The sequence below is a fragment of the Cyclobacteriaceae bacterium genome (assembly GCA_013141055.1).
Taxonomy (GTDB): Bacteria; Bacteroidota; Bacteroidia; order Cytophagales; family Cyclobacteriaceae; genus ELB16-189.
This window is the reverse complement of sequence record JABFRS010000002.1, coordinates 461,373-519,043: the sequence shown is the minus strand read 5'-3', so window position 1 is coordinate 519,043 and position 57,671 is coordinate 461,373. Positions and strand designations below refer to the sequence as shown.

General features: G+C 43.3%; 50 protein-coding genes and 1 riboswitch (2 of these 51 cut by a window edge). Of the genes, 17 read left to right on the top strand and 33 right to left on the bottom strand.

Features of this window, described 5'->3' with window-relative positions:
• Both wecB and HOP08_16780 read right to left on the bottom strand, forming a co-directional pair.
• Window positions 1-358: the beginning of a UDP-N-acetylglucosamine 2-epimerase (non-hydrolyzing) gene (gene wecB / locus HOP08_16785; protein ID NOT76587.1), read on the bottom strand. 716 nt of this gene lie to the left of the window's left edge; 358 of the gene's 1,074 nt are visible here — the first part of the coding sequence; the start codon lies at window positions 356-358; the stop codon falls past the left edge of the window.
• A 2-nt stretch (window positions 359-360) separates the two neighbouring features.
• Window positions 361-1,581 (bottom strand): acyl-CoA dehydrogenase, encoded by a 1,221-nt coding sequence (locus HOP08_16780; GenBank protein NOT76586.1) that lies wholly within the window; start codon window positions 1,579-1,581, stop codon window positions 361-363.
• 37 nt (window positions 1,582-1,618) lie between these two features.
• On the opposite strand from HOP08_16780, the gene HOP08_16775 reads away from it, so the two are divergent.
• The 4 genes from HOP08_16775 to HOP08_16760 are packed head-to-tail and all read left to right on the top strand — an operon-like array spanning window position 1,619 to window position 6,449.
• Window positions 1,619-2,572 (top strand): tryptophan 2,3-dioxygenase, encoded by a 954-nt coding sequence (locus HOP08_16775; protein NOT76585.1) that lies wholly within the window; start codon window positions 1,619-1,621, stop codon window positions 2,570-2,572.
• A 41-nt stretch (window positions 2,573-2,613) separates the two neighbouring features.
• Complete coding sequence (locus tag HOP08_16770; GenBank protein NOT76584.1) at window positions 2,614-4,422, top strand: toxin-antitoxin system YwqK family antitoxin; 1,809 nt, start codon at window positions 2,614-2,616, stop codon at window positions 4,420-4,422.
• A gap of 49 nt (window positions 4,423-4,471) precedes the next feature.
• Window positions 4,472-6,043 (top strand): FAD-binding protein, encoded by a 1,572-nt coding sequence (locus HOP08_16765; GenBank protein NOT76583.1) that lies wholly within the window; start codon window positions 4,472-4,474, stop codon window positions 6,041-6,043.
• A gap of 40 nt (window positions 6,044-6,083) precedes the next feature.
• Window positions 6,084-6,449, top strand: a complete 366-nt coding sequence (locus HOP08_16760; GenBank protein ID NOT76582.1) for a CoA-binding protein — start codon at window positions 6,084-6,086, stop codon at window positions 6,447-6,449.
• Between the two features lie 16 nt (window positions 6,450-6,465).
• Here the strand turns inward: HOP08_16760 and HOP08_16755 are convergent, their stop codons facing one another.
• On the bottom strand, window positions 6,466-6,918 hold the full coding sequence (locus HOP08_16755; GenBank protein NOT76581.1) for a hypothetical protein: 453 nt from the start codon (window positions 6,916-6,918) through the stop codon (window positions 6,466-6,468).
• A 151-nt stretch (window positions 6,919-7,069) separates the two neighbouring features.
• Here HOP08_16755 and HOP08_16750 point away from each other — a divergent pair, with 151 nt between their 5' ends.
• The 3 genes from HOP08_16750 (at window position 7,070) to ppk1 (ending at window position 12,278) form a co-directional block, all read left to right on the top strand.
• On the top strand, window positions 7,070-8,011 hold the full coding sequence (locus HOP08_16750; protein NOT76580.1) for a polyphosphate kinase 2 family protein: 942 nt from the start codon (window positions 7,070-7,072) through the stop codon (window positions 8,009-8,011).
• 143 nt (window positions 8,012-8,154) lie between these two features.
• A complete protein-coding gene (gene gyrB, locus HOP08_16745) occupies window positions 8,155-10,113 on the top strand; it encodes a DNA topoisomerase (ATP-hydrolyzing) subunit B (GenBank protein ID NOT76579.1) in 1,959 nt (652 codons plus the stop codon).
• A gap of 14 nt (window positions 10,114-10,127) precedes the next feature.
• Complete coding sequence (ppk1, locus tag HOP08_16740; GenBank protein ID NOT76578.1) at window positions 10,128-12,278, top strand: polyphosphate kinase 1; 2,151 nt, start codon at window positions 10,128-10,130, stop codon at window positions 12,276-12,278.
• Window positions 12,279-12,281: 3 nt separating this feature from the next.
• On the opposite strand, the gene HOP08_16735 is transcribed toward ppk1, so the two are convergent.
• A complete protein-coding gene (locus HOP08_16735; protein ID NOT76577.1) occupies window positions 12,282-13,223 on the bottom strand; it encodes a phosphatase in 942 nt (313 codons plus the stop codon).
• A 110-nt stretch (window positions 13,224-13,333) separates the two neighbouring features.
• Window positions 13,334-13,439: riboswitch (SAM riboswitch) on the top strand.
• An 84-nt stretch (window positions 13,440-13,523) separates the two neighbouring features.
• On the opposite strand from HOP08_16735, the gene HOP08_16730 reads away from it, so the two are divergent.
• From HOP08_16730 to metF, 4 genes are all read left to right on the top strand, one after another.
• On the top strand, window positions 13,524-14,489 hold the full coding sequence (locus tag HOP08_16730; protein ID NOT76576.1) for a 5-methyltetrahydrofolate--homocysteine methyltransferase: 966 nt from the start codon (window positions 13,524-13,526) through the stop codon (window positions 14,487-14,489).
• Window positions 14,482-17,169: a methionine synthase gene (metH, locus tag HOP08_16725; protein ID NOT76575.1), complete on the top strand. Its 2,688-nt coding sequence runs from the start codon at window positions 14,482-14,484 to the stop codon at window positions 17,167-17,169. Before HOP08_16730 ends, metH begins: the two co-directional genes overlap by 8 nt.
• 172 nt (window positions 17,170-17,341) lie before the next feature.
• Window positions 17,342-17,722 (top strand): four helix bundle protein, encoded by a 381-nt coding sequence (locus HOP08_16720; GenBank protein NOT76574.1) that lies wholly within the window; start codon window positions 17,342-17,344, stop codon window positions 17,720-17,722.
• Window positions 17,723-17,773: 51 nt separating this feature from the next.
• A complete protein-coding gene (gene metF / locus HOP08_16715; GenBank protein NOT76573.1) occupies window positions 17,774-18,730 on the top strand; it encodes a methylenetetrahydrofolate reductase [NAD(P)H] in 957 nt (318 codons plus the stop codon).
• A gap of 64 nt (window positions 18,731-18,794) precedes the next feature.
• Here metF and HOP08_16710 read toward each other — a convergent pair whose 3' ends face one another.
• From HOP08_16710 to HOP08_16635, 16 genes are all read right to left on the bottom strand, one after another.
• On the bottom strand, window positions 18,795-20,459 hold the full coding sequence (locus HOP08_16710) for a hypothetical protein (GenBank protein ID NOT76572.1): 1,665 nt from the start codon (window positions 20,457-20,459) through the stop codon (window positions 18,795-18,797).
• Window positions 20,460-20,487: 28 nt separating this feature from the next.
• The gene (locus HOP08_16705; protein ID NOT76571.1) at window positions 20,488-23,256 is read right to left on the bottom strand and encodes a TonB-dependent receptor; all 2,769 of its coding nucleotides are present in this window, start codon (window positions 23,254-23,256) and stop codon (window positions 20,488-20,490) included.
• 124 nt (window positions 23,257-23,380) lie between these two features.
• Window positions 23,381-23,710, bottom strand: a complete 330-nt coding sequence (gldC, locus tag HOP08_16700) for a gliding motility protein GldC (GenBank protein ID NOT76570.1) — start codon at window positions 23,708-23,710, stop codon at window positions 23,381-23,383.
• Between the two features lie 130 nt (window positions 23,711-23,840).
• Window positions 23,841-24,497, bottom strand: coding sequence for a CoA transferase subunit B (locus HOP08_16695; protein ID NOT76569.1), 657 nt, complete (start codon window positions 24,495-24,497; stop codon window positions 23,841-23,843).
• A gap of 44 nt (window positions 24,498-24,541) precedes the next feature.
• Entirely contained in the window at window positions 24,542-25,237 is a 696-nt protein-coding gene (locus tag HOP08_16690) for a CoA transferase subunit A (protein NOT76568.1), read from the bottom strand.
• Between the two features lie 69 nt (window positions 25,238-25,306).
• Window positions 25,307-26,233 carry a bifunctional riboflavin kinase/FAD synthetase gene (locus HOP08_16685; GenBank protein NOT76567.1) on the bottom strand — a complete coding sequence of 309 codons (927 nt, stop codon included), beginning with the start codon at window positions 26,231-26,233 and terminating at the stop codon, window positions 25,307-25,309.
• Window positions 26,230-26,928, bottom strand: coding sequence for a tRNA pseudouridine(55) synthase TruB (truB, locus tag HOP08_16680; protein NOT76566.1), 699 nt, complete (start codon window positions 26,926-26,928; stop codon window positions 26,230-26,232). The genes HOP08_16685 and truB overlap by 4 nt, the downstream gene beginning before the upstream one ends.
• Window positions 26,925-27,722 carry an undecaprenyl-diphosphate phosphatase gene (locus HOP08_16675; GenBank protein NOT76565.1) on the bottom strand — a complete coding sequence of 266 codons (798 nt, stop codon included), beginning with the start codon at window positions 27,720-27,722 and terminating at the stop codon, window positions 26,925-26,927. Before HOP08_16675 ends, truB begins: the two co-directional genes overlap by 4 nt.
• 9 nt (window positions 27,723-27,731) lie before the next feature.
• On the bottom strand, window positions 27,732-27,935 hold the full coding sequence (locus HOP08_16670) for a DUF3098 domain-containing protein (protein ID NOT76564.1): 204 nt from the start codon (window positions 27,933-27,935) through the stop codon (window positions 27,732-27,734).
• Between the two features lie 4 nt (window positions 27,936-27,939).
• A complete protein-coding gene (locus HOP08_16665) occupies window positions 27,940-28,833 on the bottom strand; it encodes an ABC transporter permease (GenBank protein NOT76563.1) in 894 nt (297 codons plus the stop codon).
• Window positions 28,834-28,931: 98 nt separating this feature from the next.
• A complete protein-coding gene (locus HOP08_16660) occupies window positions 28,932-29,765 on the bottom strand; it encodes a hypothetical protein (protein ID NOT76562.1) in 834 nt (277 codons plus the stop codon).
• A 3-nt stretch (window positions 29,766-29,768) separates the two neighbouring features.
• On the bottom strand, window positions 29,769-30,308 hold the full coding sequence (locus tag HOP08_16655) for a sigma-70 family RNA polymerase sigma factor (protein ID NOT76561.1): 540 nt from the start codon (window positions 30,306-30,308) through the stop codon (window positions 29,769-29,771).
• Between the two features lie 102 nt (window positions 30,309-30,410).
• Entirely contained in the window at window positions 30,411-30,836 is a 426-nt protein-coding gene (locus HOP08_16650) for a DUF2147 domain-containing protein (protein ID NOT76560.1), read from the bottom strand.
• Between the two features lie 78 nt (window positions 30,837-30,914).
• On the bottom strand, window positions 30,915-33,212 hold the full coding sequence (locus HOP08_16645; GenBank protein ID NOT76559.1) for a sodium-translocating pyrophosphatase: 2,298 nt from the start codon (window positions 33,210-33,212) through the stop codon (window positions 30,915-30,917).
• A gap of 532 nt (window positions 33,213-33,744) precedes the next feature.
• Entirely contained in the window at window positions 33,745-34,128 is a 384-nt protein-coding gene (locus tag HOP08_16640; protein ID NOT76558.1) for a hypothetical protein, read from the bottom strand.
• A complete protein-coding gene (locus HOP08_16635; GenBank protein ID NOT76557.1) occupies window positions 34,129-34,653 on the bottom strand; it encodes an acyl-CoA thioesterase in 525 nt (174 codons plus the stop codon).
• Window positions 34,654-35,129: 476 nt separating this feature from the next.
• Between HOP08_16635 and thrA the strand changes: the two genes are divergently transcribed.
• Genes thrA through thrC form a run of 3 tightly spaced genes read left to right on the top strand, consistent with a single transcriptional unit; the run spans window position 35,130 to window position 39,835 of the window.
• Complete coding sequence (thrA, locus tag HOP08_16630; GenBank protein ID NOT76556.1) at window positions 35,130-37,586, top strand: bifunctional aspartate kinase/homoserine dehydrogenase I; 2,457 nt, start codon at window positions 35,130-35,132, stop codon at window positions 37,584-37,586.
• 24 nt (window positions 37,587-37,610) lie between these two features.
• Window positions 37,611-38,540, top strand: coding sequence for a homoserine kinase (locus HOP08_16625; GenBank protein NOT76555.1), 930 nt, complete (start codon window positions 37,611-37,613; stop codon window positions 38,538-38,540).
• Complete coding sequence (thrC, locus tag HOP08_16620; GenBank protein NOT76554.1) at window positions 38,537-39,835, top strand: threonine synthase; 1,299 nt, start codon at window positions 38,537-38,539, stop codon at window positions 39,833-39,835. Before HOP08_16625 ends, thrC begins: the two co-directional genes overlap by 4 nt.
• A gap of 16 nt (window positions 39,836-39,851) precedes the next feature.
• Here the strand turns inward: thrC and HOP08_16615 are convergent, their stop codons facing one another.
• Window positions 39,852-40,502 carry a protein-L-isoaspartate(D-aspartate) O-methyltransferase gene (locus tag HOP08_16615; protein ID NOT76553.1) on the bottom strand — a complete coding sequence of 217 codons (651 nt, stop codon included), beginning with the start codon at window positions 40,500-40,502 and terminating at the stop codon, window positions 39,852-39,854.
• A 105-nt stretch (window positions 40,503-40,607) separates the two neighbouring features.
• Here HOP08_16615 and HOP08_16610 point away from each other — a divergent pair, with 105 nt between their 5' ends.
• From HOP08_16610 to HOP08_16600, 3 genes are read left to right on the top strand one after another with little or no spacing between them, the layout of a single operon-like run.
• Complete coding sequence (locus tag HOP08_16610) at window positions 40,608-41,009, top strand: hypothetical protein (protein ID NOT76552.1); 402 nt, start codon at window positions 40,608-40,610, stop codon at window positions 41,007-41,009.
• Window positions 41,010-41,062: 53 nt separating this feature from the next.
• On the top strand, window positions 41,063-41,416 hold the full coding sequence (locus tag HOP08_16605; GenBank protein ID NOT76551.1) for a heavy-metal-associated domain-containing protein: 354 nt from the start codon (window positions 41,063-41,065) through the stop codon (window positions 41,414-41,416).
• 11 nt (window positions 41,417-41,427) lie between these two features.
• On the top strand, window positions 41,428-43,680 hold the full coding sequence (locus HOP08_16600) for a TonB-dependent receptor (protein NOT76550.1): 2,253 nt from the start codon (window positions 41,428-41,430) through the stop codon (window positions 43,678-43,680).
• A 47-nt stretch (window positions 43,681-43,727) separates the two neighbouring features.
• Here the strand turns inward: HOP08_16600 and HOP08_16595 are convergent, their stop codons facing one another.
• The 12 genes from HOP08_16595 to HOP08_16540 form a co-directional block, all read right to left on the bottom strand.
• A complete protein-coding gene (locus HOP08_16595) occupies window positions 43,728-45,725 on the bottom strand; it encodes a caspase family protein (GenBank protein NOT76549.1) in 1,998 nt (665 codons plus the stop codon).
• A gap of 6 nt (window positions 45,726-45,731) precedes the next feature.
• Window positions 45,732-46,205, bottom strand: coding sequence for a hypothetical protein (locus HOP08_16590; GenBank protein ID NOT76548.1), 474 nt, complete (start codon window positions 46,203-46,205; stop codon window positions 45,732-45,734).
• A 124-nt stretch (window positions 46,206-46,329) separates the two neighbouring features.
• The gene (locus tag HOP08_16585) at window positions 46,330-49,011 is read right to left on the bottom strand and encodes a CHAT domain-containing protein (GenBank protein ID NOT76547.1); all 2,682 of its coding nucleotides are present in this window, start codon (window positions 49,009-49,011) and stop codon (window positions 46,330-46,332) included.
• A gap of 2 nt (window positions 49,012-49,013) precedes the next feature.
• A complete protein-coding gene (locus HOP08_16580; protein NOT76546.1) occupies window positions 49,014-49,961 on the bottom strand; it encodes a hypothetical protein in 948 nt (315 codons plus the stop codon).
• 67 nt (window positions 49,962-50,028) lie between these two features.
• Window positions 50,029-51,009, bottom strand: coding sequence for a M23 family metallopeptidase (locus HOP08_16575; GenBank protein NOT76545.1), 981 nt, complete (start codon window positions 51,007-51,009; stop codon window positions 50,029-50,031).
• Window positions 51,010-51,018: 9 nt separating this feature from the next.
• The gene (gene mog / locus HOP08_16570; GenBank protein NOT76544.1) at window positions 51,019-51,546 is read right to left on the bottom strand and encodes a molybdopterin adenylyltransferase; all 528 of its coding nucleotides are present in this window, start codon (window positions 51,544-51,546) and stop codon (window positions 51,019-51,021) included.
• Between the two features lie 62 nt (window positions 51,547-51,608).
• A complete protein-coding gene (locus HOP08_16565) occupies window positions 51,609-52,640 on the bottom strand; it encodes a rhodanese-related sulfurtransferase (GenBank protein NOT76543.1) in 1,032 nt (343 codons plus the stop codon).
• Between the two features lie 506 nt (window positions 52,641-53,146).
• A complete protein-coding gene (locus HOP08_16560; protein NOT76542.1) occupies window positions 53,147-53,767 on the bottom strand; it encodes a hypothetical protein in 621 nt (206 codons plus the stop codon).
• The gene (locus HOP08_16555; protein ID NOT76541.1) at window positions 53,767-54,771 is read right to left on the bottom strand and encodes an amidohydrolase; all 1,005 of its coding nucleotides are present in this window, start codon (window positions 54,769-54,771) and stop codon (window positions 53,767-53,769) included. Before HOP08_16555 ends, HOP08_16560 begins: the two co-directional genes overlap by 1 nt.
• Before the next feature lie 45 nt (window positions 54,772-54,816).
• Complete coding sequence (locus HOP08_16550; protein ID NOT76540.1) at window positions 54,817-55,677, bottom strand: sphingomyelin phosphodiesterase; 861 nt, start codon at window positions 55,675-55,677, stop codon at window positions 54,817-54,819.
• A 58-nt stretch (window positions 55,678-55,735) separates the two neighbouring features.
• A complete protein-coding gene (gene nudK / locus HOP08_16545; GenBank protein ID NOT76539.1) occupies window positions 55,736-56,308 on the bottom strand; it encodes a GDP-mannose pyrophosphatase NudK in 573 nt (190 codons plus the stop codon).
• Window positions 56,309-56,312: 4 nt separating this feature from the next.
• Window positions 56,313-57,671: the 3' portion of a Gfo/Idh/MocA family oxidoreductase gene (locus HOP08_16540; GenBank protein NOT76538.1), read on the bottom strand. Its footprint extends 90 nt past the window's final position; only the last 1,359 of its 1,449 coding nucleotides appear in the window; the start codon falls outside the window, past its right edge; its stop codon occupies window positions 56,313-56,315.

Below are 57,671 nucleotides of genomic sequence, written 5' to 3'. Positions count from 1 at the left end.
GTCCCGCTTCCACGTGAGCGATGGGAATATGAATCTTTGAAGCTGCCAAAGCTCCGGCAAGAGTTGAATTGGTATCGCCGTAGACCAGCACTGCATTTGGTTTTTCAGAAATCAATACCTCTTCGATCTTTTCCAGCATCCGTCCAGTCATGGCACCATGCCCAAGGCTATTAATCTCAAGATGATAGTTGGGTGTTGGAATGTCCATTTCTTTAAAAAAGACATCAGACATATTAGCGTCGAAGTGCTGACCGGTGTGAACAATGATTTCGTTAACGGAAGATTTTTTGCACTCGCGTGAAACGGTAGCCGCCTTTATAAATTGAGGGCGCGCTCCAATGATGGTTACAATTTTCATTATTAACTAAATGCAGGTATCCCGGTTATCTCATTCCCCAAAATCAATAAATGAATGTCATGAGTTCCTTCATAGGTAACAACCGACTCAAGATTCATCATATGTCTCATAATTGAAAATTCCCCAGTAATTCCCATTCCACCATGGATCTGTCTTGCCTCCCGTGCAATCTCTAAAGCAATCTGAACATTATTTCTCTTTGCCATGGATATTTGAGGGGTCGTTCCTTTGCCCTCATTCATTAACACACCAAGTCTCCATGTTAGTAATTGTGCCATGGTTATTTTGGTAAGCATCTCCGACAATTTTTTCTGAACCAGTTGAAAGGATGCAATTGGTTTTCCAAACTGAATTCTTTCAATAGCATAACGTCTTGCTGAGTCATAACAATCCATTGCCGCACCTAACGCGCCCCATGCAATTCCATAACGGGCAGAATCAAGGCACATCAAGGGTGCTCCCAAACCATTTTTATTTGGTAATAGATTTTCTTTAGGAACTTTTACATTATCAAATACAAGTTCACCCGTAGTGCTTGCTCTTAGCGACCACTTGCCATGTGTTTCAGGAGTGCTGAAGCCTGGCATTCCTCTTTCCACTACCAGTCCATGAATTCTTCCTTTTTCATCTTTTGCCCAAACAACAGCAAGATCTGCCTTTGGTGAATTGGAGATCCACATCTTAGCGCCATTCAATAAATAATGATCGCCCATGTCTTTGAAATTGGTCACCATGCCACTGGGATTCGATCCATGATCCGGTTCAGTTAATCCAAAACATCCAAGCCATTCGCCTGAAGCAAGTTTTGGCAAATATTTTTTACGCTGAGCTTCGTTACCAAATTTATAAATAGGATACATCACCAGTGAACCTTGAACAGAAGCGGTAGACCTCATCCCTGAGTCACCTCGTTCAATTTCCTGCATGAGAATTCCATAAGAGATATAATCAAGACCACCGCCACCGTACTCTGTCGGAATGGTAGGACCAAAGGCACCGATCTCACCAAACTTCCTTACGATCTCGTACGGAAAGTGAGCCCTTTGTGCCCAGTCTTCAATGAAGGGAGATATTTCACGCTTAACGAAATCGCGTATAGAACTTCGTATCAGCTTATGTTCCTCCGTGAGCAAATCATCGATTTTGTAGAAGTCAGGATGTTCGTAAGCATCTTGCTTGAGCGATTTTTTGGCTTTGGATGAGGGCGCAGCGGAGGTTGACATACTATTTGTAATTTTGATCCAAATTTAAACCAATTGAATGGATTCTCCACTTGATCCGAAGCTTCAGGAACAGTTGTTAAAACTACAGCAGAAGTATGCTGTTATGGGTCAGGATCTGTCATCCTATCTTGACGGATTGCTCCATTCTGATTACCTCACCTATTGGGATTATATTCATCTCGATACATTGCTGAGCCTTCAGAATCCTAAAACGCAATTTCCTGATGAACGGGTTTTTATCACCTATCATCAGATCACTGAATTGTATTTCAATCTTGTCCTGTGGGAGATTGAACAAATTGTTTCCAGAGAAACGATCGATAATAAGTTCTTTGTCGAGCGACTTGGAAGGATGATTCGCTACTTCAGAAATCTTACAGACTCTTTTGATATTATGATCGATGGAATGGAACGTGATCAGTTTCTGAAATTCAGAATGTCATTGCTTCCTGCCAGCGGATTTCAATCAGCGCAATACCGATTGATCGAGATTTGCTCTACGGACCTTATCAATCTTGTTGATATTCAACATAGGGAAGCCCTGGGTGAATATGGAGACATTGGTCAGCAGGTCGAAAAACTTTATTGGAGAAGTGGTGCTACCGAGTTGTCTTCCGGGAAGAAAACACTTACCCTTCAGCAGTTCGAGGAAAAATACATGAAAGAATTCCGCGATACGGCTATGAAGCATCGTGATAAAAACCTTCGTAAGATATTTCATAAGAATTTTGAGACAGATCAGGAAGTAATTGCAAAGCTTCGGGAATTTGATCTCTTGGCAAATGTATTCTGGCCTTTATCTCATTTACGATCTGCTGGGCGTTACTTGCATAAAGACCCGGAGGATATCAAAGCAACAGGTGGTACGAACTGGCAAAAATACCTTCCCCCGCGTTTTCAAAAGATCATGTTCTTTCCAGAATTGTGGTCTGCTCAGGAAAAGGCCGAATGGGGTAAACCGGGGGTGGAGAAAGCATTGTTTCCTGCCTGAAATCCCATTTTTTTAGTAGATTTACTGCTCAAATCCCTTTTGTGAGAAAGTTTGGTTGGTTGGCGGCCGTAATCATTTTTCCCTTGCTGGGACAGGCTCAGTCTGTTACCCGGTATGTGTATTATGACGCTGCAAAAAAGAACATCAAAGAGATCTATCAGGTAAGAGATACTATTCAAAATATCTTACAAGGCCGATACATTTCCTATTTCCTTAATGGCAACATGGACTCAAAAGGCCAGTTCATGAATAACGAAACAACCGGCCTCTGGGAATTTTACTACGAGACTGGAAATCCAAGAATGAAAGGTATTCTTCGGCAAGGTTCCAATTATGGAACATGGGAATACTTTTTTGAGAATGGCGTAAAAAGTATGGAAGGAACTGTGAGCGGAAGGAACAGAGAAGGTGAATGGAAGATTTACTATGAAAGTGGTGAACTGAAAGAGAAGGGAGATTTCGTTGCGGATAAACGTTCAGGACTTTGGGATACTTATTTTGAAGATGGAACGCGAAGGGGAGAGATTGAATATGTCGATGACCATGGTCGATTTACAGAATACTATCATTCAGGGAAAATATTTGCTGAAGGTCCAAGATCGGGAGCAAAGAATGTTGGTCATTGGCGCTACTTTGCTGAAGATGGCACTTTACAAAGTGAAGGTGATTACGTCAATGGAAAGAAGAGCGGTGAGTGGAAACATTACTACGCCACCGGAAAGGTATCTTCAGCCGGATTTTATGAAAATGATGAATCGGTAGGTCAATGGAAATATTATTTTGAGGACGGAACTGTAAGTTCAACCGGGGAATTCATCAAGGGAATGAAGAATGGTTACTGGAGCACTTTCTCTCGTGATGGTTCTATTAAAAGTGAGATCACTTATCTGAATGGTACCGGAGATTATCGTGAATACTATCCCGACAAAAAATTAAAAGCAAAAGGTCAGATCGTTAAAGGAACCTATGATGGAAAATGGCAATACTTTTCTTCTGACGGAAAGCTCGAGGGTGAATGTGATTTTGTAAATGGCAAAGGTCTTTACAAAGGATATTATCCTAGCGGCACTCTTCAGACAAAGGGAATGATGGAAGATGATCTGAGAGTTGGTACATGGGAATTGTATGAGCAGGACGGAACGCTTTCAGGATATTATAAGCCATTTTACGAAAACAATCAGTTGGCTTCTGAAATCAATGCGTTAATCAATAAGACCAAAAATGCACCGCAGCCTATAAACCGTAACGCCAGAAAACAGGGTTTTTACTACTTCCAACCACGTTTTCCTGAGTATCACAGTGTAATCATTGCCGGCAACCCAATGCTTTCATTCATTGGAAGAATGCCGTTGGCAATTGAGTTTTACAACGAGCAGCGCCTGGGTCATGAATTTGAATTTGAAGGAATCAGGTCACCCTTCTTTACTTCTGATTCTGAAGTACCGGCTGGTAAGACTTTTCAACGAGGCTACTCTATTGCGCTAAAGCAAAAATTCTATAATACCATCAACACTGGAATGTGGTACTTCGGTCATGAAGTAAGGTTCACTAATATTGGATATTTTAACAATATGACCTTTTCAGGATCACCCAATAATATCATCACCGCCAGTGCATCGGAGCAACGTGCTGAGTATGGTGTGATGATCGGGACCCGACTCATGCAGAAGAATGATGGTGATGGCTTCACAATTGATGCGGTAGTGGGTTATAATATTGGCTATAGAATGTTTGATGTGGAGCCGGTATTTCAGGAGGTTTTTAGTGGATTAAATCACAATGCATTTTCTCAAAGTGTCCGGTTCGGTTTGAACTTTGGATACTCATTCTCTTTTGACGGCAGGCGATAGACCTGCTGTAGTTATTTATTGAATCGTTTAAAGGATAACACCTTTCATGATGCAGCAGCAAGTTGAGTTGATATTGTCCCCACAGGAGGCCTTCGATCCTGAACTTTTTCAGAAGACTATTCTTGATCGTCTGAAGCTTTCACCTGAAGGAGATAAATCATTTAAGCTTATCAGAAGATCCATTGACGCCCGTAGCAGAAATGCAGTGGTTAAAATTCTTGTGGAAGTAATTTCCAAAGAAGATGTTAGTAAGTCCATTGCTTATCAGAAGAATTATCCCGATGTATCAGGATCAAAACAGGTAATTATTGTAGGAGCGGGTCCTGCGGGTTTATTCGCTGCGCTAAGATTGATGGAATCAGGCATCAAGCCCATAGTGCTTGAAAGAGGGAAAGATGTTCAAACCAGAAGAAGAGACATTGCAGCGATTAATAAAGAGCATATTGTTAATCCGGAATCTAACTATTGTTTTGGTGAAGGAGGAGCAGGAACTTATTCTGACGGAAAACTTTATACCCGATCAACAAAGCGGGGTGATGTGAGAAAGGTTCTTGAGATGCTTGTGCTCCATGGAGCCACTGAAGAAATACTCTACGATGCTCATCCTCACATTGGTACAAATAAGCTGCCGCAGGTTGTAAAGGAACTTCGTAATACGATCCTTCAGGCAGGTGGTGAAATACGATTTGATACCAGAGTGACAGATCTTGTCATTTCCTCCAGCGAGATTAAAGGCATTGTTACCGCAGGTGGCGAAACGATTCCAGGTGAAGGAGTAATTCTTGCTACAGGTCATTCTTCTCGGGATATTTTTGAGCTGCTTCATCACCATAAAATTCTGATTGAAGCCAAACCTTTTGCATTGGGAGTGAGAGCCGAACACCCTCAGCAATTGATTGACAAAGTGCAATATCACTGTGATGTTGACAGAGGACCCTATCTTCCGGCATCTTCTTATTCATTGGTTCATCAGGTAAAGACAGGCAATCAACAGACAGGCGTATTTTCTTTTTGTATGTGTCCGGGAGGATTTATTGTTCCTGCTGCCACTGCCCCTGGCGAAATTGTTGTGAATGGAATGAGTCCATCGCGAAGGGATTCCAAATTTGCCAATTCAGGAATTGTGGTAGCTGTTGAAACTTCAAATTTTAAAGGCTTTGAAAAGTTTGGTCCGCTGGCCGGATTATATTTTCAAAAAGAGATTGAGCAGAAAGCCTGTACGATGGCAGGCAGCAAGCAATATGCTCCCGCTCAGAGATTGATCGATTTTGTGGAGAATAGATCCTCTTCAACATTACCTGAAACTTCCTATCAGCCAGGATTGGTGTCAGCACCAGTCGGAGAAATTTTTCCAAAGTTCATCACCGAAAGCTTACGCCAGGGATTCAAAAATTTTGGCGAAAAAATGAAGGGATATCTTACCAATGACGCTCAGGTAGTAGGAGTGGAAAGCAGAACATCATCACCGGTACGCATTCCACGCGATAGAGAAAGCCTTGAGCACCCACAGATCAAAAGATTGTTCCCGTGTGGTGAAGGAGCAGGGTATGCTGGTGGCATAGTTTCTGCAGCGCTGGATGGAGAGCGTTGTGCTGAAGCTATCAGTAAAATGATCCAATGATTTGGAACTTAATTAGGCCAATTTTTTTTTTAAACAGTAGATGAAGAAGACAGTAATCATAGGAGCAACCAGTAATCCATCACGCTATGCCTACATTGCCGCTGAAAACCTTAAGCGCTATGGACATACAATTGTTCCTCTAAGTATCAAGAAGGGTGAAGTTCTTGGTAATCAGATACTTGATCTGAGAGCAAAGCCTGAAATTAAGGATGTGGATACAATTACACTTTATATCGGTCCTCGCAACCAGCCAGAGTGGTACGACTACATTTTGAGTTTGAAACCGTCTCGCGTGATATTCAATCCTGGAACTGAGAACGATGAGTTCATTAAGAAAGTAAATGACTCTGGTGCTGAGGCGCTGGAGGCATGTACGCTGGTAATGTTGCGCACCGGACAATACTAGAGGGTTTCTTTTTCAATTAATACTTCACCACTGCGCTAAGAAATACAATCTTCCACTTTCCATCCTTATCTTTTTCAAGCACGCGGGTCTCAGAAGTTTGTTCTATGTCAATGCCATCAGTTGCCTTTTGAATGAAGCGTACATAAGCGCCTTTGTTATAGATCCTTACTTCAAGCCAGACTCTTTCTATTTTTGATTTTGATGGCTTTGCTGTTTTGAAGTACTCATTAAAATTCTCCATGATCTTTTCTGTGCCCTCAACGAAGCTTCCACTGGTGGAATCAGCATACGACCAATAAGCATAAGGAGCTTTGAGCCAGGTGCCCTCCCAGTTTTTCTTATCTACAGCAAAAAATGATGTTGTTTCTTTTTCGATAACTGCTTTAACAGCGGAAGATTCATCCTGAGCAAAGGAGTTGAAAGAAAAGCCCGCACAGGCAGTTAGTATTGTAAGGAGCAATTTTACCATAGCTTCAGATATTCAAGCAGATAATGAAATTTAGACCAAAATGGCCGAATAATTACTTTTTAGAAGTGATTTCTTCCGAAGATATTCTCAGGTAAAGTCAAAGGAAGTATCAATTGAAGAACTATTTTAGCAATCATTAAATCAATCCATCATGGCCAGCGATAAAAAACTCATTAGCATCAAGGATCTTTCTGTTAAACCTGAAACAAACATTCGGCTAAAGGACTATGACACCGGCTATACTGGAAAAAGTCTCAACAAGGAAGATGCTGAGAAACTTCTTGCCATCAGTCGCAGTGAGTTATCCAAGATTCAGGATGAACTTTATGCGCATAATCGTTATTCAGTATTGATCATTTTTCAAGCGATGGATGCTGCCGGCAAGGATGGAGCCGTAAAGCATATCATGTCAGGATTCAATCCATTGGGTGTGAAGGTTTACAGTTTCAAAGCACCTACATCTCACGAACTGGATCATAATTATTTCTGGAGACATGAGATGGCGCTGCCTGCCAGGGGAGAGATAGCGATTCACAATCGTTCACATTATGAAAATGTACTGGTGACGCGTGTTCATCCGGAGTTTGTTCTGAATGAAAATATACCAGGAATCGATTCCATAAAGAAGATCGATAAGCAATTCTGGAAACAACGCTTCAAACAGATCAGAAGATTTGAGAAGAATCTGACGGATAATGGTACCATCATTTTAAAGTTCTTCCTCAACGTTTCCAAGAAGGAGCAAAAGAAGAGATTCCTCGATCGCATTGATGATTCAAGCAAAAACTGGAAATTCTCTCTTGCGGATCTTAAAGAAAGAGGCTTCTGGGACGACTATCAGAAAGCATATGAGGAAGCGATCAGCGCGACATCAACAAAGGATGCTCCATGGTTTGTCATTCCTGCCGATGATAAGTGGTATGCCCGTCTGGCCATCGCTACCGTCATTCATGAACAGTTTGAAAAGCTTGAATTGAACTACCCGGTTGTGAGTGAAGCACAGCACGCCGAGCTTCAGAAAGCCAAGCAAAAACTTCTGAGTGAAGAGCCGGCAAAGAGTAAGAAAAAAGCTTCCAAAAAAACTAAAAAATAGGCCTCTTTAAAGGCTGGTTTAAGGCTTTCTAAACCAGCCTGAAAATTGAATTCATTTACCTGAATAATATTTTGATTTTTTAGGTATAAAATGCAGTTTTTGCCGTCAAAAAGCCTTATTTTTGCCTTTTGTAAAACATCCAAATGAGCGAACAAAAGGCAAAGAAGGCATCTGATTATTCAGCCAATAATATCCAGGTTTTAGAAGGTTTAGAAGCGGTTCGGAAAAGACCCGCTATGTACATCGGCGACGTGAGTGTAAAAGGCCTCCATCACCTTGTTTGGGAAGTCGTTGATAACTCCATTGATGAGGCCATGGCCGGGTATTGCGATGAGATCAAAGTCACAGTCAATACCGATAATTCCATTACAGTCGAGGATAACGGACGTGGAATTCCTACCGACATGATGGAAAAAGAGAAGCGCTCTGCTCTCGAAGTTGTAATGACTGTCCTTCACGCCGGCGGTAAATTTGATAAAGACACTTACAAAGTTTCAGGAGGATTGCATGGTGTTGGGGTTTCATGCGTGAATGCGCTATCTGAAACTCTGAAAGCCACGGTTTATCGCGATGGAAAAATTGCTGAACAGCATTTCAGAAGAGGAATCCCTCAAGCACCGGTTAAGTTTATCGGTGAATCCGAGAGAAGAGGAACAACCATTGATTTTAAGCCTGACTTCGAGATATTTCCTGTTCTTGAATACAACTACGTAACCATTTCCACTCGTCTCCGTGAGCTTTCCTTCCTTAATCCAGGGATCAAAATAACACTTTCTGATCTGCGTGAGTTAGACGAAAAGGGCGCTCCACGAAGTGATGTCTTCTTTTCAGAAGGCGGGCTGCGAGAAATGGTTCTCTACATGGATTCAACGCGTGAGAAACTTATTTCTGAACCAATCTATGTTGAAAGTAGCGAAGGATCGATTCCTGTTCAGGTAGCGATGAGCTATAATACTTCATTCAGCGAGAATCTGATGTCGTATGTTAACAATATCAATACACATGAAGGCGGAACACACGTTGCAGGTTTCAGAAGAGCTCTAACCAGAACGTTAAAAGCCTATGCCGACAAATCTGGATTGCTGGAGAAGGCAAAGATTGAAATTGCTGGTGATGACTTTCGTGAAGGCTTAACAGCAGTAGTATCTGTTAAAGTTGCGGAGCCTCAGTTTGAAGGACAAACCAAGACCAAGCTCGGTAACTCTGATGTAATGGGTGCAGTAGATCAGGCGGTGGGAGAGGCTTTGCAGAATTTTCTGGAAGAACATCCCAAGGAAGCCCGTCTGATTGTCAATAAGGTTATTCTGGCCGCTCAGGCTCGTCATGCTGCCCGTAAGGCGCGCGAAATGGTTCAGCGCAAGAACGTGCTCAGCGGAACCGGTTTGCCAGGTAAACTTGCAGATTGCGCCAGCGCTGATCCTGCGATTTGTGAATTGTATCTTGTTGAAGGTGATTCTGCCGGTGGTTCTGCCAAGCAGGGCAGGAACCGTCACTTCCAGGCCATTCTTCCTCTCCGTGGTAAGATTCTCAACGTAGAGAAAGCACAGGAGCACAGGATTTATGAGAATGAAGAAATCAAGAACATGATTACGGCAATGGGTGTCAGCTTTGGAACAGTTGACGATGCCAAGGCATTAAATCTGAACAAGCTACGTTATCATAAGATTATCATTATGACCGATGCGGATGTTGATGGAAGTCATATCCGTACCTTGATCCTCACATTCTTTTTCCGCTATATGAAGGATTTGATTGAACAGGGATACGTCTACATTGCTTTGCCGCCACTGTATCTGTTAAAGCGCGGAAAAGAAGAACGCTATTGCTGGACAGAGGAGGAGCGCGATGCTATCATCAAGGATCTCGCCCGTGATGGAAAAGAAGATGCGGTTAACATCCAACGTTATAAAGGATTAGGTGAAATGAATCCTGAACAATTGTGGACCACTACCATGGACCCGGACAAGCGCACGCTGAAGTTAGTTGGGATAGAGTCTGCTGCTGAGGCGGATCATTTATTCTCTATGCTAATGGGTGACGAAGTAGCGCCGCGTCGTGAGTTCATTGAGAAGAATGCCAAGTATGCAAAAATAGATATCTGATAGAGTTGTCAAATATGGAAGGCAAAGGAGAATCGCTGACCCTCCCGGTCAACGCTCCACAGCAAATTGAGGAGAGTAATTACATTAGTCGTGATCTTAGCTGGTTGCAATTCAACTATCGCGTGCTTGATCAGGCTCGTCATATTGATCGGAGTATATTCGATCGACTGAAGTTCTTTGCTATCACTGCCTCCAATCTGGATGAGTTTTGCACCATTCGTTTAGGAAGTCTTTACAATTATCTGGATTTCGGGAAAGAGCGATTTGATTACAGTGGACTTCGTGAAGCACCCTTCAGAACATTACTGTTACAGGAGATTCAGAAGTTCATCCATACTCAGCACGAATATTATTTACAAAAGCTGAAGCCCCAGTTTGAAAAGAATGGCTTCAAAATCTGTGATTACGAATCACTTGCCGCTCAGGATAAAAATCGTGTAGACCAGTATTTCCAGCGAACGATCTATCCGATGCTGACGCCGATGATGTTTGATAGCTATCACACATTCCCAACATTAAAAAACAACCGACTACTGATCGGAGTGGTTACAAAAGCAGTAGGTGATTCAGTTCAGCATCAGAAAGCTTCCTTTATACAGATCCCTAGTAATATCCAGCGATTCTTTGAGATATTACAGATGGATGAAACGATTGCCTTCATTCCTATTGAAGACATTATCAAGCATAATGTTCATCATCTCTTTAGAAATGTGGAGGTACTAAGTGTAAATCTTTTCCGCATTAACCGGAATGGTGATTTTACGCTTGAGGAAAGTGAAGATATTGAATCGAATTTCCTTGAAGAGTTAAAAAGAAAACTACAGACACGCCGTACGGGAAGAGTCGTGCGCCTGGACATGCTCGAAGGAGCTGATCCATGGATGATTCGCCTTCTTAAAATACAATGGGACCTTGAAGAGCTCAATATCTTCCCGGTGCCAAAAGAGAGTTTGCTGGATCTTTCCGGCCTCAACCAAATCATTGGACATAAGGCGTTTGCGGATAAGCGGGCAGCCTCAAAAGCAAGCACCCGTCCATCCATCAGGGCTGTTACCTATCCGGAGATGGGGCAACGTGACCTGTTCGAAGTGTTGAAAGACCGGGACATTCTTTTACATCATCCATATGATTCAATGGATCCTGTAATTGAGCTTCTGGAGAAAGCAGCAGACGATCCATGGGTACTTTCCATCAAGATCACCATCTACCGTTTGGCAAAGGAATCACGTGTGAGTGCAGCGCTATTGAAGGCCGCTGAAAATGGCAAGCACGTTTCTGTTCTCTTTGAAGTAAAAGCACGCTTTGACGAAGAGAACAATTTGCGTGAGGCGCAAAAGCTTCAAAAGTCGGGATGTTTTGTGATCTATGGATTTGGCGCTCTAAAAACTCATACGAAATTATTGCTGATCGTACGAAGAGAACCGGATGATCGCGTTTACAGATACGTTCACATCTCCAGCGGTAATTATAATGAAGCAACAGCACGTCTTTACACAGACATTGGTCTGCTGACAACACGTGAAACGTATGGCGTAGACGTCTCTGAATTTTTCAACGTAATCACAGGACATTCTCAACCGTCGCTTTACCGTAATCTGATTACTTCACCAAGGGATATGAGAAATCAACTCTGTGCTTTGGTAAGAAAGGAAGCGGAGAATTCCAGAAATGGATTGCCATCAGGAATTGTAATCAAGCTGAACTCCATTCAGGATAAGGAATTCATCGATGCATTATATGAAGCGAGTCAGGCGGGTGTAAAGATCAAGCTTATTGTTCGTGGAATGTGTTGCCTTCGTCCCGGAAGAAAAGGACTGAGCGACAATATTGAGGTTATTTCTATTGTTGGTGAATATCTTGAGCATTCACGTATTTATTATTTTCACAATGCAGGCAATCCGAATGTTTACTTCGGAAGTGCAGATGCAATGGTGAGAAGCTTTGATCGACGCATCGAGTCTTTGGTATTACTTGAACAAGAAATGCTGAAGAAGCAGGTGATGAATATCCTTCGATATAATTTACGTGACAACGTAAATTCATATTCAATGAAGGAGGATGGCAGCTACACAATTAAAGAACAGAATGGTGAAGCTCCGTTTAATATCCATGAAGAGTTCTACCACATCACGAAAGAGATCATCGAAGACGTTAAGCTCTTCTGATTTCTAATTAACTCTTGTTGTCTTGTTGCCTTTCGACTGATCTTCAGTATTGACGAACTGTACTTTCCTGTGCTTTTGATTCTTCTCATAGAGATCCAGGAGAATACCATCTTTTAATCCTACTTCCGGAACGAGTATATTTTTTGAATTGGCCCATTCCATCACTTTGATATAAATGTCGCTGGCTGGAACAATGACATCAGCACGATCCGGGTTCATCTGCAGTTTGTAAATGCGCTCGTCCATGGAATGGCGCTCAACCATCTTCTTGATCTCCTTTACTTTCTTAAGAGTCATGGTCTTTCCGGCTTTGATTCGCGCCAGTTCAAATATCTTACTGATGTTTCCTCCTGTACCAACAGCTGTAATGGCACCATATTCTTTCTTTGAATGCTCTTTGATCCATTTTTCCATATCCACCCACATGGTAGGAGAGTCGTGATGTTCTAATACACGTACCGAGCCGATTTTGAATGATTTCGTTTTGATTTTCTTGCCACCCGCAAAAAGATTGAGCTCTGTACTTCCGCCCCCTACATCAATGTGCAGATACGTCTTGTCGGACAGGTAAGATGAGATCGCTTTGTTGATCAGATCGGCTTCCACTTTGCCATCAATAATATTGATTGTAATGCCAAGGTCTTTCTTTATCTGTTTAACAAGCTCTGAACCATTCTCAGATTCACGCATCGCGGACGTAGCGCAGAACATGAAATCGTCAACCTCGTAAAGTTCCAGCATAAGCTTGTAAGTCTTCATCAGCTTACTGAACTTCTCAATGCTCTTATTGCTGATGCGATTGGTTCCAAATACATCATGCCCTAACCGAAGTGGAAATCGAATGTATTCCAGTTTCTTGAACATCACTTTATTGTCATGCTCAAGCACGCTGGATACCTGAAAACGAATCGCATTGGAACCTATATCAATCGCTGCTAGTTTCATATATGAGTAAGCTTGCAAAGTAAGGCCTTAATATCTTTAATAGATGAATGAATTGTTATAAAATCTCCGTTCATCCTTCATTTTTAGCTACTTATTGATTTTCTTTGCAGGGCTTATCCAGAAAGACCGAGGGACAGGGCCCTATGAAGTCTTAGCAACCTTGCCAATAACATGGTGCTAACTCCCTTTCTGCCACGTGGCGGATGAAGATAGGCGGCCCACCAACAAGGCTCTTTCTGGATAAGCATGGATTAAACCACGGAAAGAGTGAAAATTGAAGACATCTTAAAGGAACGTATCATGATCCTGGACGGGGCCATGGGTACGATGATTCAAAGGCATAAGCTTGAGGAAGAGGACTTTAGAGGCGAACGCTTTAAGGATCACAAGCATCCCCTTAAGGGCAATAATGATCTTTTATCCATTACAAGACCTGATATCATAAAGGATATTCACGCACAGTATTATGCTGCTGGTGCTGACATTGCCGAAACCAATACTTTCAGCGGAACAACCATTGCTCAGGCCGATTACTACCTGGAGCACATTATCTATGAGTTGAATTATCAATCGGCTAAAATCGCTAAAGAAGTTGCTGATGAATTCACCAAACGTGAACCCCACAAACCGCGCTTTGTAGCCGGTGCCGTTGGACCCACCAATCGTACTTTATCATTATCCCCAAATGTGAATGATCCTGGCTTTCGTGCAGTGACGTTCGATCAACTCAAAGTTGCCTACAAAGAGCAGGTGAAAGGTCTCATGGATGGTGGTGCGGATCTTATATTAGTGGAAACCATTTTCGATACCCTGAATGCTAAAGCAGCGCTCTTCGGAATTCAGGAATTGTTCGATGAACTCGGGAAATCTCTTCCAATCATGGTATCGGGAACGATCACAGACGCGAGTGGAAGAACTCTTTCCGGACAAACAACAGAGGCTTTTTTAATATCCGTTTCTCACGTTCCATTGCTTAGTGTTGGTCTTAACTGTGCCTTGGGAGCAAGACAGTTACGTCCTTACCTTCAAGTATTGAATGAGCATGCTCCTTTCTTTGTGAGCGCTTATCCCAATGCTGGTCTGCCAAATGAATTTGGACAATATGACGAAGGTCCTGATGAAATGGGTGAGCAGATTGAAGAATTCCTGAAAGAGGGATTAGTGAATATTCTTGGTGGATGCTGTGGCACAACCCCAGATCATATTAAAGCAATTGCAACGCTTGCTGCAAAGTATAAACCAAGGGAGGTAGCAGTTCATGCCTGATAATTTCTTAAAGCTTAGCGGACTTGAAGCAGTCACGGTTACGCCTGCGTCTAATTTTATCAATATTGGTGAAAGGACAAACGTAACAGGATCTGCAAAATTCCTGAAACTCATCAAAGAAGACAAGTATGATGAGGCATTGTCGGTCGCGCTGGATCAGGTGCGTGGTGGTGCTCAGGTCATTGATGTGAACATGGACGAGGGTATGCTCGACTCTGAGTTTGCCATGGTTAAGTTCCTGAATCTCATGGCATCAGAACCAGAGATATCAAGGATACCAGTAATGGTCGATTCATCCAAGTGGAATGTCATTGAAGCAGGACTTAAATGTCTGCAGGGAAAAAGTATTGTTAATTCCATCAGCTTAAAAGGAGGAGAGGAAGAGTTTATCCGTCAGGCGAAATTGGTGAAGCGCTACGGTGCTGCGTCTGTTGTCATGGCATTTGATGAACAAGGCCAGGCAGATACTTATCAAAGACGAATTGAAATCTGTAAAAGAGCCTATGATATCCTTACCCAAAAGGTAAATTTCCCCCCTCAGGATATAATCTTTGATCCCAATATCTTCCCCGTAGCAACCGGTATTGATGAACACCGTAACTACGCTCTTGATTTCTTCAAAGCAACCCGATGGATCAGGGAAAATCTCCCTCACGCACATGTAAGCGGTGGTGTAAGTAACGTCTCATTCAGCTTCCGCGGAAATCAGTTGGTTCGCGAGGCCATGCATTCCGTATTCCTTTATTATGCAATTAAGGATGGAATGGACATGGGAATTGTAAATCCATCCATGCTTGCGGTGTATGATGATATTCCAAAAGATCTTCTTGAACGTGTTGAAGACGTACTTTTAAATCGTCGTGAAGATTCAACAGAACGTTTGCTTGAATTTGCTGAGACAGTCAAAGGATCTGCCAAGAAGAAGGAGCAGGATGATGAGTGGAGGCAGGGAACCGTGGAAGAAAGAATAACACATTCCCTTGTAAGAGGAATCATTGAGCACATTGATACCGATATTGAAGAAGTGCGGCATAAGTTTGAAAAACCATTGCACGTGATCGAAGGTCCTTTAATGGTAGGAATGAATGTTGTCGGAGATTTGTTTGGCGCTGGAAAGATGTTCTTGCCACAGGTAGTAAAGAGTGCGCGTGTGATGAAAAAAGCCGTGGCTTACCTCACGCCTTATCTGGAAGAAGAAAAGATACGTAGCGGACAGGTTGGAAAACCTGCCGCCAAGATACTCATGGCCACTGTAAAGGGTGACGTTCATGATATTGGAAAGAACATTGTAGGGGTCGTGCTCTCCTGTAATAATTATGATGTAGTAGACCTGGGTGTTATGGTTCCTACAGAAAAGATCATTGAAGCAGCCAAGCGCGAGAAAGTAGATATCGTTGGGTTGAGCGGACTAATCACTCCGTCTTTGGATGAAATGGTGCATGTTGCCAAGGAAATGCAGCGTGAAGGATTAACACTTCCTTTATTGATTGGAGGAGCAACAACATCGAGAATACACACTGCGGTTAAGATTGATCCCGTGTACGATGGGCCTGTAGTCTATGTTCTGGATGCATCCCGTTCAGTACCGGTTGCCAGTGAATTTATCAATCCTGACACAAGAAAGAGCTTTAAGACCCGTATGAAAGCTGAGTATGATCAACTTCGCAAGGATCATGCAAGTCGCCAGCAGGACAAGAATTATATTTCATTGATTGAAGCACGCAGGAATAAAGTGAAGATTGATTGGAATGCCTTCCAGCCAACCGAACCTATTTTCATTGGTAGAAAGACATTCAATAATTATCCTTTGGAGGAAATCAGAAAGTATATTGACTGGACTCCGTTCTTTCAGACCTGGATGCTCTTTGGTCGCTATCCGGATATTTTTAAAGATGATAAGGTTGGGGTAGAAGCCAGGAAACTGTATGATGATGCGCAGATCATGCTTGACAAGATCGTTGCTGGCAGGAAATTACAATGCAATGGTGTGATTGCCTTTTATCCGGCGCAGGCAACAGATACGGACGATGTTACCCTCTATAAAGACAAGGAATTTAAATCAGAACTGACGACGTTACATTTCCTTCGCCAGCAAAATAAAAAGGCGGCAAATCTTCCGAATTTTTGCCTGTCGGATTTCGTCGCCCCTAAAGCATCAGGTAAGAAGGATTACATTGGGATGTTTGCTGTTACAGCGGGTGGTACCATTGAAAAATTGATTGCCGAGTACAAGGCAAAGCAGGATGACTACAATGAGATTCTTGTAAAGTCATTGGCAGATCGCCTGGCAGAAGCTTTCGCTGAACTAATGCATGAGAAAGTCCGCAAGGAATTCTGGGGATATGCCAAGCATGAGAGTCTGCCGATGGAAGATGTGATAAAAGAAAAATATGAGGGAATTCGTCCTGCGCCTGGTTATCCTGCATGTCCTGATCATACAGAGAAGCGCACGATATTCGATTTGCTCCAGGCAGAGAAGGAAGCAGGAATTACGTTAACAGAGTCTTTTGCCATGTATCCTGTTTCTGCCGTTAGCGGTTATTACTTTTCACATCCTGATTCGGTTTATTTTGGCTTGGGTAAGATCGAAAAAGATCAGGTGAAAGAATATGCAAGTCGCAAGAAAATGGACCTCGAAGTAGTGGAGAAATGGTTGTCGCCAAATCTTTCTTATAGTTAAGTGTAGACGTGTAGAGGTGTTGACGTGGAAAAGTGGAATGGGTGTTGATGTGTAGAAGTGTTGACGTGTAAAAGCGTAAGGGTGGCTGGTTAAGTCGTCAGGTATTCGGGAGTGATTTTATTTGAGAGGAATTTGTTGTTTTTAGATTTTAGCGGAAAAGCTGAAACTAGGAATGAGTAAAGTACAAAGGTTTGAAGATTTAATATGTTGGCAAGAGGCACGAGCGCTTGTTAAATTGGTTTATACCTATTCAAATAAAGGAGCGTTTACGAGGGATTTTGATATGAAGAGTCAGATTAGGAGAGCTTCAATTTCTATCATGAGCAATATCACCGAGGGGTTTGGTCGAGGTTCACAAAAGGATTTCAAAAGATTCTTAGAGTATTCATTTACATCCGCAAATGAAGTCAAAAGTATATGCTATGCTGCAGTCGATGTTAATTATTGGTCGGAAGGAGAAGCAAAAGAAATTCAGGATAAGTCAGAACATGTCAAAGCTCTGACTTTAGGCCTGATTCGCCATCTCAATCGTAACCTGTCACCTCATTCTTAATTCTTCCAAGCCTCTACACGTCTACACGTCAACACCTCTACACGTTCCCCAATGAAAGTCATAGATCATATAAAAAAGGCCAACGGCAAGACTCTCTTCAGCATCGAGATTCTTCCACCGTTAAAAGGTGAAAACATCAAGACCTTGTTTGATAACATGGATCCTTTAATGGAATTCAAACCGCCATTCATTGATGTTACATATCACCGCGAAGAATACGTTTATAAAAAAAAGGAGGGAGGACTGTTGGAAAAGAGTTCTACCCGTAAACGTCCGGGGACTGTTGGTATTTGCGCTGCCCTTCAAAATCACTATAAGGTTGATACAGTGCCCCACATAATCTGTGGTGGATTTACACGGGAAGAAACAGAAAATGCTCTCATCGACCTCCAATTCCTTGGGATCGATAACGTTCTTGCTTTGCAGGGAGATGCTATAAAAACGGAACCACGGTTTGTTCCCAATCCCGATGGGCATAAATATGCTTCTGATTTATTAGGGCAGATCGTCAATATGAATGGTGGGAAATTTCTGGATGAAGACCTTGAGAATGCATCTCCTACCAACTTCTGTATTGGTGTGGCTGGCTATCCCGAAAAACACTTTTCAGCACCCAACCTTAAAATGGATCTCAAGTATCTTAAGATGAAAGTAGACATGGGTGCAGAGTACATTGTCACCCAGATGTTTTTTGATAACAAGAAATACTTTGACTTTGTTGAAAAATGCCGTGAAGCTGGAATTATGGTGCCGATCATTCCAGGTATCAAGCCAATCACTACCAAAGCACAATCAAATATTCTCCCTACCATTTTCCATATTGACCTTCCGGAAGCATTATCAGAAGAAGTGGATAAGTGCAAGGATAATGCAGCGGTGAAGCAGGTAGGAATAGAGTGGACCGTTCAGCAGTCAAAGGAACTGATGAAGTTCGGCGTACCAACATTGCATTACTACTCAATGGGCAAATCCGACCCGATCTATAAAATAGCAAAGCAGTTATTCTGAATGTGTTGATAATAAAAAAAGCCATCCGGGTTTCGGATGGCTTTTTTGTTTAAGACAGTATCTGTTAAAGTGGGCTAACCGGAAGAGCTGTGCCGCTGTAAGCTGCAAGGCTTGCTTTTGGTATCACCGCTCCGAATCCTGCATTGATTGCATCGATGAAGATGTTTGCAGTGAATGCATATCCTCTTGAATTAGGATGAAGACCATCTTCAGAGAATGCACCTGTAGGAGGAGCGAAGCTTGGAGTGATCATCACGTTATCAGAAATGAAAGCTTTTGCCGCAACAAAGTTGTTGTAAGCAGTTCTTACATCTGCAATCACCAAACGACCACCGGTGGTCGCAACAGCAGCAGTGATGGATGCATTGAATTCTGCAGTTCTTGTAAGAATCGCACCAGTTTCAGCAGGAGTTAAGATATACTTGTCAGGCACAGGATAACTTACTCCGTTAATAGCTGTTGGACTTCCGCCAAAGCATGTTCCAAGAAACGAACCGGCTGCTAATGGTACAAGATCGGTAGCAGTTGCCTGGCGAGCTAGAGCAAATGGCACAAGACCAGCTGCAGGGCCTGTCATGTATGGAGTAAGATCTGTAAGACCTCCGGTTGAGAAGCCAACATCATCACTCAATAGAATACCATTCTTTCCAGCAACAAAATTCAACCTGCGTTTGTCCCGCTCAGCGGCTGTGATGATGGTATTCGTAACCATAGCATCAAGAAACCCATTGTAATTAGCTGCAAGATTACTATTAAGAGAAGTTGCAGTTGCAGCATCCAATGTGATATTATTCCAGGTTACGGTATAGAAATAAGGTAATGTAGTAAAGTCAGGAATGTTACCAACTACACCTTTGAAGGTTGTTCCGGTCATTAATCCAGAAGGTGCAGAAGGTCCATTGATCAGTGCATTGAACTGTCCCTGGAAAGTAGCTGCTGCTGTCATTGGATATGTACCTGCTGATACACCATCAGCTCCTGTTGCTGCATATAACAATACATCGTCAAAGCCCAGCCAGATAAGATAGAAAGTTCCCGCAGCTGCTTTTGCATCAATTAATATGGAAGATCCATTAGTACCATCAGGGCTAGGAGTTACTGCGAAGCGACTGAAGAAAGGGCTGTAAGCAGGGTTTGGAGCTGGCGGTGGTGGGCCACTCGTTGCTGCCGTTAATGCCTGAGCCAGATAGATCAATGGTACTCCGTAATTCTGAAGCGTTGTTTTTGATCCCGCAAATGCTGCAGGAAAATCTGCAGTATTGAAAGGAGCCGGTGCCGCAGGTGTTGTCACAGATGCAGGGCAGGTAGCAACTACCTGAGGGGTCTTTGCTGCTGCAGGACCTGCACTACGAGGGCCTGTGCCATCCGGATCAAATAAGAATAGACGACCGAGGACCAATCCAGGAAGAACTGAGTTAATAGGATTAAAACCGTTTACTGAATTGATGTCAGGTTGGTTAAAAGTTGCTGGTCCCTCAACGCTTTCAAACTGCTTGGCCATAATTCTTGGTAAAGAATTCTCCTGGCTTGTATTGAACAACGCACTGGCTTGCATGCCGGCAACATAAGAGTTACCAACAGCGACAAACTTGGTGAACGAAGCTGATCCTTTGGAAGGAGTGGCCGGTGCCGTTACTGTTGGATCCTGCTTAACAATTAATTCCTGCTTGCACGACCCAACAAAGAGGGCGGTGGCAAGAGCGACGTATATATAATTTTTCTTTTTCATGTCTTTTGTGTTTTTAATCCGTCAACGATTAGTTTAAGAATTCATCAAACGTTAATGAGATGTAATACTGTTGACCTACGAAAGGTGACCCTAAGTTGGTTCTGTAGTCAGCACCTCCAAGGTTTGTTCCGCCAATCTTAAACATCGTCTTGATGGATGGCACCTTGTAATTTACTTGTGCATCGATTACACCATACGCTGGTACAGTCCATCTTCCATAAGATGATTGCCATTGGAATGCATCCTGATAACGGAAGTTGACATTGAATCCAAGATTCTTGGCAAGCTTGCGGTTACCAATACCCACGCTCATTCTGTTCTTCGGTGTATTAAACCCTGCATTGAATTCTGCAGATTCGTTTGCTGTGAAATCTGACCAGTTATAGTTACCGTTCAATACGTAGGTCTTGTATACAGTGTAAGAAAGTCCTAGACCAACACCCATTGACTTAACGTCTTCAGTAGAGTTAGTGTAAGGAGAGAACAATGAACCTGCATTGATCTGCTTGCCCTGATGAGAAGTTGCAGCTTTGCTTGCTACAATTTGTCCACCAATGAAGTTGCTGTACTGAGTGTAGTAACCATTCAAGTCAACCAGTACGCTCGAAGCGATCAAACCTTTGTAACCTAATTCAACAGATTGAAGTGTTTCAGGCTGTACATATTTAACATTAGCTGTTGCCAGAAGTGATGCATTGCCACCTACTGGAGTTCCGGTTGTTGGATCAAGTGTTCCACCGGAAGCTATGAATGCATTGTAAGAAGTTTGTGTCCATGCTCCACCGTTGTGGATGCCATAACGCGCAGCATTCTTTTCAGTGCTTCCAAGCAATGTACCGCCGGAAGAAGGGAAGAAGATAAACTGAGCCTGTGTGTCAGGATTTCTGAAACCAGTCTGGAACGATGCACGGATGTTGTTGTCTTTATTCAACTCATAAACCGCAGAGAAGCGAGGCGTAACGCGTCCTTCAAAATTCTCGTTCTTATCGTAACGAATAGATCCGGTCAGCTTCAGCTTTTCAGCAAAAGTCTTCGCGATCTGTGTATAGATACCATACTCGTTGATGATGATACGATTGAAATTCACACCGTCATCAGGTCCTTCATTGAAGATCGTTCCGTTAGAGAACAAATCGTACTGTCTGAAGTTACCACCCACTTGAATTTCTGCAAATTGAATCTGATTAAGGAACTTGTAGTTCGCCTCTACGTGTCTGAGTTTTGAATTATCCTGGAAGGATGCACCACCGCCCACTGCATGAACGCCACCGTTCTTGTCAGTATAGCTATTAGTGGGTGTCTTCTGGAAGTAGTTAGCCTTAACAGCATCTACAAGTGAAGTGAAAGCAGCAGTTCCTGGCTCAGGACGGTTGCGGTCAGCATAAGCTCTTGCAGCATTAGGATTTCCAGCAGCAGTTCCGGGAATATATCCCTGCATTGCCAAAACGAAATCAGGAACCCATTGTGTTGCAGATGCAGAGTAAGACTCATTCATATAAGCTCCCAATGCAGAGAGGTTGTATGACTTAGCCGCGTCTGTTGCAGTCTGATAAGCTCTTACAAAAAAGTTATCTCCCTTCACTTCCAGTTTGTGGAACTGCTGGGTAAAATCTCTTAGAGCATATTTTTCAGCTCCCTGGTAGATTGAGCTTCCACCGCCGTAGCGATAGTTATAAAGGATTTCAATCTTGTCAGTAGGACGATAGTGAAGGGCACCATCAAACTTGATGCTCTTGGCTTCGCGGTCATCCACAATGTCTTGTTCTCTGAAACCGGTACGGGTAATAGTTCCAATGCTTGGAACCGGAACATTGATGCGGGTTTCATCTCCGTAAAGATTCAATCCGTCAAAGTCTCTGTTTCCGCTAAGGTTGGTTTTTGAATCAGCATTATTGCGATCCGTTGAGTAATCATTACCCAACCAGTCTTTTCCCTGAAGCAAAGATGCGTTCAGCTTGAAAGCGAATTTGTTATTGAAGGCTTTTGCATAACGAACGCTGTAAGTTCCAAGTGGATTGGTTCCGGCAGCAGTTGAGTTCGTGATACCATACTTTACCTGAGCACTTAAACCCTGATAGTCAAACGGGCTTTTGCTTTTCATAACCATAATACCGTTGAATGCATTCGGTCCATAGAGAGCCGATGCTGCTCCTGGAATCAACTCAACGCTTTCAGCATCAAGTTCTCCGATACCAATGATGTTACCAGTAGGGAAATTCAAAAGGGGAGCCTGTGTATCCATTCCATCCACCCACTGTACGAAACGTACGTTGGCGATAGTAGCAAAACCACGTGTGTTAATGGCTGTGAAGTTTAAGCTTCCTGAATTTGCCTGAACTCCTTTAAGATTGGCAAGACCATCATAGAAGTCTGGAGTTGGTGCTGAGCGGATTCCAAGGATATCCATTTTCTCAACAGTAACCGGAGACTTCAGAATGCTCTCTTCCATACGGGAAGCAGCCACAACCACTTCCTGTCCAAGAAGTGTTTGCTCTTCAAGAGCAATGTCAAGTGCAGTAGTGCTTGCATCTTTAACTTCAATCTCTTGTGTCTTGAACCCTATAAATGAAAAAACCAACGTTATCGGTGGTGCATCGCTTATTTTGAGATCATATTTTCCGTTTGTATCGGTGATTGTTCCAATCACTCTTCCTTTCACCACGATGTTAACACCTGCGAGGGTTTCACCGGCGGCATCTTTCACTGTACCAGAGACAGTGGTCTGAGCCATTAGATTCGCTGCACCCAAAAAAAGGAAGATGAGGGGGAGGAGCGACCGCATGTAGAGTTTATTCATAAAGGGTTTTTATGGTTTATTTTGATAAATCTACAAGAATTTGCCCGAAAACAAACGATTGTGGTGACCTTTTTTGAAACCAATTACCCAACGAAAAACCTACCCGTACTACAAAGAATATCAGTTATTTGGATTCTTTCAGATGCTTCGCAAGTCGCTCACAAAGCGCATTCATTTCGTTTGCGATGTATTCATCTCCGGTTGAACTGAGCACACTCTGACTTAAGCCTCCTACACAATCAATATAGAATCGTTTCATTTCATCTACCGGCATGTCCTTGGCCCACAGGTCAATACGCATCGTATTCTTCTGAACATGATCCCAGAGATTAATGCTGATCGCCTTGGTCTCAGAAAGACCTGAGTCCGGTTTTTCAGTCGCATCCCACTCGATTTTTTCTGGAACATTGCTGGAGTCGAGGTGTATCGTGAAGTTGATGCTGCTTTTTTTCATGAGTCAGGTAGAAGATTTGAGAGTTGAAAATTAAATGAGGCGTAAAGTTAAGATTTTGGAGTTGAATTTAATGGTTGAGTCGATCGTGAAAATGATCTTTTCGTCAAGAGCTGTGATGTGACTGCGATTTCTAAACTACCATTTCCCGGATGTCTCCTTCAATGAGAAGTTTTCCTTCCGTAGCGTCAACAATCTGCTCCACCGTCACACCCGGTGCACGTTCAAGTAATTTGAAACCACCGCCAGGTAATACATCCAGCACCGCAAGATCAGACACAATCTTCTTTACACAACCCAAACCGGTTATCGGCAGTGAACATTTCTTAAGAAGCTTCGACGCTCCCTCTTTGCTGCAATGCTGCATCGCAACGATAATATTTTTTGCAGAAGCAACCAGATCCATCGCACCGCCCATACCTTTCACCATCTTTCCCGGAACTTTCCAGTTGGCGATGTCTCCATTCTCTGAAACTTCCATCGCACCAAGAATGGTAAGATCTACTTTGCCGCTACGGATCATACCGAAACTTTCTGCTGAACTGAACAAAGCAGAGCCCGGCATCATGGTGATCGTCTGTTTGCCAGCGTTGATGAGATCAGGATCAACCTGGTCTTCCGTTGGGAAAGGTCCAATCCCCAGCAATCCATTTTCTGATTGAAGCACAACGTTCATATTCCTGGGAATATAATTCGCAACCAATGTTGGAATACCAATACCAAGATTGATATACATACCATCTCTTACTTCCTGTGCAATGCGTTTCGCAATTCCTACTTTGTCAAGCATATCAATGTCAGAGTTTTATTATCTGTTTGAGTATCGTCAATCTTCTATTTGGTCACCGTTCTCTGTTCAATTCTCTTCTCATAATCCTTACCCTGAAAAATGCGGTGAACAAAGATCCCTGGTGTGTGGATGTTATTGGGATCGAGCTCTCCAACCGGTACAAGTTCTTCAACTTCAGCAATGGTGATCACGCCAGCTGAAGCCATCATGGGGTTAAAATTCCGTGCTGTTCCCCGATAGACCAGATTGCCGGAAGTATCTCCTTTCCAGGCTTTTACGAGTGAAAAATCAGCCTTCAGCCACTTTTCCATTAGGTATACCTTTCCGTCAAACTCCCGCGTTTCCTTGCCCTCAGCCACTTCCGTTCCAACTCCGGCAGGTGTAAAGAAGGCGGGAATTCCTGCACCTCCTGCCCGGACGCGTTCTGCCAGCGTCCCCTGCGGGATCAGTTCCACTTCCAGTTCTCCTGAAAGAAGCTGACGTTCGAACTCAGCATTTTCTCCCACATAAGAGGAGATCATTTTCTTCACTTGTCTCTTCTTCAACATCAGGCCGATTCCGAAGTCATCTACTCCCGCATTGTTGGAGATGCACGTCAATCCTTTCACACCTTTGCGAAGGATAGCGGCAATACAATTTTCCGGAATTCCGCAAAGACCAAAGCCTCCGATCATCAGCGTATTGTTATCCGCCATGTCTTTGATAGCCTCGTCTGCGTTGGTCACTACCTTATTGATCATGACTTGTTCTTTTTTAATGGAAGGTTACAAGATTGCACTTAATCTTATATGAAATAGTAATAAATTATTTCAGCTCAATGCCAGCAGTGCTTCTTCTTTATCCTTGTGCATCTGATTCTTGAGCTCATCGAGATCATTGAACTTCAGATCAGCACGCAAAAGTTTTTCAAAGGTCACTGTCAGATTCTCACCGTAAATCTCCTTGTCAAAATTAAAAATATTTACCTCAATGGATCTTCTTGTTCCATTGATCGTCGGCCGGTTTCCGATGTAGAGCATTCCTCCATATTCAACACCTGCATATTGAATTTGAACGGCATAAATTCCTTCTGCGGGTATCAGCTTGTAATGAGTGTCAAGGTCAATGTTGGCAGTTGGGAACCCCAACACTCTCCCAAGACGATCTCCCTTTACAACTCTGCCCGTAATAGAATAAGATTGCCCTAAAAGTTGCCTTGCAGTTGTGACATCTCCTTCTTCAAGTCCTTTCCTGATCTTGGAAGAGCTCACACCCACATGATCAATGTCCTGCCTTGGTATCTCTTCAACCTCAAATCCATACTCCGGAGCATTCAGCTTAAGCTGATCAAAGCTTCCCTCACGATTTTTCCCAAAGCGATGGTCGTAGCCGATCACCAGCTTTCGTGTGCCGATCTTTTCAACAAGAATATTTCTTATGAAATCCAGGGAAGAGATCTGTGAGAATTCTTTCGTGAATGGAATTCTGATAAGATGCTGTATTCCCTGCTCTTTCAACAGTGCAGCTTTCTCTTCAAAGGTGTTTAATAATTTGAGGGAAGTGTCATCGGGTTTAAGAACAAGGCGCGGATGCGGCCAGAAAGTAATCACCACAGTTTCACCATTATTCTTTTCTGCAATCTCTTTCAACCTGCCAAGGATCTTCCGATGCCCCAGATGCACTCCATCAAACGTGCCGCTGGTTACAACTGCATATTCAAGTCGCGTGAAATCATCCAGTGTATGATAGATTTTCATTCAATGATCTGTGGTTGATTGATACTTCCGGGTCCTACGATTCGTGCTTTGATCGCTTCCAGAGTTTCTGCATCTTTTAATTTGTATTCACCTACTGCAGTGCGTGTCAATTCAGAAAGATGTGCACCAACACCCAACGCACTACCAAGATCGTTGGCCAGACTTCTGATGTAAGTTCCTTTTGAACAGACAATCCGGAAACTCACTTCCGGCTTTTCAATTTTAGTGATCTCAAACTCTTTTATTTCCACCTCTCTTGGCTGGAGAACAACTTCCTGTCCCTGCCGGGCAAATTTATAAGCGCGTCTTCCGTTTACCCAAATGGAAGAATGAATAGGAGGGATCTGTTGAATGTTTCCTACAAAGGTCTTTGCGACGGCCAGGATCTGTTCATCCGTCACATTGGAAATATCCACTGCAGGGGAAGTCTCTGTCTCCAGATCATACGAAGCAGTAGTCTGACCTAATGTGAATTTGCCGGTGTATTCTTTGCCAAGACCCTGAAAGCTTTCAATGCTCTTGGTCATCTTTCCTGTGCAGATGATCAGCAGTCCGGAGGCGAGGGGATCGAGTGTTCCGGCATGTCCGATCTTTTTCATCTTGAGAATGCGTCGCATGCGTGCCACGACGTCGAAGGAAGTCCAACGGACAGGCTTATTCACCAGAAAAATGCTTCCTTCTTCTTTTGTTGTCACAACACCTCTATTTCTGCACCAAAGTAATACAGAAGTAACAGGATTATGCCAACGATAATTCGGTAGTATCCGAAAATTTTGAATCCGTGACGGGTGAGAAAATCAATGAAATACCTGATCGCAACCATAGCGACTCCAAAGGCTACAATGTTTCCAACGGCCAGCAGCATGATTTCATTCTGACCAAAAGAGTTGCCTTCGAGATAAAATTTCAGAAGCTTATAGCCCGTTGCCGCCAGCATGGTAGGAACCGCAAGAAAGAAAGAGAATTCAGCAGCCGTCTTCTTTGTCAGACCTTGCGTCAGACCACCAATAATAGTGGCAGCTGATCGTGACACTCCTGGAACCATGGCAATGCATTGGAATAATCCAATCTTCAAAGCCTGCATGAAAGATACTTCTTCATTGTTCTTAATTTCTGAAGTGGGAGTGAACATCCTGTCAATGAAAAGCAGAACGATTCCGCCAATGATTAACATCCAGCCAACGACGTCAACACGTTCAAGCAACTGATCGATCTTATCATTGAATAAAAGACCTGCGATTGCGGCAGGAATGAATCCCACCAGGAGGACAAAATAGAATTTCCAGGTTTGAAAAAATCTTTTCCAGTAGAGAACTACAACGGAAGCAATCGCGCCCAGCTGAATAGCAATGGTAAATGTTTTAACGAAAGGATCAGAGGATATCTTCATGAAAGAAGATGCAATGATCATATGTCCGGTGGAAGATACCGGCAGAAATTCTGTTAAGCCTTCGATGATTGCCAGGACAATAGCCTGAAGGATCGACATTGGATAATATTATTTATCAACCGGCTTGTAAAGGATCGCATACAGCTCCAGGATAAATCCTCCCATCACAATGATAGGTCCGAGTGTAAGTCCAAGGAAACCAAAGCCATGGGGCTGATTGTCGAGACTCATGATGGTGAAGCCTACAGCCAGTACAATAAGGCCGATGACCATGAGCTGATAATTTTTCTTTCCGAAAGGAAGTTTGTTCATATCACTAAAATAATTCGTCCAATGAGAGCTTTAAATACTTGTGCACCGCTCTCCAGGTGCTGATAACAGCAACAAAAATACCCATTGCGAGGAGACTGCCAAGAAGGATCAAAAGCCTTTCCTGATTTTCAAGCATCCTCAGCTCTTCAATTCTACGGTGTCCAAATTGAATAACGCCCCAGATCAGTCCGCAGGCAATCAATCCAGCCAACGCTCCATGTAAAACTGCCCGGTAGATGAATGGCCATTGGATAAATCCACGGGTCGCACCCACCAGTTGCATGCTTCGTATTAAGAATCTTTGTGAGAACAGAGCAAGTCTCAGAGTGCTGTTGATCAGCATCACGACGATGATGATAAGCACTGACGCTAATCCCAATAGTACAAGTCCGATCTTTGCAATATTCTTATTGATCGATTCAATAAGACTCTCAACATAATACACCTGAAATACGCCATTGATCTTTTCAACTTTCGCTTTAATGGCAGCAAGATTTTCTTTTGTGTGAAAAGCAGGATCTACCGCTACCAGGTATGCATCGCGTAACGGATTTTCACCCAGGAATTTCTGAAAGTCTTCACCGGTATCCTGAATAAACTGCTTGGCTGCAGATTCTTTTGAAATGAAGACGATAGGTTTCTTCACCGTGTCTTTTACAATGAAGTCGGAGGAAGCCAGTTGCTTTTCAATGGCTTTGATCTCTTTAGGATCCAGTTGATTCTTCAGGTACACCTGGATCTTCACATTTTCTTTTACGATGATGGAGAGGGACTCGGCATAGATCACCAGCACTCCGAATATTCCAACCACAAACAAAGCCAGTGTAATGCTGAACACTACGCTGAAAAACGGGTAGCTCCCGAGTTTCTTCTTTTTGACTTTAAATTCTTTGGCCATTCAGGCGGTAAAGATAGGCAAGGATCACTGATTTTGGCATAAATAAAAAAATCCCCTTTTGTGAAGGGGATTTTAAAAGATATAAATGCTTGTGTAATCTAGCGTCCTCTGTATTCTTTAAGCTTTTTCAGGAGCTGTCCTTCACGAATCGCCTGAAGCTCGGTGATAGATGATTGGTTTTCGTCAAGGAGATAATAGTTCTCTTTATAGAAGAGGAACACTGCATGACCATCACCATGGATCTCAAGGATCTCGTAAAGACTCTTGTCAAAAGGTCCTAGCAGTACAAGCTTTCCTTGTGAGAATTGATAATGGAAATTATGCTTCTTGTCTGCGGTGCCTGTGATCACTTCCATTTTCGATTGTGAAATCTGTCCACGATCGCTTACGGAATTGGATGACTTGGCTTCTTCTGAATCATTCATCTCTGCAGATGGATCTACAACCTTAATTTCAGGTTTGCGAACAGGGGTAGTAACCTTGGCTTTCTTAGCGGGTTTTTGTTGTTGAACTACTGGCTCACTGTCAACAGAATCTTTCACTTCTGCGATAGAAGGGACAATATTTTCTTCTTTAGTAATATCCTGTTTTTCTTCGACTTGTTCTGTCAGAGGTTGATTTTCTGAAACGATCAATTCACTTTGATCACCATTCAGATAGACATAAAGGAATGTAGCAACAAGACCTGCAGAGACAACGGATGCAGCAATTTTTCCACCACTCCACATAGTGCTTCCACCAACCGGAACATTGTTCAGCATGGTCTTCAATTCAAGCGTTCTTGCCTTTTGAACACCTTCAATGATCTGACGTTGAAAGTCCACTTCCTTTTTCAAAGAAGGATCTCCCTGCATTTGTTGCTCAAATGCTTTTGTCTCCTGCTCGTTGAGCCGGTGGGAGAGATAGTCGTCAATTAATTCAAAATTCTCCATGTCTTAATCTAAAAAGTCACTCTCCGAATATTGTGTTTTCACGAGTTCGTCGAGTTTTTGTTTACACTTATATTTCTTTGTCTTGGCGGTGTCGGTATTGGCGAATCCCAGTTTATCTGCTATCTCCTGCATCGACATCTCATCAAAGTAATAAAACATCAAAACCTTGCGGCAAGTTTCACCCAATTGCTCCATGCACTTGGCGATGATCTTTTCGCGTTCAGGGCCATCGAGATCCATGGACTCCGATGAGTCCTTTTCCTCATTCGACAACCTCTTTTTCCGATCCAGTTCTTTTCTCCACAGGTTCTGACAAATACTGTAGATGTAGGTACTCATTTTTGAGGTGAGAACCAGATTTCCGGATCGGGCCTTTTGCCAGAATACCACCAGGGCATCCTGATAAACATCCCGCGCCTCTTCCTCCGTGCCACTATTGGTAATGACCAATTTGGTCATCATCCGATAGTACTTCTTGTAAATCAACTCAAGGGCCTTCTCGTCACCTTTCTGAATTCTCTCAAAAAGATCCTTTTCGTTCATTTCCTGTCCCGTTTTAAATACGCGGTACGCCACGGTGGTAACCTTAGTTTAAGTTGAGTGAATGATACATCGGGATAAGTGTCGTTATTCTCCGTTAACTGGTTACTCCGCTCTTTGCCATGTCTGAGTACGATAGAATGGTCCCCAGTAACCCCTTACCTTCAGATCTTTGCCTTCCAGCCAGATCTTTGACTTATAAACTTTACCGTTTTCGGGATCAAGAATGTCCCCTCCTGAGTACTCAGCACCATCTTTCTGCATATTCCGGATGAACTCCATGCCTATGATTTTCTTTTTAAATCTGGGATCAGATTCCTCACATTTATCACAGACCGGATCCGGATCCTGGTCAGGTCGGGGGAACAGCTTTACGATCTTTCCGAAGATCTTGCCGCTGGTCTCTGTCAGTTCAATGATGGACCTTGGTTCACCTGTATTGTCGTCAATGGTCTTCCATTTGCCAACAATTGTTTGTGCCTGAGTCAGGTTGAACAGGAGGGAAAGAACCAATAAAAGTGCAGGTCGCATAGGAGGTTTGCTTTGTCCGAAAGTAATAAAAAAGAGCCACGATTATCGTGGCTCTTTCAATAAGAATTAAGCTGTTAGTTATTTACCAACAACGGGTATTTCTGTAGATGCTTTGGTAACTACTTCAATTGCAGGTTTTACCTTTTCCTTCTTTGCAGTAGCAGATTCTTCAGGAACCAAAAGAGGAGCAATTACAAGTGCCACAACTGACATCAATTTCAACAGGATGTTCAATGATGGACCTGAAGTGTCTTTGAATGGATCTCCTACAGTATCTCCAACCACCGCTGCTTTGTGTGGATCAGATTTCTTGTAATACATTTTTCCATTGATCTCAACACCTTCTTCGAAGCTCTTCTTTGCATTATCCCATGCACCACCGGCGTTGGACTGGAAGATCGCCATCAATACTCCGGATACTGTAACACCTGCGAGCATTCCACCGAGGGCTTCAACACCAAAGAAAGGAGTGAAGGCAATGACTACCGGTACAACAACCGCCATAATTCCTGGAACAACCATCTCTTTTAGAGCGGCGTTGGTAGAGATCTCTACACACTTACCATATTCGGCTGAACCATCAGCATCATGGAATACTTTCTGTTCTTCCGCTGACCATTCTTCTACCGGCTTGTCACCATTCTTTCTCATCAGGTCCAGAGCGGCCTTCAAAGCAGGAATAGTTGTGAACTGTCTTCTCACTTCTTCGATCATCGCCATGGCAGCGCGACCTACTGCACCCATTGCAAGGGCTGAGAACACAAATGGAAGCATACCACCGATGAATAATCCGGCCATTACATTGGCTTTGGATACATCAATGGTGCTGATCTTTGCAGTTGTCATGAACGCACCGAACAATGCGAGGGCAGTCAACGCTGCAGATGCAATAGCAAAACCTTTTCCGATAGCGGCTGTCGTATTACCAACAGCATCCAATTTATCCGTTCTTGAACGAACTTCTTTAGGAAGCTCAGACATTTCAGCGATACCACCGGCGTTATCAGAGATAGGTCCGTAAGCATCCACAGCTAATTGAATTCCAAGATTTGAAAGCATACCTACCGCTGCGATCGCAATACCATAAAGACCACCGAATTCAAAAGCTCCGATGATAGAAACAGCGATAACAAGGATTGGCCATAGGGTTGACATCATTCCAACGCCAAGACCTGCGATGATATTCGTAGCAGCTCCTGTAGATGACTGACGTACGATAGAAAGGACAGGCTTCTTGCCCATACCAGTATAATATTCAGTGATCAAACCAATGACAACACCGGCAACAAGTCCGATGACGGTGGCAGCGAAAATCCCTGTGGAAGTATAAAGATTTCCTTTTTCTGGATCTGACCATGCATAGAGTGGATCCTTGAACCACCATTCGTTTGGAAGCATCCATTTGATGATGAACCATGATGCAGCGATCATGATAACAGAAGAAACAATTTCTCCTGTATTAAGAGCTTTTTGTGGATCTCCACCTTCTTTAACCCGAACGAAGAAGGTTCCAAGGAATGACATTACGATACCAACCGCAGCAAGTGCGAGGGGCAACAATACTGCAGACAATCCTTCAAAATTATCAACAAATCCTGGAACCATGAAAGCAGCTCCCAACACCATCGTACCAACAATTGATCCAACATAGGATTCAAATAAATCTGCGCCCATACCGGCAACATCACCTACGTTGTCACCAACGTTATCAGCAATGGTTGCTGGGTTCAGCGGGTGATCTTCAGGAATACCTGCTTCAACTTTTCCAACTAAGTCAGCGCCAACATCAGCAGCCTTTGTATAAATTCCACCACCTACACGAGCGAAGAGAGCAATGGATGAAGCTCCGAATGAAAATCCAGTGATAACAGTAATCACCTGATTAAGTCCAGCCTGTGTATCGACTCCAAAAATTCCTGCATATATTATGAATAGAACACTGAGTCCTAAAACTCCAATTCCAACAACACCCATACCCATTACCGAACCTGCGGTAAATGCTAACTCAAGAGCTTTACCAAGACTTGTACGGGCGGCATTGGTTGTTCTTACGTTAGCTTTAGTAGCAACACGCATTCCAATGAAACCAGCCAACGCTGAACTGAAAGCTCCAAGCACAAAAGAAACACCTACCAGGGGAGAAGAGGTTTCACTGCTCGCTGTTACTCCAAGCAAAACAGCAACGCACACAACGAAAATAGCCAGCACTTTGTACTCAGCCTTCAGGAAAGCCATTGCTCCTTCAGCAATGTGTCCTGCAATTTTTTTCATTTTATCTGTTCCTGCATCCTGTCTGGCAACCCAGGCGCTTTTCCATACAACATAAAGTAGCCCCAGAAGTCCAAATACGGGGAGAGAATAGAGTAGTGTTTGCATACGCTTTTTATGATCGGTTTAGTATTGTTTAAGGCCGTGCAACAACAGGGCATTAAAAAAGTCCCGCAAAGATAGAAGAAGCCCAAATATTACCAAAACAGCGTTTTTATAAAGGAATTCTTGTGCAAATAGGGGTGTTTAGTTGCAATACAGAGGGTATGTTGAGCTCCCAAAACTTATTCTTTTCTCTTTTCCATTACCCCGAACCCACCGATATTCTTTTTTGTTAACAATCCTGTCCCCAAAGCCCTGAAAAGTTCTCTGCATAACTATTCAGTGGGACGAAATAGAGCAAGTTTGGAATTCAAAAACCTGATAATTTGCTCAGTTGCACACTTTTTTGAGCGTGCACCACCGTTTCCAGCATCAATTCATAGAAAATCACTCAAAAGAGTGGCTGACCACTGGGGACCCAGTGGCTACCCAGTGGCCACCCCCCTCGATTTAAGGGAAAGTCTCAGTCCTGAAACCGTGTAGGATTCCTGAAACAGGCCTTCCTATCACAGAATGATAGGAGAATGGTCAGAATAATTTAAGCAGAGAAGAGACTTTTCAGCGTATTCCAGAGCTTGCGTTTTGCCGCATCATCCGTCATAAGAATATCCAGAGGATCAGAGAAGATAATAGAGGTATCACCTGTCTGCACTACTTCATAGCTGGCCAGACCTTTGGGAGGAGCAAGGAATGCCAGAACTTTTGATGGCTTCTCAATCATGGCCGACAAATCGAACGGTGTCATTTCAACAATGCGTACTGATTCCAGTGATAGTCGTACAGCCTGAAGAATTTTAGAAAGCAACACTCTTTGCTCTTCCTTTATATCATTCCATGAAATGCCGATGATAACTGTAACGGGTGTAGGAATGGAATATACTTCCTCACCGTAAACAGATTTGAATGGATTTGATTGTTCCATTTAGATTTTGATATCAAAGATGGATCTTAGTTCATGCGCTTCATGAGGTTTCATTCGTCCGGAAAGGATCAAACGAAGTTGTCGTCTTCTCAACGCTCCGCTATACATTTCTTTTTCTTCTTCAGTCTCCGGTTCAACTTCCGGAACTTCAACAGGATTACCTTGCTTATCGACTGCAACAAACGTAAAGAATGCAGAGTTGCTGGCCACCTTCTTTCCTTCCGGAATATTCTCGGCATCTACATCAATGCGGATCTCCACAGAAGAATTGAATGCACGGGTTACTTTGGCTTTTAGTGTCACCACATTCCCAAGCTGAATAGGATTGCGGAATGAAATATTATCAACAGATGCAGTCACAACAATGCTGTTGCAATGCTTTTGCCCTGCGATGGCCGATACAACATCCATCCAGTGCATAAGCCTTCCGCCCATCAGGTTATTCAATGTGTTGGTGTCATTCGGAAGCACAAGTTCCGTCATGCTCACAAATGATTCCTTTGGTGTTTTCTTTTTACGTTCCATGATTGATCAATAATATGCCGAAAGATACCTGAACCCTCTCTTTTGCAAGTCTTTTTTCTTTGGATAATTCAATGTGACTGCTTCCTTTCATTCTTCACAGTTTGTCTGCAGATTCCATTATTGAAAAGATGCCCAAAAAGTGGCTTCTTTTACTCTAAAGCAAGATTTTTCGCGCTTCCGATTCTTAAATAAGAAGTCCTGGTTGTGTGTAAAATTCTTCAGCAACGGTCACCCTATTAAATGTTAGTAAGCCATTAATCCGCGCAAAAATCATAAAAATAATTTGCAATCCACTGTTTGCTGTGCGTATTTGCTCAGGTTAGTTACCATGCAAAGCGCTACAACTCATATTATCTCTACAATTACTACCATCATTACGGGGTAGCGCCCGATCATACCCATTACCCAACTGTATTAGTTTTTGTCATATCCCTCTTCGAGAGGAATGATGTTCATTTTATCTATTCAATCCTGTTATGAAAGCTGTGAAGTTTGGAGGCTCTTCAGTGGCGACTCCTGAAAGAGTGAAAGCTGTTATTGAGATTGTGAAAAATTACTGTGAACCTGGTAAAACGGTTCTTGTATTCTCTGCCTTTGGAGGTGTTACGGATTCTCTCATCAAACTAAGTGATGAGGCACTGCAAGGCGTTGCTACGTACAAGACAACCTTGCGTCAGATCGAGGATCGTCATATGGATGCCGTGCGTGCATTGATTGATATTCAAAGACAAAGCGGAATCCTTGCCAATGTTAAAATGATCATCAATGAACTGGAGGATGTCATTCATGGCATCTATCTCGTAAAAGAGAGAACGCTGCGAATGCTTGACTTCGTCATGAGCTTTGGAGAGCGGTTGTCAGCGTACATTATCAGCGAAGCATTCTTAAATGAAAAGCTTCTCTGTGAATTTCTCGATGCCAGGAAGATCATTCGTACCGATAACCACTTTGGTCATGGCAGGGTTGACTTCCCAACCACCAATCATTTGATTCAGGATTACTTCGTGAAGCATTCCGTACTTCAGGTCGTGACGGGCTTTATTGCAACTTCTGACAGCGGTGAGACAACAACATTAGGCAGGAGTGGATCGGATTATACTGCCGCCATTCTAGCAGCAGCATTGAAAGCAACATCTCTTGAAATCTGGACCGATGTGGATGGTATGATGACTGCCGATCCACGCAAAGTCCGCAAGGCTTTTACGGTAAACGAAATGACCTATGAGGAGGCGATGGAACTCTCTCATTTCGGTGCCAAGGTGATCTTTCCTGCCACCATGCAACCTGCCATGGTGAACAACATTCCCATCTGGATAAAGAACACCTTCAACCCTGCATTTCCAGGAACCATCATCTGCCGTGATGGCAATGGTAAAGACCTGATTATCAAAGGTATTTCTTCCATGAGTAAAATGAACCTCTTAAGCATCCAGGGAACGGGTTTGCAGGGTGTCGTGGGAGTTTCCATGCGATTGTTTGCCGCCCTCGCAAAAGAGAATGTGAACATCATTTTGATCAGCCAGGCATCCTCTGAACACTCGATCTGTTTAGCCGTAGAGAGTGGCTCTTCCGGACGAGCGAAGGCCGCCATTGAAAGAGAGTTTATCTATGAAATCAAGTCGCTTGAAATGGATACCGTTTCTGTCGAAAGTGACCTGGCAATCGTTGCCATTGTGGGTGAAAACATGCGGCATAATCCCGGTACCAGTGGCAGAATGTTTCATGCTCTTGGAAAGAGTGGTGTGAACATATTTGCCATCGCGCAGGGCTCTTCTGAGCTTAACATCTCTGCTGTTATTAAAGAGTCAGATGTTGCCAAGGCACTGAATGTATTGCATGAAGCATTTTTCCTTTCCGACAAGCGTGTGGTCAATCTGTTTCTGGTCGGTACAGGACTGATCGGAAAAGAATTGCTGAAGATGATCAATGCTCAATACAGTAAGTTATCCTCACAGAATTTGCTGGAGGTCAATGTTGTTGGTATCGCCAACAGTAAGAAGATGCTCTTTGATGAAAATGGATTAAGCCTGTTGCAATCCATTGACCGCTTAAAATCCAATGGTGAAGAAATGGTCATGAGATCATTCCTGGATCGGATGGTTCAGATGAACTTGTCTAACAGTATTTTCCTTGATTGCACTTCAAGTGAGGAGGTGACCGATCACTATGAGAATATACTGGATTCAAACATCTCTATTGTTACGCCTAATAAGAAGGCAAATTCGGGATCCATAAATAAATATCATTCTTTAAAGAGCATATCATTAAAGAGGGGAGTCAGATTTTTATATGAAACCAACGTGGGTGCAGGATTGCCTGTCATCAATACATTGAATGATCTGCTTCTTAGCGGTGATAAGGTGATACGCATCGAAGCCGTGCTGAGTGGAACGCTCAATTACATTTTCAGTTCGTATTCAGAAGGCAAATCATTCAGCCAGATTGTTAAAGAGGCAAAGGACCTGGGTTATACCGAACCGGATCCACGTGATGATCTCAATGGAATGGATGTCGCCCGCAAGGTGCTGATCTTATCACGTGAATCGGGTATTGATCTGGAGCTGTCTGATATCGAAGTGAAGGGACTTGTTCCGGAAGACTGTTTGAGTATTGCCAGCGTGGAGGAGTTCTTCATAAAACTTAGATCACATGATCATACTTTTGAGGGTCTTCGAAAAACAGCAGAGACATCCAATCAGAAACTCCGTTACATGGCGGTGCTGGAAAATGGAAAAGCAAAAGTTTCATTGGTGAGTGTTCCGAATGATCATCCTTTCTATTCTTTAAAGGGAAGTGATAATATTATTTTACTAACCACAGAGAGATATCATGACCGGCCGATGGTGATCCGTGGACCGGGAGCAGGAGCGGAGGTCACAGCAGCAGGAGTATTTGCAGACATTATAAGGATTGGAAATTATTCCGTCAGGTGAGCAACGAACGAATTGAAAAATAAGATGAACAGTGTAAGAGCTTCGGCGCCGGCGACGGTTGCCAATGTTTGTTGTGGATTTGATGTGCTGGGATTTGCTGTCGAAAGCCCTGCAGATGAAGTTGTGGTTTCTTTAAGAAATGAAACGGGCATCATGATCAAAAGTATTTCCGGAGATAACGGAAGGCTTCCATCAGATCCTCTTAAGAATACCGCCAGCGTTGCTGTTCAATCTTACTTGAATAGAATGGGAAGTTCGCAGGGAGTTGAAATTGAATTAATCAAAAAGCTTCCGTTGGGAAGTGGGATGGGTTCAAGCGCGGCAAGCGCTGTAGCAGCTTTGATTGCCATTAATCATTTAATGGGTAATCCACTTTCAAGAAAAGAATTGATCGTTCACGCAATGGAGGCAGAGCGTATTGCATGCGGATCTGCTCATGCCGATAATGTTGCGCCTTCTTTATTGGGAGGATTTGTTTTGATAAGATCGTATGAGCCGCTGGATGTCATTAACGTTTCCTCACCGGAAGAACTGTATTGCACACTCATTCATCCGCATCTTGAACTAAAGACAGAAGACTCCAGGAAAGTTCTGAAATCTACTGTTTCACTATCGGATGCAGTGTCTCAAAGTGGAAATATTGCCGCGCTCATGATTGGCCTTATGCAACAGAATTATGCATTGATTGGAAGATCGTTGTTTGACGTCATCGCAGAACCCACCCGATCGGTATTCATTCCTGGTTTTAATGAAATAAGAAAGAAGGTGATTGATGCAGGAGCATTGGGTTTTGGAATTTCAGGATCAGGCCCAACGGTTTTTGCTTTAAGCAGTAATCAGTTGTCAGCGGAGCAAGCGGGGAAAGTAGCAGCAGAGCATTTTATGAAAATGAATCTGCCTGCTGAGATTTACATTTCAAAAGTTAATCAGGAGGGAGCAAAGATATTGTCATGAAGTTTTATAGTACACGTGATCGTAATTATTGCGTCTCTTTCGAAGATGCTGTTAAGATTGGTCTTGCGCCGGATGGAGGCTTGTTTATGCCTGAATCAATTCGGGTCATGCCAAAACAGTATCTCGAAAGCATTTCAAACAAGTCATTTGCAGAGACATCATTTGATGTCGCCTCAAATTTTCTGAATGGATCCATTCCTGAAAATGAACTTAGGAAGATCATTGATCGGACAATATCATTTGACACACCTCTTGTTGAAATAGAGCAGGGTGTATTCTCACTTGAACTGTATCATGGCCCTACGTTTGCATTTAAAGATCTTGGAGCAAGATTTCTGTCAGGTCTTTTAGGATACTTTGCAAAACGACAAAATGATAAGGCTACCGTACTCGTGGCGACATCCGGAGATACAGGAAGCGCTGTCGCCAATGGATTTTTTAATGTTCCGGGCACAAGAGTCATCGTTTTATATCCTTCCGGAAAAGTAAGTGACATTCAGGAGAAGCAGTTTACTACCCTTGGCGGGAACATTACTGCCATTGAGATTGATGGAACGTTTGATGATTGCCAGAGTCTGGTAAAGCAGGCTTTCGCAGAAGCGACACTCAAAAAGAACCTGTCACTGACTTCCGCCAACTCCATTAACATTGCACGGCTTCTTCCACAGTCATTCTATTATTTCAATGCGTTCGCTCAGCTCAAAGACCGGAATCTCCCATTAGTGTTTTCAGTGCCAAGTGGAAACTTCGGTAATCTTACAGCAGGTGTACTGGCGAAGCGAATGGGTCTGCCAGTGGATCAGTTCATTGCTGCAACCAACATCAATGATATTGTTCCAAAATATCTGAAGACCGGGATATTTTCTCCACGGACATCTGTATCTACATTAAGCAATGCAATGGACGTGGGCTATCCAAGTAATTTTGCAAGACTTATGGATTTGTATGAGAGCGACCTTAAGAGGATCTCAAAAGATATCCGCGGTGCTCACTTTACCGATGATGAAACTTCACAAGCAATCAGGGATGTTTTCTTCTCAAGGAATTACCTGCTCGATCCGCATGGAGCGATTGGCTACCTGGGATTGAAAGATTATCTTATCAGTAATCCACCCTGCAATGGGATATTTCTTGAGACGGCACATCCAGGCAAATTCAAAGATGTAGTAGAGAATTCTATTGGCCAATCCATCCCGTTGCCGGAAGGACTTACAAAATTCCTGATAGGAGAGAAGAAGTCAGTTCAAATGAGTAATTCATTTGAAGACTTCCGATCATATTTGATGAAATTATAAACAGACTGGGAATAACTTATTTCTTCCAGCCCTGTTCCCCCAGCAATGGAACAAACGAGAAGAAGTCAAACTCTTCTTTTAATAGCTTTCCATTCTTCCGACGGATCCTGATCATCTTCTGCTTTTCACGATCACCAACAGGAACGATGAGAATACCATTTTCCGCCAATTGTTCAACAAGTGCATCCGGAACAACAGGCGCACCCGCTGTTACAATGATCCTGTCATACGGCGCCCGCACCGGAAGTCCTTTTGATCCGTCACCAAAAAAGAAATGCGGATTGTATCCAAGTCCCGGAAGGAAATCACGGGTATGTTGATAGAGCTCCCTGTTATATTCTATGGTATAAACTTTGGCGCCCATTTCCAGCAGCACACTCGCCTGGTATCCAGAGCCGGTTCCGATTTCCAGCACCTTGTCTCCGGCTTTTACTTCCAGCTTTTCAGTCTGGAAGGCAACCGTATAAGGCTGGGATATTGTTTGCCCATGTCCGATAGGAAAGGCCTTGTCCTCATAGGCGTGACCCAGGAGGGCATCATCGAAAAAGGCATGCCTTGGCACTTTCCCAATGGCATCCAGCACCAGAGTGTCCTTAATGCCCTTTTGGGCCAGTTTTTTGACCAGTTTGCCCCGGAGGCCCCTTTGCTTGTAATTATCTTCGATCATGGATTTAAATGCTAAAAAGCCCATTTTTTGGACCAAAACAAAGTTTTTTAATATTCTTAGGAAATTTGAAACCTATAAGCCTACTTTGAAGTTCTCTAATGCACAATGAGAAACTATTTTGCCATAGCGTTCACTATTGTGTACCTGACCCTCACAGTGGGAGTGGCCAAAACCACTCACTACTGTATGGGCCGGGAAAAAAACTCCTCCCTTTTCTCGTTTTCCACTGAAAAATGCATTTGTGCTGTAATAGCAAAAGCTCCTATGCCTTGCTGTGATGACAGGCATGAAATTCTTAAGATCGATGACGATCATTCCGGCAGCCAGGTATTGATGGCGACTCTTCCTCAGTTCAATTTGATTGGCATGACGTATTCAGATCGGGAAGAAACTCTTCCTGTTCGCGAGGTCTCATTCACAAAAGCAGATGAGATCAATCCACCACCTCCCAAGATTCCTCTCTATCAATCATTCTGCAGTCTCGTTTTCTACGATTCCATTGTTTAAGGTTTTCAGGACCATGTCCTGATGTTCTGTTTTTTAAACCTTAATTATATTTTATGAAAACGATTATTTTTTTCTTCATCATAGCGATCTCTTCTGTAACATCTTTTGCGCAATCAAAGGTGATTACTTCCAATATTAAAGTTTATGGCAACTGTTCTATGTGCAAGAACAGAATTGAAACAGCTCTTGACCAGAAAGGCATCAAGCTGGCTAAGTGGGATACCAAGTCAAAAGAACTGCAGGTAGTCTACAATTCTGACAAGATCACCGAACAACAAATTCACGAGATCATTGCTTCCGTTGGACACGATACTGACAAAGTAAAGGCTAAAGATGAAGTATATTCCAAGCTTCCCTTTTGCTGCCTGTATCGCGATCATGGTCACGGTCCTGAAGACAAACACTAAGCAGAATTTCTATGAGATCATTGATCATAGGCTGCGTAGCCATTGGATTACTATTGCCGCTTGGTTCCTATTCCCAAAAGCTGATGGGAGTAGTGATAGAGAAGAATGCCCAGGGTGTGGATGAACCGCTTCCGGGAGCAAACGTCTATTGGCTGGGGACCAGCAAAGGTGCAACCACCGGTGAGAACGGTGTATTCCTGATTGACCGCATAGATGGTATTCAAAAGCTTGTCGTAAGTTTTGTAGGATATCGTAGTGACACAATTCAAATTGATAGCCAGACGAATATCAAGGTTGAACTGAAGTCGGATGTATACCTTCAGGAGGTTACAGTGCAGGGGTGGAAACCTTCTACGCACATTGATCACGCTGCTGGAATCAATACGATCGTGATGGATGAGAAGGAATTGTTTAAAGCTGCCTGTTGTAATCTATCGGAGAGCTTTGAAACGAATCCCTCTGTTGATGTAGCATTTACCGATGCGATAACAGGAACCCGTCAGATCCAGATGCTGGGTTTATCCGGCCCGAATACAATGATCTCCATTGAGAACATGCCGGGAGTAAGAGGTCTCGCTGCCAGTCAGGGGATTCAATTCATTCCAGGTACATGGATCAACTCCATTCAGGTAACGAAAGGAGTGGGTTCCGTGATCAATGGCTATGAGAGCATAGCAGGTCAGATCAATGTAGAATTGAAGAAGCCTCAGGAAAGCGATAAGCTCTATGTCAACGGTTATGTGAATAGCTCTGCCCGCACTGAAACAAATGTGATCTATACCACTCAGGTCAGCAAGAAGTGGGGGACTACATTCTTATTACACGGAAGTGCCCGCCCGTTGGAAATGGATCAGAATAATGATTCATTCCTGGACTTCCCGACCGGTAAGCAGATCAATCTTGTCAACCGGTGGGTGTATAACTCAGGAACAGGTTGGTTGGGTCAGTTTTCTTTCAAGTACCTGAAGGATGAGAAGCAGGGCGGTCAGACAGATTTTAATCCTGAGAAAGACAAGTTTACTGTAAACCGTTATGGATTGGAGATCAATACCGACCGTTCTGAATTTGTTGGAAAGCTTGGATATCAGTTCAAGGACAAACCTTACAAGAGCTTTGGTCTTCAGGTAAGCGGATTGGATCATCAGCACAAGAGCTATTATGGCTTCAATGGGCATAATGCTGTTGAGAGATCGGTGTATGCCAATCTTATTTATCAATCCATCATCGGAAGCACTTTTCATAAATTCAAAACCGGTGTAAGCTTTCTGTTTGATGATTATGATGAAGAAATCGGTCAGCCATCTCTTGGGCCTATGTTCAATCTGGGCAGGACGGAGCGTGTACCGGGAGCGTTCTTTGAGTATTCCTATGATGACTTAAAGAAATTCTCTTTGATTGCCGGAGCAAGAGTCGATCAGCATAATCTCTTTGGAACATTGTTCGTACCACGTCTGCACCTGAAGTATAACTTTACTGAAACGACTACTCTGCGTGCATCAGCGGGAAGGGGAATAAGAGTTGCAAATATTATTTCAGAGAATACTGGCTTCCTTGCTTCTTCACGCTCTCCTGTGCGAGTCAATATGCAGACGGATAAGGCTTATGGTTTCTTACCTGAGAAAGCATGGAACTACGGATTGAATTTCCTTCAGGAGTTTACACTCGACTACAGACCCGGATCCATTAGCTTAGATTATTTCTTTACTGATTTTGAGAACCAGGTTGTGGTCGATCTTGATCAGAATCCTCTGCAGATTGCTTTCTTTGGATTGAAGGGTAAATCTTTTTCACATAGCATCCAGGCTCAGGTTGATTATCAGTTGATGAGAAGGTTTGACCTCAGGCTTGCGTATCGTTGGTTGGATGTGGAAACAGATTATCTGATGGGAAGGCTGGAGCGTCCTCTTGTTCCCAAGGATCGTGCATTTATAAATTTATCCTACAGAACCAAGTCCAACTGGGTTATTGACTATACTGTGCAACGGATTGGCAAGCAAAGATTGCCTTCCACCATTTACAATCCGGAGCAGTATCAGCTTGCCCCATATTCAGATCCATACATCATGATGAACGCGCAGGTGACAAAGGATTTTGGCGAACGATGGAGTGCTTATGTGGGAGTTGAGAACCTTACGGACTTCACTCTTGATAATCCGATTGTATCAGCCAACAGTCCTTTTGGTCCATACTTCGACAGCTCCATGGTTTGGGGTCCCGTATTTGGGAGAATGTGGTATGCAGGATTCCGCTACCGGATCAAATAGAAGTTATTGAAAAAGAGAAAGGTCGGTGATTGCCGACCTTTCCTTTATCATTTGAGATAGAATACGCCCCGGAGCCGGGCTTCTTCCCACGGTCGTTGAGATCCATTCGATGCCTTCTCAACAGCATTACGGGTGTTCATAAACACATCTTCAATCCGCTGAGATACTCTAAGTTGCTTTACAAGTTCTCCTGTATAAAGTCCATTGGCCTTGTCTCCATCAGATGCAACAGAACCAGGGTCAGTAGCATACGCGATGAGTGTGCCGCTCGGTGCCTGAACTCTTGCAAGTCCTGAGCCGCTGCTTCTCTTTCCGGTTGGGAATGGATTGTTACGACAAGCATCCAGAATGATCATGTTAAGTCCTTCCTCATTGGCAAATTCCATTGTCTTAATAATGCCGGTAAGCGGGAGAGCCTTTAACTTTACATCCAGCGCAGACTGAATATCAGCGTCTACAGGGACGATGTAATTGGATCCATCCACTTCCAGTCCATGACCCGCATAAAAGAATATACAAACCTCAGAAGACTGAATTCTATCCCCGAAAGAATAGATAGCGTTTTTCATTTGCTCATACGTGCCATCATAAACTTTCATGACTTCAAATCCCAAAGCCTGTAGTTCAGTGGTCATGGCCGTTGCATCGTTCTTCGCATTCTTAAGTTTGGCCGCACTTGAGTAAGCAGAGTTTCCGATAACCAGAGCAAGGCGTGTACCTGCTTTCGGTTTTGCTACTACTGTTTTTCCAGAGGAGGGTTCACAGGTAACATAAAAATCTTTATCAGTAATAACTGAAGCAGTGTTCTGTACAGAAACCGTTATTTTATTTTTTCCTTTAACAAGAGGAACTTCAAGGTTGAAATCTTTTCCTGCTTCGAAATTAGCTGGTTCTCCGTTTACAAATACTTTAGAGACCTTATCGTTTCCGGTGATGCTGCCTTCCACCATCAGCTTGCTTTCACTAATGACCTGGTCGCCATAGCCCCGTGTTAATCCGGGCTTTGAGATCTTAATTTCCGGTGGATCGTTACGGACTACTTCAAAGAGATTGATATTTCCAGCGACTGTTCCAACAGCGAGGAATTGATTGTCATCGGAAAGAGATATGGAAGTAGGTTTTTCATCAACCGCTACACTGCTTCCGACTTCTGACTTTTCAATATTCAATAAGTTGATCGTGCGCGAGTCTTCAGAATAATAAGCGACATGTCCGGGACCAGGTCCAAGTGCCATGCCGTCTACACGGTATCGTAAAGGAATTCTCTTCTGCTCCTGACCGGATATCCAGTCATAAGCAAGCATCATGTTCTTTCTCTCAAGCTGGTTCCTTCCCTGAAAGCCTCCCTTAGGAATGAATGCTTCCTGCATACCGATCATAAATCTGTCGCCACCACTGTTGGTGGATGCAGAATAGATAACCGAGGATGAATTTGCGAACTCACCGCTTTTCAATTTTAGTTCACGCAAAAATTTCTGATTCAGAGGATTCCATGTATAGGAATCTCCTGTTTTGCTGATCGCCGCAAGCTGTTGTCCAAAACGATCAAAGCCAATGAAGGCACAGTTTTTAAGTTCTGGAGTAGGAGGGATCCTTCCGAAAGTCATGTTTGCCTTAATGTCAAACATTTCGATCTGGTTTTCTTTATTGAGTACAGTGAGGTACTGAAGATTTGGATCGAGGCAGGCATTCTTTACGGCACTGGAAAAATTCGATGTTGTTACAACAGAGTAGTCAGCGGTATTGTAGATCGTGAGTTTACCCAGTTTATCCAGTGTAATGAACCTGGTATTGGTATCGATAAATTCATGATACATAATACCCGTGTTGGGAACCTGAAACACGGTAGCATTGAAGTCCATGTTTTTGATCACAAGATTTCCCTTGGTGTCATTCATCGCGATCAGCTTGGAATCAGAAGAAAAGGAGATCGAACTGATCTCCTTTAATCCTGAACTGAACTTTTTGAAAGGTGTGATGTACACATCCTGCGCAATGGCTGGCCATTGAATCAGGAGAAGTGCGATGATGATGTATCGTTGCATTATTGATTATCCTTTTCTGCCAATGATGAAGCCCAAACCGGCGTTGAATATAAATACAGTTGTTCCGGCAAGGAAAGTAACGTTAGGACCAACATCAACGTTAACGCGTTCTGTAATGAAGTATCTCAGACCGCCCTTCAAACCGAAGCCTGTCAGTGATTCTTTTCCACCGAGATTATAGATCAGGATCTGAACACCCGCATAAGGAACAAACTTTGCATCAGAGGTCAGGAAATTATAGTTACCGAATAATGAAAGATTAACAGAAGCTCCATCTCCAAAACTGATGATAGGAGATACTCCGAGTTCAATATTTTGTGTAAGGAATTTACTGGCATTCAGATAAAGAAAGCCACCGCTGGTACCTGCTGCTGAAAAGTAGGTAGCCTGAGCCTGAATCTGAAAATCTCCTTCTTGTTGCTGGGCAGATGCAGCAGAAATAACTCCGGTAAAAAGAATCAGGAATAATAATTTTTTCATTGGGTTGGGGGATTAGGTATGATAGTTGGTTTTTGTTTATCACAATAACATCAAACCAAAATTTCTTTCAAAGTATATGAAGTGAAATTTTAGAAAAAAGCCTTGAAATTCTGCTTGATTCCGGTCAGAAACCGATCAAAACAAACGGTGCCCAGTAATAGGGAGCTGCGTAGGTTGATTTTTTTATCATCTCCGTCTTGGCCTGCTGAAGTGCCTCGCGAAAATTCGGTGACGATTGCGCAAGAAGCTTCTCATAAAAGCTCGTCATCAGTTCAGAGGTTGACTCATCGGAAACGCTCCAGTAGGAGACCATGATATTTTTGGCACCAGCATACACCAATGCTCTCGATAGTCCTATGACACCTTCACCTTTTGAGAATTTGCCAAGCCCCGTCTGGCAAGCAGACAATACCGTCAGGTCCGCATTTAATTTTAGATTAAAGATCTCACCGGAGAATACATTTCCATCTTCAGAAGGAGCAGATTGAAGATAGATCCTTGAAAGTTCCGGAGACTCTTCATCAACAATTCCATGGGTTGCAAAATGAAGATAGCGGTACTCTGAAAGTTTACCTGATTTGATAAGACTCTCATTGGCATCCGTCCCTTTTGCAATCATTGCGGTGGAGGCAAACAGTTGAGCAATGTTGGATACTTCTTTTTCCGTACCAGGAAGATCATCCAGGTTGTCTTTTACCGGGAACGTGATAGGGGCGCACAGGAATATCGAAGATGGCTGACTTTGTTTTGAAGATCTGGATTTCTGAAGCAGCAGTCCCGCTGAAAATTCATAGCTGATACTGTATTTCTTCGCCAGGTAATCAATAGTTGAATAGGACTGATGTTCAATGATCTTCGATGTGCTTAAGGCTTCAAAAGGCATCGTGCCCAATCTTCCGCCGGGAATGATGACGATGTCTTTATATCCTGGTGAGATTCCGCGCAGCAATAACTTTGATAACTGATTGGAGATCCTGCTATAGGAATCTGCAACCGAGAAGTATAAACTGTTATTGAAGCCTTTGATCAGTCTGTCAAAATCAGACGGCATCGTAGAATTATAAATCCTGAATTTAGATTTGGAGATAATGAATGAGTAGAGACGCTGATTTTTTTCAGCGATGAAATAACAGACGATGGCGGTTTTGTTATCCAGTATCTTTTGAATGTCTGCGATGGAAGGAGTGGTCTGATTATACTTTAAGTCGAAGTAATCAGGATAGTTCTTTTCAAGCTGCTTCGTAAATGTCTCATACTTCTGATTGAGATTAAAAAGACTCTCACGAAGGAGTTTTTCTTCTTCGACACTTGGTTTTTGTGAAAGCTTCTGGGTAAGGGTAGCAATCGAAGCTTTCAGGGTCTTCTCTTCATCCAGTAAAGCCTCAGGTATTCCCGCAAATGACTTGGCTTCTGCATCCGCAATAGACTCCTGTAATACAGCAGACTTACTTTTTTCAGCAAAATAAAATGCGGCCTGTTCATACTGCTTAAAGTTGATGGTCATTTCACTCATGGCATGTGCAACCCGGACGCCATCTTCATAAACTTCATTCGCTGAGCTTCCCAATTCAATCTTGTCATTCTCATCAGAACTGTGGAATCGGATATCATCAATGAGACTGTCGCAGGAGTAGAGGCAGGAGAGAGCAGAAGTCAACTCTGTCAACCGCAAGGTCTTGCCAAAGTGCTTTGCTTCCAGGGCTTGCGCTTTCAGGCGTAAGGAATACAACAATATTTTACCGCGATAGTAGTTGTTGATTCTTGGATTTACAGCGATGCTCCTGTTATTGAAGTTGGGAATGTTTGCACAAAGCGCATCCTGAAAACTCTGGAGTGCCTCATCATACTTCGCTTCATTGTATTTCAGCAATCCGATTTCATTCAGAACAATAGAGATGTCCGGATGCTTTTCACCATACGCTTTTTTGTACAGAGCAAGTGATTTTTCATAATACTCCAGTGAGGCTTTCTTGTTCCCCATCTGGCCATAGGTTAATCCAAGATTGAAGAGTGCCAGCGCCTGATTGGGGTGACCTTCCGGATAGATCTTTTTCCAGATCGATTCAGCATTCTCAAAATTATTTACAGCATCACCATACAACTTCATTTTATTGTAGATGAAGCCGATGTTGGTATTGGCAATCGCGATCTTCGGATGCTCGTCACCGTGCATTTTTTCATAAACTGCCAATGCCTTTTCATAATACTCAAGCGCTTTGTCTGAATCTGTCTGGCCATAGACCAACCCGAGATCATTATAAGATGCAGCGACTTCTTCGCTGGTTTCTCCTTTTAGTTTTTGACGGATCTGCAATGCAATTAATCCATTGTCTTCTGCCTGATTGAGTTTACCAACACTCCAGTAAAGCAAGCTGAGATAAGAGAGGCATTTCGCTGCTTCTTCTGTATCGCGCTGACCTGCCTTTTGAAAAAGAGCAAGGGCATCCTGAAGATTTTCCAAGGCCAGATCATTGCGCGACCTGTTAAGCTGGATAAATCCGATGTTCGTTTCAGTAATAGCTTTCAGAAATGGATCGTCTGTTTTTTTGGTGCTGATCCATTTATCTATCGTCTCTTCTGCCTGATCCAGTTTGCCCTGAGTGATTTGAATTTCTGCCAGCCTGTTGAACAGAATAATTGATTTCTTCAAGTCTGAAGTGTTTGCCTGGGAGATGATCAGCTTCTCAGCATCCCCATAATTGGGGATAGCCACCAGTGAATCTATTCTTTTGATGAGCCACGACTCCTGTGAAAAGGAGAGGGTGGTTGTGAACAGTAAAAGCGAAATGATTATGATTCTCCTCATTCTCAGAATCTGTAACTGTAAGTGAAAGAGGAAACAAACTCACGTGTTAATCCATCAGGACTAAACTGACGTTGGGTGATCTTATGTCCCAGTAAAAGCTTGATGCTGGAGCGAACATTAAAGCTATAGCCTACAGTACCAATTCCTGACATTGCCAGACCAATGGCTTCATTTCCTGCCGCATCAAATGAAGTGCGCTGTCCTGCAAAGTTTGTGATCTTGTCCGCTGTAATTCTGTAGATCGGTAAAACTCCGAGAGAGAAGTTGAGCCTGTTGAATCTGAAGTTCCGTTCAACGCGGATCATGACATCAATCCCACGACGAAGCTCTGTTGCGTTTGCATACTTCTGAATATAATCAAGTTCATCTGGATCATTATCCACCCAGCGATGCCAGTCAAACTGATTATTGTTGCTGTTCAAAGGGACCTGGATTCCAGTGGCCAGCAACCATTTCCGGTTGATGAGAGATACACCCGCGATAAGGTCGTACGTTCCCAGGCTGGTTTGATAATACATCGGGAGAGCATTTCCTTCTGAAGTCGAGAAGTCTGAGTTGTTGGTTGGAATCTTGCCTCCAAAGGAAACATTCAGATCAAAACGATCATTGGAGATAACGTTGCGGGTAAAACAAATCGAGATATCACTTACAGATGAAGTAGTGGCGAGCCGGCCTTCAACATGCTGAAAGGGTAGCTTTACCTGAAGGGTAGTCTTGTTGAAGATGCTGAAATTCATGTCGAGTGTTGCGACATAGATAACAGGAGTGAGTGTAGTGGTTCCGCGATAGAAGCTGAGATCCATGTTATTCAGCTTGAACTTGATCTTCTTATTGAAAGACTGATCAGGCTTCATGGCACCCATTGTGCAAAACCCTGCATCACTGCAGCCCTGCGAAAAAGCAGTTATTGAGAATAGGATGGAGACAACGGTAAGGGCTATTCGCATCATCAGTAGGTACTGATTGACAGTTAAGGTTTATGATACACGACTAAATACGATAGAGCTAAATCAAAGATTACATTCCAAGACTTTGATTCTCGATAGATGCAAGCTCGATGATCTTCGCGTACTCGGCAGCATTCAGGTCGTTGAAGAAATAATGGACCGGATTAACCTGAGCTCCGTTAATGAAAACTTCATAGTGAAGGTGAGGTGCGGTTGAAAGGCCTGTGTCGCCAACAAATCCTATGAGCTCACCGCGTTTGATATGCTGACCATTGCGCACCACAAAGGCATGCATGTGTGCGTAGCGTGTGCGATATCCAAAGCCGTGGTTGATCTCAACTTTTTTACCATAACCAGTAAAGCTCACTTCAACATTATCAATTACACCATCAGCAGTAGCATAGATAGGAGTTCCGATGGGTGCGGCGAAGTCAATACCGGTATGCATCTTCCTGTATTTGTAGATTGGGTGGATACGGAATCCGAAACCAGATGCAAGTACAACAGTGTTTTTCTTTGGAATGGGCTGAATGGCAGGGATGGCTGCAAAAAGAGCTTCCTTGTTCTGAGCCAGCTCAATGATCTCGTCATGAGATTTTGATTCGATATAAACCTTGCGGCGAAGTTTGTCTAATGATTCGTTCAGATTGACAATGATCTCTTCATGATCGATATCCTTGTTTTTAATGTCTTCGTAACGGTCTACACCACCTACGCCGGCTTCACGAATGGACTTGTCAATAGGTTCTGAGCCCAGGACAACGCGATAGATATTATCATCGCGTTCTGCCATTTCTTTTACATTCTTATCAAGACTTACAACTTTCTTCTGAGCTTCTTCAAAATAGAAGGTCATCTCTTTTATTTCATTCTTGAGACGGACTTCTTTAGGTGATTCAAAGTAATTACCGTGAAGGAATACGAGACCTACGGCCATCGAAACGGTGAGGGATAAGATTCCCAATGCGTTAAGGACGATGTCTCCGGTAGAGGTTTTTACCCGGATATACTTACAGGATTCGGTGTCGTAGAAGTACTTAATCTTTGCCATTCGAATAATTTATTTACCTGAGGGGCGGAACGCTTTTATAACCAATTCATTGCATTCCAGATAGGGCCCACCCAGCAAATCTACGCAATAAGGAATAGATGGAAAAACGGCGTCCAGACACTGGCGGATTGCCTGCGGTTTTCCGGGCAAATTGAGGATCAGGGTCTTGTTGCGGATTCCGGCCGTTTGGCGGGAAAGTATGGCTGTGGGTACAAATTTGAGGCTTTCCTGGCGCATCAGCTCCCCGAATCCAGGCATCATTTTGTCGCAGACGGCCTCCGTAGCCTCGGGGGTAACATCACGTCTGGAAGGGCCGGTCCCGCCGGAAGTAATGATCAGGCAGCAGCCCTTGTTGTCGGCCATTTCAATCAGCGTTTTACTGATCAATTCCTGTTCGTCCGGAATGACAGCATACTCTTTTTCCCAGGGACTGGTGAGATACTCATCCAGCGTGCTTGCGATCGCCTTGCCGGGAATGTCTTCATAAATTCCTTTGCTGGCTCTGTCTGAAATGTTAATAATACCGATACGAATCATGAAATTGGTTTGAGGATTTGAAGAATGGAGCATTCCATCTTCATCACTTGGCAATACAACGGTCAGGTCTTGTACCGGATATTCTTTGATCTACCTTTCTTATAGATCATGGCGCCTTTAGCTTTGCCTTTCCTTAGTTCTTTTTGCTCGACAGGGGAGAGTGCAATTACTTCTTTGCATTCGACTGAACAACATCCGTTGAATTTTTCAGCACACTCTGTGCATTGAATAAATAACAAGTGACATCCTTCATTCCTGCAGTTGGTATGGTCGTCACAGGGTTTGCCGCATTGATGACACACGCTGATGATCTGATCAGAGATGCGTTCGCCTAAGCGTTCATCAAATACAAAGTTCTTGCCGATGAATTTATTTTCTTCTCCCTGCTCTTTAACCTGCTTTGCGTATTCTATAATTCCTCCGTCGAGCTGAAACACATTCTTGAATCCGCGATGCTTCATCCATGCGCTTGCCTTTTCACAGCGAATGCCGCCCGTGCAATACATGACAATGTTCTTATCCTTCTTTTCTTCCAGCATCTTTTCAACGATGGGTAGTGAAGCTTTGAAAGTATCGACATCAGGACAGATGGCGTTCTGGAAATGTCCGACTTCGCTTTCATAATGATTACGCATGTCGACGATGATCGTTTGAGGATCTGCGGTGAGCTTGTTGAATTCATGGGCATTCACATGTGTTCCTGAATCGGTAACATCAAAGCTCTTATCATCCAGACCGTCGGCAACGATCTTTTTCTTTACCTGGATCTTTAATATGAAAAATGATTTACCATCATCATCTACTGCCGTGTTCAATCGTGAGCCCTTCAGGAAATCAATTGAATGAAAGGATGATTTAAACTCTTCGAATTTATCTTTCTCAATGCTGACCTGCCCGTTAATTCCTTCATGAGCAACATATACTCTGCCCATTACTCCGAGAGGGAACCACGATGCGTAAAGCTGATCTCTGAATTCTTTAGGTTCAGCGATCTGATGGTATTTATAAAAGGAGAGGGTAATACGGTTTTGTGGCGTGCTGTGCAGTTGCTGCTTTAGAATGCGTTTATCAAGGTGATTGTGCAGGGGCTTCATACCAGACTGCAAAAATACGTCTTGATCAGGGATTCAGCAATCGGTAAGTCTATCGGTGCCGGCATCCGGAAGTCCTAAAAAATATATTCACAATCCGTAACAACAGGAATGGTTTGCCGTATGTTTATGGATACTCAACACAGGCTTCTGGTTCGGTCTGCAGTGAGAAATCAGCTCTGATAAGGTGGCGTTTAACGGCTGATTTTAAACCCTTGATCCTGGGTTTTACCTTGGTTCAGACTAGGTTTTACCTAGGTTCAGCCTAGGTTCAAGCTAGGTTCAAGCTAGGTTCGAGCTAGGTTCGAGCTAGGTTCAGGCTAGGTTCGAGCTAGGTTCACCCTAGGTTCGAGCTAGGTTCACCCTAGGTTCAGGCTAGGTTCACCCTAGGTTCAGGCTAGGTTCCCACTACCTTCATATCCTATTCACCCCAGGTTTATCATAGGTACTTTCCTCTTGACTATCAGTAAGATGTGTGATTAGGTGCGGAAGGTGATCCTGTCTTATATCTATTTCGAAGGTTTTAATTGACCCTTCAAAAGCAGATTGTACTCTTCACATGTCAGGTAGCCTTTCTGATGACAATGCGTGCAAGCTTTGTAGGTCTCTCCGAAATAATCCTTTTTAATGATAACGGTTGAGCCATTGCAGATAGGGCAGGTGACCTTGCCTGTTGGACCACAGTCGATGGTGTAATCTTTGGAAAGAACTTCAAGTGCTTTTTGAGTTTCAGCAGTTTGTTGTTGTAACAGCATGGCTTCCGATTTCTTTAACCAATCAGATGCTTCGGCAGAATGCTGGCCAGTGGTTCCTTTGAGTTGAATGTATTTCGTCAGCCAGTCAATACTTTGTTTGTACTTGCCGATGAAGTAGGAGTTCTTTCCAAAATAAAAAGTAAGATCCGATGGAATGCTCTTCATATTACTGAGAGCATATTTCAATTTCTCATCTGCGATGGCATACTTCTCATTGTCCATGTAGTAGATCCCGGAGTCCATCTGGGCTCTTATCTGCCTGGCTTTCTCAAATTCACGTTGTTGCTCCATCTGAGCAAGCTTCTCTTTCTCCGTGTACTGAGCGAAGGAGCTTGTGAAAGCGAAAAGTAAACCGACCAACAGAAAGTACTTCATTACTGAAAACGTTTTTTAGGAATATTCAACCACTCGAGAGTAGCGTTAACAAAAATATCTTCTTTTACCTTTTTTGGAAAGTCTGAATCTTCAATAAACTTTCCAATCTCAAGATCTCCCAATGGAAACGGATAATCAGAGCCTAATGTTATTCTGTTTGATCCTACCATTTTTATAACATACTCAAGCATTAATGGATCGTGTGTGATGCTATCAACCCAGAATTTCCCCAGGTATTTTTTAGGATCAACAGGATTATCAATCGCTACGAGGTCAGGTCTGCATTCAAAACCATGCTGGATACGTCCGATCGTTGGAAGGAAAGATCCGCCGGCATGAGCAAAATTGACCCTTAGCTTCGGAAGTCTTTCAAAAATCCCGCCAAAGATCATCGAGCATGCAGCACGTGAAGTTTCAGCCGGCATTCCTACAAGCCATGGCAACCAGTAGCGCGACATGTTTTTTTCACCCATCATGTTCCAGGGGTGAACCAGCACCGCCATTCCCTGCTTTTCACATGCTTCAAAGATTGGAAAGAAGCGTTCCTCATTTAGATTTTCATCGTTGATATTGGATCCAATCTGAATTCCATGCAATCCTATTTTTTTGCAGCGCGCCACTTCTTCTACTGCCAGCTCTGTGTCCTGCATGGGTAACGTTCCCAGGCCTACATAATTGCGGGGATACTTGGCGACGAGCTTGCCGATATGATCATTCAGGAATTTTGAAAGTTCCAGGCAATCGGATGGTTTGGCCCAATATGAAAACATAACAGGGATCGTACACACAACCTGCACCTGCGTGTTAAACTCTTCGTACTCTTTGATACGCAATTCTGCATTCCAGCAATTCTCTTTGATCTCACGAAAGAACTGATTGCCGCGCATCATATTGGCATAACCCTTTCTGTGATGCTGAAGATAAATGAAGTCGCCATAGCCAAACTTATCGCTCCAGTTGGGCATCTTCTTTGGCAGAATGTGGGTATGGCTATCGATTTTCACTTATGGAGCTGGAAAGCGGAAAGCTAAAAGTTTAAAACTTGTCAATCAAATTTCAGTATACCCATCAGTCCGAAAATGATCTGATAGATCCTCGTGCTCAGGGCTCCATCGTTGCCGGATGATCTGCACGCGTCGATTTATCGAGATATTGGTTAAACCGTTTGGTCGAAGTAAAATGTAATCAAGCAGCAGCCGGTACTCTTTTCGCGTGATACAAAGATCGTTGATGGGACGATCCATCGTATACTGTTGCTCACCTTCCAGATCTCCATCGATCGCCTTGAACTTTTCCAGCATAGTTGAATAGCGGGGGAGACGGTCAACAAAGCTTTGTGAAATATCAGCAGGTAATTGTGGTGGAAGCGATTTGATCGTATTGAGATCACCGCAGATCAGCTGGGGAATTCCTTCTTTTGTATGAGGATCCAGCAACTCAGAAGCAAGCTGCATATATTGATCATACATAATATTCTGAGCGCCGAATGCCTGAAGATGTGTACCTACTACCTGAATGATCTTTCCATTGACATCGATCTCTGCCATCATCGCACCCTTTCTTGACATTTTATCAATGCCGCTTCTTGATGAGAACCGGATCTGATGATAATCCCTGATTGGATATTTGCTGAAAAGCATGACTCCGCCATTGGTTTTTAATCCTATAAATTTCTTATTCAATACAGGAGTGTGGTGAGGATATTTTTTAGCGAGACCTTTTGTAATGATCCTTCTGCTTCTCTTCTGAAACATTTCCTGAAAGACAATCACATCATAGTTGCGCTGATTAAGCTGCTCAACAATGGCACGGGCTCTTATCACTTTGCTATTGCTCTTGATGATGGGAAGCATCTGGATATTCCAGGAAAGTACTGTGACGGAATCCTGACCCGAACAGAGTTCAGTCAAAAGCAGAAAGCTCAGAAGAAATAATAGCCTGCTCAATGATTGGTTGTTAGGTCACTCACTATAGCAGTGAATTGATCTTTGCATGATACAGCAGCATGATGGTCTTCCCATCTTTGATCTCACCGGACGGGATCATCGCCAGCGCTTTGTCAAAGGGCAGCTCTAATACTTCTATGTCTTCATCTTCAAGTCCACCGCCATCATTTATTTTTTCCTTGCTGGAATATTCGGCAACGAAAAAGTACAGCACTTCAGTAACCGATCCGGGGGACATGTATGCTTCGAAGATCTTCTTGACTTCTTTTACCTGATAGCCGGTTTCTTCTTCTGTTTCTCTTTTGATGGCAACATCAGGTTTATCCTTATCCAGCAAACCAGCACACGCTTCGATCAACATTCCATCAGCATTTCCATTGATGAAAGTGGGTAAACGAAACTGGCGGGTTAGAATGACTGTCTTTTGGATCTTGTTATAAAGCAATATGACCGCGCCATTACCGCGATCATATGCTTCTCTTTCCTGTGTTTGCCAGGTTCCGTCTTTTTTTAGATAATCAAACGTTATCTTTTTAAGAGTATACCAGTTATCGGATAGAATTTGCTCTTTCTGAATCTTAACTTTTTTGTTCATTCAATTAAAGTGAATAAGGTGCACGATACTCCCTTTTCACAAACGCATTTGCCTGATCAAAGTTTGTCACCTTCATGTTATTTCCATCCCATAGCAACTTGATGCCTCTTCCGGGATAATCAAACTGGTTTGGTCTGTCGGTACGAGGCACGCGGATGTCATTACTTCTTATCGCAAGATTTCCCATCAGGATTGTCTCCGTCAGTGGTCCTGCAATATCGAATGGTGAGCTTACTTCTGTTTTACCGTATCCGGCAAGACAAGCTTCTACCCATTGTGCATAGTGTCCTTCTGAACTTCCGGTAACTCTCTTTATCGTTTGAGGAATGGTTATCTCCTTGTTTTTGGTAGTAGGAAGGAGGGAAGGCTGCGCACCATAAACACCGCACATCATCTTACCCTTTGTTCCGATGAAGAGCACACCGTTTGCTCCCTGTGGATCTCCCATCTTTTCGAGTGGTCCGAGTTCCTCAGGTCTTTCAGGTTGGATACCGCCATCCATCCAGTGTAGCTTAATAGGAGGCTTTCCATTCTTTGAAGGGAATGTGAATATGATGGATGAAGAGGGTGGTCCGCTTTCAGGAAAATATCCACGCTTGAATTCATCTACATACACGCTACCGACACTTGCTGTTACATCAATTGGATAATTCAATCCCAGAACTTTGAAAGGTGGTTCAATGATGTGACATCCCATATCGCCAAGAGCACCTGTTCCATAATCCCACCAGCCTCTCCAGTTGAAAGGAACAAGCTTGTTTACATAATCTCTCCACGGTGCAGTACCTAACCAAAGATCCCAATCCAGTTCTGTTGGAACGGCAGCTTTCTCTGCTGGCCATGCAACACCCTGAGGCCACACCGGACGATCTGTCCAGCAGTACACTGTATGAACATCACCCAGCAATCCGGCATTATACCATTCTGCCAATTGACGAACACCATCTCCGGATGCTCCCTGATTACCCATCTGGGTTACAACCTTATATTTCTTTGCAGCTTCCGTGAGCATACGTGCTTCATGGATGTCATGCGTCAATGGTTTCTGAACATAGACGTGCTTGCCCATCTTCATGGCTGCCATCGCTTGTACAGCGTGACTGTGATCAGGAGTAGAAACACTCACTGCATCAAAGTTCTTGCCTTCCTTGTCAAGCATGACACGATAGTCTTTGTAATATTTTGCCTTTGGAAAATCTCTCACTGCAAATGCAGCACGACGATCATCTACGTCACATAGAAAAGCAATTTCTGCTTTGCCACTCTTTGCGAAATTGGTGATATCACTATGGCCTTTTCCTCCAACTCCAATTCCTGCAACGTAAAGTTTGTCGCTGGGAGCTGTGAAGCCCGGGCCGCCCAG

Bases quoted from the DNA above. Each gene is read 5' to 3' on its own strand.
- HOP08_16780 (NOT76586.1), bottom strand. From the start codon at position 1,581: ATGTCAACCTCCGCTGCGCCCTCATCCAAAGCCAAAAAATCGCTCAAG.
- HOP08_16775 (NOT76585.1), top strand. From the start codon at position 1,619: ATGGATTCTCCACTTGATCCGAAGCTTCAGGAACAGTTGTTAAAACTA.
- HOP08_16765 (NOT76583.1), top strand. From the start codon at position 4,472: ATGCAGCAGCAAGTTGAGTTGATATTGTCCCCACAGGAGGCCTTCGAT.
- HOP08_16760 (NOT76582.1), top strand. From the start codon at position 6,084: ATGAAGAAGACAGTAATCATAGGAGCAACCAGTAATCCATCACGCTAT.
- HOP08_16755 (NOT76581.1), bottom strand. From the start codon at position 6,918: ATGGTAAAATTGCTCCTTACAATACTAACTGCCTGTGCGGGCTTTTCT.
- HOP08_16750 (NOT76580.1), top strand. From the start codon at position 7,070: ATGGCCAGCGATAAAAAACTCATTAGCATCAAGGATCTTTCTGTTAAA.
- gyrB (NOT76579.1), top strand. From the start codon at position 8,155: ATGAGCGAACAAAAGGCAAAGAAGGCATCTGATTATTCAGCCAATAAT.
- ppk1 (NOT76578.1), top strand. From the start codon at position 10,128: ATGGAAGGCAAAGGAGAATCGCTGACCCTCCCGGTCAACGCTCCACAG.
- HOP08_16735 (NOT76577.1), bottom strand. From the start codon at position 13,223: ATGAAACTAGCAGCGATTGATATAGGTTCCAATGCGATTCGTTTTCAG.
- HOP08_16730 (NOT76576.1), top strand. From the start codon at position 13,524: ATGATCCTGGACGGGGCCATGGGTACGATGATTCAAAGGCATAAGCTT.
- metH (NOT76575.1), top strand. From the start codon at position 14,482: ATGCCTGATAATTTCTTAAAGCTTAGCGGACTTGAAGCAGTCACGGTT.
- HOP08_16720 (NOT76574.1), top strand. From the start codon at position 17,342: ATGAGTAAAGTACAAAGGTTTGAAGATTTAATATGTTGGCAAGAGGCA.
- metF (NOT76573.1), top strand. From the start codon at position 17,774: ATGAAAGTCATAGATCATATAAAAAAGGCCAACGGCAAGACTCTCTTC.
- HOP08_16710 (NOT76572.1), bottom strand. From the start codon at position 20,459: ATGAAAAAGAAAAATTATATATACGTCGCTCTTGCCACCGCCCTCTTT.
- HOP08_16705 (NOT76571.1), bottom strand. From the start codon at position 23,256: ATGAATAAACTCTACATGCGGTCGCTCCTCCCCCTCATCTTCCTTTTT.
- gldC (NOT76570.1), bottom strand. From the start codon at position 23,710: ATGAAAAAAAGCAGCATCAACTTCACGATACACCTCGACTCCAGCAAT.
- HOP08_16695 (NOT76569.1), bottom strand. From the start codon at position 24,497: ATGCTTGACAAAGTAGGAATTGCGAAACGCATTGCACAGGAAGTAAGA.
- HOP08_16690 (NOT76568.1), bottom strand. From the start codon at position 25,237: ATGATCAATAAGGTAGTGACCAACGCAGACGAGGCTATCAAAGACATG.
- HOP08_16685 (NOT76567.1), bottom strand. From the start codon at position 26,233: ATGAAAATCTATCATACACTGGATGATTTCACGCGACTTGAATATGCA.
- HOP08_16675 (NOT76565.1), bottom strand. From the start codon at position 27,722: ATGTCGATCCTTCAGGCTATTGTCCTGGCAATCATCGAAGGCTTAACA.
- HOP08_16670 (NOT76564.1), bottom strand. From the start codon at position 27,935: ATGAACAAACTTCCTTTCGGAAAGAAAAATTATCAGCTCATGGTCATC.
- HOP08_16665 (NOT76563.1), bottom strand. From the start codon at position 28,833: ATGGCCAAAGAATTTAAAGTCAAAAAGAAGAAACTCGGGAGCTACCCG.
- HOP08_16660 (NOT76562.1), bottom strand. From the start codon at position 29,765: ATGGAGAATTTTGAATTAATTGACGACTATCTCTCCCACCGGCTCAAC.
- HOP08_16655 (NOT76561.1), bottom strand. From the start codon at position 30,308: ATGAACGAAAAGGATCTTTTTGAGAGAATTCAGAAAGGTGACGAGAAG.
- HOP08_16650 (NOT76560.1), bottom strand. From the start codon at position 30,836: ATGCGACCTGCACTTTTATTGGTTCTTTCCCTCCTGTTCAACCTGACT.
- HOP08_16645 (NOT76559.1), bottom strand. From the start codon at position 33,212: ATGCAAACACTACTCTATTCTCTCCCCGTATTTGGACTTCTGGGGCTA.
- HOP08_16640 (NOT76558.1), bottom strand. From the start codon at position 34,128: ATGGAACAATCAAATCCATTCAAATCTGTTTACGGTGAGGAAGTATAT.
- HOP08_16635 (NOT76557.1), bottom strand. From the start codon at position 34,653: ATGGAACGTAAAAAGAAAACACCAAAGGAATCATTTGTGAGCATGACG.
- thrA (NOT76556.1), top strand. From the start codon at position 35,130: ATGAAAGCTGTGAAGTTTGGAGGCTCTTCAGTGGCGACTCCTGAAAGA.
- HOP08_16625 (NOT76555.1), top strand. From the start codon at position 37,611: ATGAACAGTGTAAGAGCTTCGGCGCCGGCGACGGTTGCCAATGTTTGT.
- thrC (NOT76554.1), top strand. From the start codon at position 38,537: ATGAAGTTTTATAGTACACGTGATCGTAATTATTGCGTCTCTTTCGAA.
- HOP08_16615 (NOT76553.1), bottom strand. From the start codon at position 40,502: ATGATCGAAGATAATTACAAGCAAAGGGGCCTCCGGGGCAAACTGGTC.
- HOP08_16610 (NOT76552.1), top strand. From the start codon at position 40,608: ATGAGAAACTATTTTGCCATAGCGTTCACTATTGTGTACCTGACCCTC.
- HOP08_16605 (NOT76551.1), top strand. From the start codon at position 41,063: ATGAAAACGATTATTTTTTTCTTCATCATAGCGATCTCTTCTGTAACA.
- HOP08_16600 (NOT76550.1), top strand. From the start codon at position 41,428: ATGAGATCATTGATCATAGGCTGCGTAGCCATTGGATTACTATTGCCG.
- HOP08_16595 (NOT76549.1), bottom strand. From the start codon at position 45,725: ATGCAACGATACATCATCATCGCACTTCTCCTGATTCAATGGCCAGCC.
- HOP08_16590 (NOT76548.1), bottom strand. From the start codon at position 46,205: ATGAAAAAATTATTATTCCTGATTCTTTTTACCGGAGTTATTTCTGCT.
- HOP08_16585 (NOT76547.1), bottom strand. From the start codon at position 49,011: ATGAGGAGAATCATAATCATTTCGCTTTTACTGTTCACAACCACCCTC.
- HOP08_16580 (NOT76546.1), bottom strand. From the start codon at position 49,961: ATGATGCGAATAGCCCTTACCGTTGTCTCCATCCTATTCTCAATAACT.
- HOP08_16575 (NOT76545.1), bottom strand. From the start codon at position 51,009: ATGGCAAAGATTAAGTACTTCTACGACACCGAATCCTGTAAGTATATC.
- mog (NOT76544.1), bottom strand. From the start codon at position 51,546: ATGATTCGTATCGGTATTATTAACATTTCAGACAGAGCCAGCAAAGGA.
- HOP08_16565 (NOT76543.1), bottom strand. From the start codon at position 52,640: ATGAAGCCCCTGCACAATCACCTTGATAAACGCATTCTAAAGCAGCAA.
- HOP08_16560 (NOT76542.1), bottom strand. From the start codon at position 53,767: ATGAAGTACTTTCTGTTGGTCGGTTTACTTTTCGCTTTCACAAGCTCC.
- nudK (NOT76539.1), bottom strand. From the start codon at position 56,308: ATGAACAAAAAAGTTAAGATTCAGAAAGAGCAAATTCTATCCGATAAC.